Source organism: Ruegeria sp. HKCCD6157 (assembly GCF_013110685.1).
In the GTDB taxonomy this organism is placed as follows: domain Bacteria; phylum Pseudomonadota; class Alphaproteobacteria; order Rhodobacterales; family Rhodobacteraceae; genus Ruegeria.
The window spans coordinates 55,495-111,025 of the sequence record NZ_WVRB01000004.1 but is presented as its reverse complement, the minus strand read 5'-3'; the positions used below and the strand labels follow the sequence as shown (position 1 = coordinate 111,025).

Below are 55,531 nucleotides of genomic sequence, written 5' to 3'. Positions count from 1 at the left end.
CTCGCGTTTCATGTGAGATTTTCGAGGTCGAGTTGCTGGAGTCCGGCACGCCATCCTTGAAATAGATATTGCGCACATGTCCGCCTCCTAGGGCCACTGCGACCGTTATGTTTCCGTCATCATGGCGGCGCAGTTCGGCGTGGCAGCTTTGTACGGGATCACCGGCATTTGCAGCGCAGGGAATTGTGCCCAGCGCGTTCTTGCCGTCCGTCCCGGCGACACTCGCGACCTGGGCCAGTGCAGGCGATGACAGTAGGGCAAAGGCGAGGGCTAGGCGAAACATGAAGAACCTCTTGATCTGGTTGGTGTCCTTAGGCTGACATCGCGCCAGTGCAATGTAAAGCGGCCCTGCGCCGCAGGGGCGACCGCTTTGCGCCCTTGCCCTTGCGGTGCCCCTCGCTTATGAGGCACGGAACTTCTAATCCAAGGCGCGGAGACTTTTGCCCCCATGCCCGTACTCGTAATGAAATTCGGCGGCACATCGGTCGCCAATCTGGACCGCATCCGCCGCGCCGCCAAACGTATCGGCGTTGAAGTTGCCAAGGGCTATGACGTGATCGTCATCGTCTCGGCCATGTCGGGCAAGACCAACGAGCTTGTGGGCTGGGTGAATGAAACGTCGCCTCTGTTCGACGCCAGGGAATACGATGCCGTCGTGTCCTCGGGCGAGAACGTGACCGCTGGCCTGATGGCCCTGACCTTGCAGGAAATGGACATCCCCGCGCGCAGCTGGCAGGGCTGGCAGGTACCGCTGCTGACCAACAGCGCGCACAGTCAGGCGCGGATCGAAGAAATTCCGACCGAGAACCTGAACCAAAAATTCAGCGAAGGTATGCGTGTGGCCGTGGTTGCCGGGTTCCAGGGCATCAGCCCGGAAGGCCGGATCACGACATTGGGCCGGGGTGGGTCAGATACCACGGCGGTTGCCTTTGCGGCAGCCTTCGACGCCGAACGCTGCGACATCTATACGGACGTTGATGGCGTCTATACCACCGATCCGCGCATCTGCGAAAAGGCCCGCAAGCTGGACCGCATCTCGTTCGAAGAAATGCTGGAACTGGCGTCGCTTGGTGCCAAGGTTCTGCAAACCCGTTCGGTCGAACTTGCGATGCGGTACAAAGTCAAACTGCGCGTTCTCTCAAGCTTTGAAGAACAATCCGATGAGGCCGGCACGCTGGTCTGCGACGAGGAGGATATTATGGAATCCAATGTTGTGGCCGGTGTGGCCTATTCCCGCGACGAAGCCAAGATGACCGTTGTTTCCGTGGCCGACCGACCGGGTATCGCCACGACCATCTTCTCGGCGCTCAGCGAAGAGGGGGTGAATGTCGACATGATCGTCCAGAACATCTCGGACGAGGGGCGTACGGACATGACCTTTTCCTGTCCCACCGATCAGGTGGCCCGCGCCGAAAAAGCGCTGCTGGCGATCAAGGAAAAGGGCGAGCTGAACTATGCCGAACTGGTTGCAGACACTGATGTCTGCAAGGTTTCGGTTGTGGGTATCGGGATGCGCTCGCAATCGGGCGTGGCGGCCAAGATGTTCAAGGTGCTCTCGGATGAGGGGATCAACATCAAGGTCATTACAACCTCCGAGATCAAAATTTCCGTTCTTATCGACAGGAAATACATGGAACTTGCTGTTCAGGCACTGCATGATGCCTTTGAACTGGACAAGGCGGCCTGAGCTTATCGGCCAAAGGTATCGCCTGACACACTAAATCGGTTGGGCCATGTCAGACGGCACGGAAACAGAATCCCGCAAGCTGCTGCGGCGGTTGCGCGAAGAAATGGCGAGCGAAGCCGCCGGTCAGGAACGTCTTGACCGGATCACGCACCTGATCGCTGACAGTATCAGGGCCGAGGTGTGTTCCATCTACCTGTTTCGCGATGAAGATACGCTGGAACTTTGCGCGACCGAGGGGCTGTCTCCGGAAGCGGTCCATAAAACCCGGATGCGCATGGGCGAAGGTCTTGTGGGGCGGGTCGCCAAGTTCGGCAAGGTCGTCAACACCGCCGACGCGCCGTCGGCCAAGGGCTTTCGTTACATGCCGGAAACCGGCGAGGAACGATTTTCCTCGTTCCTTGGTGTGCCGGTTCAACGCCTTGGGGAAAAGCTGGGCGTTCTGGTCGTCCAGTCCCGCGAGGCGCGCGAGTTTTCCGCCGATGAGGTCTATGCGCTGGAAGTAGTGGCCATGGTGCTGGCCGAAATGGCCGAGCTTGGCGCTTTTGTCGGCGAAGGCGCGGCCCTGTCACCCCTGCACCAGCAATCGGTTCTGCTGCGCGGCGGCCCGGCGCAGGAAGGGTCTGCCGAAGGGCATGTCTGGCTGCACGAACCCCGCGTGGTGGTTACCAACCCCATTGCCGAAGACCCGCACAAAGAGCGCGAACGTCTGGTCGAGGCGGTGGAGGAATTGCGCGTCGGCGTCGACAAGATGCTCGAAATTTCGCAGGGCGGCGACAAGGAACAGCTGAAGGTTCTGGAGGCTTACCGTATGTTCGCCAATTCCAAAGGCTGGATGCGGCGGATGGAGGAAGACATAGCCCTGGGTCTCAGCGCCGAAGCTGCGGTGGAGAAAGAACAATCCCAGGCCCGCGCGCGCATGGGGCAGGTCACCGATCCTTACTTGCGTGAACGTCTTGCGGATCTGGACGATCTCAGCAATCGCCTGCTGCGCATCCTGACCGGGCAAGGCAAGACGGACAGTGCTGATTTGCCACCCGATCCGATCCTGATCGCGCGTAATATCGGCCCCGGCGACTTGCTGGAATACGGACGGGCGCTGAAGGGGATCGTGCTCGAAGAAGGCTCTGTCGGCAGTCATGCCACGATTGTTGCGCGGGCGCTTGCGATTCCTTTGGTCGTGCATGTAGGCCGGATCACCACCGAGGCCCTGAACGGAGATCACATTCTGGTGGATGGTGATCAGGGCGTTGTGCATCTGCGCCCGGAAGACAGCGTGGTCAGTGCCTTCCGCGACAAGATCGCGATGCAGGCAAAGGCGCAGGAACGTTATGCGTCGATCCGCGAAACACCCTGCGTGACGCGGGACGGATCGCGTATCAACCTTGTGATGAATGCAGGTCTGATGGCCGACCTGCCATCGCTTGGCACCTCGGGCGCCGAGGGCGTTGGCCTGTTCCGCACTGAACTGCAATTCCTGATCCGCAACCAGATGCCGAAACGGTCAGAACTGGTCAGCCAGTATCAGCGCGTTCTGGACGCGGCTGGTGGCAAAAGGGTGGTATTCCGCACACTCGATATCGGGTCGGACAAGGTTCTGCCCTATATGAAGCACGTGGCGGAACCAAACCCGGCGCTGGGCTGGCGCGCCATTCGGGTCGGTCTGGACAAGCGCGGCGTGATGCGGATGCAGTTGCAGGCCCTGCTGCGCGCCGCCAATGGTCGACCGCTGACCATCATGTTCCCTTTTGTCGCGCAGGCCGAGGAATATCGCGAAGCCCGTTGGGAAGTGAACAAAACGATCGAGCGGGAAAAGCGATTGGGTCATGTGCTGCCCGAGATGCTTGAAGTTGGCGCGATGCTGGAAACGCCGTCGCTGGCCTTTGCGCCGCAGAAGTTCTTTGACGAAGTGGACTTCATTTCGATAGGCGGGAACGATCTCAAGCAGTTCTTCTTTGCCGCTGACCGTGAGAACGAACTGGTCCGGCGCCGCTATGACACGCTGAATGTCAGCTTCCTGAGCCTGATGGAACGCATCGTCGAACGCTGCGATATCTCGGACACGCCGCTCAGCTTCTGTGGTGAAGATGCAGGCCGCCCGGTCGAGGCCTTGTGCCTTGCGGCGATGGGGATACGGACGCTGTCGATGAGGCCTGCCTCGATCGGCCCGGTCAAAAGCCTGCTGTTGCGGTCCAATCTGACGGAGGTTCGCAAGATCATCGCTGACGCGCGCCACCGCGGAGAGCAATCGGTGCGTCCTGCGGTCATGGGCTGGCTGCGCCATCAGACCTGATGCGCTAAACGGCACGGTTTCTTCAAACTGTGCTTGATTTTTCATGGGCGGTTTTCTAATAGACATGCAATGTTAGCGATAACATGTCAGGTTTTGCGGGGTATCACGCCGTGCTAAGCTGATATCGGCAAATTCAGAAGGAGCCTGTGATGGTTTCACGCGTAATTCCGGTAGAGCCATTTGATCTGGTGCTTTTCGGTGCGACCGGCGATCTGGCGCAGCGTAAAATCCTGCCGGGCCTGTACCATCGCTTCGAGGTCGGGCAAATGCCCGACGGCGCGCGGATCATCGGTACGGCACGCTCTGATATCGACAATGACGGGTTTCGCGATCAGGTCCGAAAATCGATGGAACAGTTCGCGCCCGGTTTTTCCCGGGAAACAATGGATCGGTTCCTTGCCCATGTCGAATATGTGCCCGTGGATGCTCTGGGCGAGGCCGGGTGGTCCGATTTGAAAGAACGGATGCGCGAAGACGTCGTGCGGGCCTTTTATTTGTCCGTTGGTCCAAGCCTTTTTTCGGGTATCGCGCAGCGGCTGCATGACGCCGGTCTTGCGACACCGGACAGCCGCATTGTCGTCGAAAAACCATTTGGGCACGATCTTGCCTCGGCGAAGGCGCTGAACGAAGGCTTGCGCGCCTGTTTCGAAGAACATCAGATTTATCGGATCGACCATTACCTGGGCAAAGAGACCGTGCAGAATCTGATGGCGCTGCGCTTTGCCAACTCGCTGTTCGAACCCCTCTGGAATTCGACCCATATCGACCACGTGCAGATCACGGTGGCCGAGACCGTAAGCGTCGAAGGGCGCGGGGCCTATTACGATCAGTCCGGCGCAATGCGGGACATGGTCCAGAACCATCTGGTGCAGTTGCTGTGCCTGACCGCAATGGAACCGCCGTCGAAATTCTCGCCGAACGCGGTGCGCGATGAAAAGGTCAAGGTGATCGAAGCGCTGGAGCCCGTGGCCCAGTCTGACATCGCGCGCGGTCAGTACCGGGCCGAAAAGGGCGAGGGCGGTTATGTCGATCATGTCGGCAACCCTGCCAGCCGCACCGAAAGCTTCATCGCCCTCAAGGTTCATATCGGCAACTGGCGTTGGGCAGGTGTGCCGTTCTATCTGCGCACTGGCAAGCGTCTGCGCGCGCGGGAATCCGAAATTGCGGTGTTCTTCCGCGATCCGCCGCACACGATTTTCCCCAATGTCGGCCCTCTGCACGGAAACGTTCTGGTGATCCGGTTGCAGCCTGACGAAGGCATCACCCTGCGCACCACGATCAAGGATCCGGGGCCAGGGGGCTTCCGGCTGTCGGATGTCGCGTTGGACATGAGTTTTGCCGATGCGCTTGGGGCCGAAGCGCAAGCCCCCGATGCTTATGAGCGGCTGATCATGGATGTCATCCGTGGCGATCAGACATTGTTCATGCGCGGGGACGAGGCCGAGGCCGCCTGGGCCTGGGTCGACCCCATCATTCAGGGCTGGGAGCAGCGCGGAGACCGCCCATCCCGATACGATCAGGGCAGTTCAGGCCCCGAAGAAGCATTGATGCTGATGCATCGCGATGGGCGCCGCTGGCGTCAGATCGGAGGGTAATCATGGTTCACTCAGTCATTTCCGATGTCACCAAACGGATCATCGACCGCAGCGCCGACCTGCGCGGCCCACATCTTGAACGGATGGAGCAGGCCAGATCCAAGGGTCCTGCCCGTGCGCATCTGTCCTGTAGCGGTCAGGCCCATGCCTATGCGGGCGCAGGCGAAGATCAGCAATCGATGGCCACCGGCACCGCCGGCAATCTGGGCATCGTCACCGCTTACAATGACATGCTTTCGGCCCATCAGCCGTTTGAACGTTATCCCGCCCTGATCCGCGACGCGATCCGCGCCGCCGGCGGAACGGCACAGGTGGCAGGCGGTGTGCCAGCCATGTGCGACGGTGTCACCCAGGGCGAAGCGGGGATGGAGCTGTCGCTGTTCTCGCGCGACGTCATCGCGCTGGCAACCGGTGTGGCGCTTAGCCACAACACCTATGACGCGGCTGTTTTTCTTGGGGTGTGTGACAAGATTGTGCCCGGCTTGATCATCGGCGCGCAGGCCTTTGGCCATCTGCCGGCCGTATTCCTGCCCGCAGGCCCGATGACCAGCGGCTTGCCGAACGACGAAAAAGCCAAGGTCCGACAGAAATTCGCCGCCGGGGAAGTGGGCCGCGAAGAGCTGATGAAGGCTGAAATGGCGGCCTATCACGGCCCCGGCACCTGTACCTTTTATGGCACCGCCAATACCAACCAGATGCTGATGGAGTTCATGGGGCTGCACCTGCCGGGTTCCAGCTTCGTCAATCCGAATACCCCGCTGCGTGACGCCCTGACCGAGGAAGGCGCGCGCCGTGCCCTGTCGCTCAGCGCGCTGGGCAACAGCTATACACCGGTCTGTCAGGTTCTCGATGAACGCGCTTTCGTCAATGGCATCGTCGGTCTGATGGCGACCGGTGGTTCAACCAATCTGCTGATCCACCTGATCGCCATGGCGCGCGCTGGTGGTATCGTGTTGGACTGGCAGGATTTTTCCGATATTTCCGCTGTGGTTCCGCTGGTTGCGCGGGTTTATCCCAACGGCCTGGCGGATGTGAACCATTACCACGCGGCCGGCGGACTTGGGTACACGATCGGTACATTGCTTGAACAAGGCTTGCTGCACCCGGACACGCTGACCGTCGCAGGGCAGGGGCTGCACAACTATACCAAGGAACCCAAACTGATCGATGGTGAGTTGATCTGGCAGGATGGTTCGGGACACAGCCTGAACGAAAAGATCCTGCGCCCGGCCAATGACCCGTTCCAGCCCACCGGGGGCCTGTCGCGCCTGACCGGTAATCTGGGCACCGGGGTCATGAAAGTATCAGCCGTCGCGCCAGAACATCAGGTCGTCGAAGCACCCGTGCGGGTGTTCCACGATCAGGATGAGGTAAAAGCCGCCTTCAAGGCCGGAGAGTTCACAGATGACGTCATCGTCGTGGTCCGCTTTCAGGGGCCAAAGGCCAATGGGATGCCTGAACTGCATTCTCTGACCCCGATACTGTCGATCCTGCAAGGCAGGGGGCAAAAGGTGGCGCTGGTCACAGATGGTCGCATGTCGGGTGCATCCGGCAAAGTACCCGCCTCCATCCATGTCTGCCCCGAGGCGCTGGACGGCGGGCCCATCGCCTACCTGCAAGACGGTGATATCCTGCGTGTCGACGCGGTCAACGGCGACCTGGAAATCCTGACCAAAGGGGTATTGGACCGGTCCCCCGCCACCGCCGACCTTTCTGCCAATCAACACGGTGTTGGGCGCGATCTCTTCGCTGCGTTCCGGCAGAATGTCGGGTCCGCCGACACTGGCGCCAGCATATTTGGAGCGTAATAGATGTCCAAAACTCAACGCACCCGCGAAATCTGCGCCCTGGCGCCCATTGTTCCGGTGCTGGTTGTCGATGACGCCGCACAGGCCCGCCCGCTGGCCGAGGCGCTGATCGCCGGCGGCTTGCCCGCGCTTGAGGTGACCTTGCGCACCCCGGCGGCACTGGATGCGATCAAGGTCATGTCCGAGGTGCCCGGCGGCGTGGTCGGTGCAGGCACACTGGTCACGCCCGAAGATGTCCGCGCTGCCAAACAAGCGGGTGCGCTTTTCGGCGTTTCCCCCGGTGCCACGGATGCCCTGATCGCGGCCTGCGAGGCCGAAGACCTGCCGCTGCTGCCCGGTGCCGCGACGGCAAGCGAGGCTATGGCTTTGCTGGAAAAGGGTTATGACATGCTGAAATTCTTCCCGGCCGAGGCGTCGGGCGGCGCGCCCTCGCTCAAGGCAATCGGCGCGCCGCTGCCCCAGATCAGCTTCTGTCCGACGGGGGGCGTGTCCCCCTCCAACGCCCGCGACTACCTGTCATTGCCCAACGTGATCTGCGCTGGCGGAAGCTGGGTCGCACCAAAGCAACTGGTCGACAACGGCGATTGGGCCGGGATCGAGACACTTGCGCGCGAGGCGTCGAAGCTGGCGGATTGACGCCGCGCGGCCTCTCGGTAATGTGGGCGTCAATTCATACAGGTTGACCCCATGACACAGACAGTTGCCCTTTCCCAGGGGCGGACATATTTGGCCATTCCGGGCCCTTCGGTCATGCCGGATGCGGTTTTGCAAGCCATGCATCGTCCGTCGCCCAACATCTATGATGGCGAACTTATTGATATGATGCCCGGCCTGACGCGCGATCTGTGCCGGGTTGCCGGCACAAAGCACAACGTTGCCATCTATATCGCCAATGGCCACGGCACCTGGGAGGCGGCACTGTCCAACGTGATCGCCCCCGGCGAAACCGTTCTGGCCCCTGCCTCGGGCAGGTTCACCCATGGCTGGGCAGAAATGGCCGAAGGGATCGGGGCAAAGGTCCAATTGATCGATTTCGGCACCTCGTCAGCCTGGGATTTCGACCGGATCGCAGATGCGTTGCGTGCGGATCGAAACCACCAGGTCAAGGCGGTTCTGGCGGTCCACGTGGATACATCCAGTTCGATCCGAAACGATATTCCGGCGCTGCGCAGGCTTCTGGACGACCTGCACCACCCGGCGCTGCTGATGGCAGACTGCATTGCCTCGCTGGGCTGTGACAGGTTCGAGATGGATGGCTGGGGCGTCGATGTCACAGTTGCCGCTTGCCAAAAAGGCCTGATGACCCCGGCGGGCATCGGCTTTGTTTTCTTCAACGAGAAAGCACAATCCAAACGGGCCACCATGCCGCGCGTTTCGCAATATTGGGATTGGCAGCCGCGCGCTAATCCAGATCTGTTCTATCAGTATTTCAACGGCACCGCGCCCACGCACCACCTCTATGGCCTGCGCGCCGCGCTTGATCTGATCCATGCAGAGGGGATCGAGCAGGTCTGGGCCCGCCATGAGCGCCTGGCCAATGCCATCTGGGCGGCCTGTGAGACCTGGGCCGAAGGCGGCATGTTGTACCTGAACGTCGCCGACCGTGCCTTTCGCAGTCACGCCGTCACGGCCCTGCGATTGACCGAAGGTCGCGGCACGGCCCTGCGTACGTTCACTGAAACCCGGTTGGGCCTGACATTGGGCATCGGCCTTGGGATGGAGGATTATGACAGCTGTTTCCGTCTCGGCCACATGGGGCATATCAACGGGCAGATGGTCATGGCGATTCTGGGCGGTGTGGAAACGGGCATGGCTTCACTTGACATATCGCGTGGCAAGGGGGCCCTTGAAGCCGCCGCCGCCGTGCTGGCGGCCTGACACCCTACGGGCGTGTCCGCAGGATCCGCCTCTTCATCTGGCCAAAAATATCCTCGGGGGGAATCGCGCCCTTGCGCGATGGGGGGCAGACAGCCCCCCTTTGCTGTCCGACCGGGCGCAAAGGGATCAATCAGCGCACCCGCGCGACCGCGAGCGCCTTGGGCAAAGCCGCGGCGAACGCATCCAGATCAGACGCCGGGCCACAGCTTACCCGAATGCACCTGTTCTGCGGTGCCGCGAACGGCATTCGGACAAAAATCCCCTGCGCCACCAGGGCGTCCAGCACGGCCTTGGCAAAATCCCCGTCGCGCCCGCAGTCAATCGCCACGAAATTGGTGGCCGAAGGCAGGGCCGCCAATCCGTTTTCCCGGGCAATCGTACCGATCCGCGCGCGCGCCTCTGCGATCTGCGCCTGAACATGCTTCAGCCACGCGCCATCCTGCAAAGCCGCCAAAGCACCGGCCTGTGCGGCGCGGTTCATGCCGAAATGGTTGCGCACCTTGTTGAAGGCCGCGATCAGATCTGGCGTGCCCATGGCATAGCCAACCCGCGCACCCGCCATGCCATAGACCTTCGAGAAGGTCCGCATCCGGATTACGCGCGGATCATCTATACTGACAGGTGCCGCCGTCCCTTCGGGCGCACATTCCACATAGGCCTCATCCAGAACCAGAAGGCACCCATCAGGCAAGGCATCCATGGCAGCCACGATGTCCGCGCCGGAATGCCAGCTGCCCATCGGATTGTCCGGATTGGCCAGATAGACCAGCTTGGCACCAACCTCAGCTGCCTTGGCAAAAAGCGCCGAGGGGTCCTCGTGATCACCTGAATACGGCACTTTGTGAAGAATGCCGCCGAACCCGGCCACATGATAGTTGAAGGTCGGATAGGCCCCGTCCGAGGTGACAACCGCATCCCCGGGCCCGACGATCAGCCGAACCAGATAGCCCAGCAGCCCGTCAATACCTTCGCCCACGACGATATTTTCCGGCGATACGCCGTGATGGTCGGCCAAAGCATGGCGCAGGTCATGGTTTTCGGGGTCGCCGTACATCCAGATCTCTGACGCGGCATGCGCCATGGCCTGGGTCGCGCTGGGCGAGGGTCCGAAAATGCTCTCATTGGCGCCCAGTCGGGCCACAAAGGACGCGCCGCGCTGGCGCTCTTGCGTTTCCGGGCCGACAAAGGGCACGGTGGAGGGCAGGGATTGGGCAAGCGGGGTGTATCGAGGTCCGGTCATGTCCGCAGATAACCCCAAGCCCGATCGATGAGCAAGCGCGCACAGGCGTTGGGCGTGCTGGAAAAGAAGTAAGAACAAAGGAGCGCAGATGCGCATTCTCTCGATCGTTGTTCTCCTGGGGCTTGCCTATCTTCTGATCTGGCCGGTCCCGGTAAAACCTGTCGCTGTCAAAATGCCGGAAGATGCCGGGTTTGTCGGGAATTTCGTTGAAAACAAGGCACTGGATGCGGCGCAGTTGATCCGCCTGCCGGGTCAAGAGATCGGGCCCGAAGACATCGCCGTCATGCCAGATGGCACGATCTACACAACCGGCCTGTCAGGTACCCTTTACCGCATCGACGGGGCGGAACCGGTCGAGGTTGACCAACTTGGCGGGCGTCCGCTGGGCCTCAAGGCCGGGCCGGATGGCGCGCTTTACATCGCTGACAGCTATCGGGGCGTGATGCGTTGGACCGGTCCGGGCACATTGGACACGCTGGTAGGTGACATCAACGGCGCACCAGTGATCTACGCCAACCAGTTGGATGTGGCGCGGGATGGCACGATCTACTTCTCGAATTCATCTGACCGCTTCGATCCTGAAACCATGGGCGGGACCAAACCGACCTCTGTCCTCACCATCTGGGAACAGTCCGATACGGGTTACGTCGCGCGTAGCACACCCGATGGCCGCAGCGAGAAAATCGCCGAGGGCTTTGTCTATACCAACGGTATCGCGCTATCACCTGACGAGGATTTTCTGCTGATCGCGGAAACAGGTCGCGCGCGCGTGCACAAGCTGTGGCTGACCGGACCAAATGCAGGGCGGCAAGAGATCCTGCTGGAAAACCTGCCCGGCTATCCCGACAACCTCGAGGCTCAGGGCGACGGCACCTATTGGATGGCCTTCGCCAGCCCGCGTGTCCCGTCCGAGGCTCTGATGCCGTACCCGTTCCTGCGCAAGGTGATCTGGCGATTGGGTCCGGCAGTGCGCCCTGCGCCGATCCATCGCGGCATGATGGTGCAGTTCGATGGCGACGGAACGATCCTGCGCACGCTACAGGACCCGCAAGGCCGCTTGGGCATCACGACCGGCGGAAAGATCGCAGGCGATCAGTTCTATGTCATGACCCTCGACTCCCCATGGTTCGGGCGAATGCCTGTCAGCGACATGCCCTGACGTCGCAGTGGTATTCGGCATTCTGTCCGGGCATGTTTGTCACGATTGAATTACCGGAGGTCCTCCATGTCACGCGTATCCGTTGCCTATCAAGACCACGTTGCCCATGTCACTCTGACCCGAGGCGACAAGATGAATGCGCTGGATGATGCAATGATCAAGGCGCTTTTGTCCGCCGGGCAAGAGGTCGCGGCGTCGGATGCCCGTGCCGTGGTTCTGTCCGGCGAAGGCAAAAGCTTTTGCGCGGGACTCGACATGGCAAGCTTTGCCAAGATGGCCCATATAGACCCCACGGAATGGCTGATGACCCGCAGCCATGAAGACGCCAACGAGATGCAGGAGCTGGCGCTGATCTGGCGTCGCGTACCGGTTCCGGTGATCTGCGCAATTCAGGGCGTGGCTTATGGCGGTGGCCTGCAAATCGCGCTGGGCGCGGATATCCGTATCGCACATCCCGAAGCGAAACTGGCCGTGATGGAGATGAAATGGGGCATCATTCCCGATATGGGCGGAATGGTTCTGCTGCCCCGGCTGGTCCGGTCGGACGTGCTGCGGCTGCTGACCTACACGGCCCGCCCGATCGGTGCGCCGCAGGCGGCGGAGTGGGGCCTTGTGACGCAATTGTCCGACGATCCGCTGACCGAAGCGTTGGCCCTTGCCGAAAACATCGCGGGTCAAAGTCCTTCGGCCATACGTGCTGCCAAGCGTCTGATCGAGGTCGCTGAAACTCAGTCCCGCGCAGACATTCTGATGGCGGAATCCGCTGAGCAGGTGGAACTGATTGGCAAACCCGACCAGATGGAAGTTGTCATGGCGCAGATGCAGGGCCGCAAGCCCGTGTTCAAATGATCACCGCATGAAGGCCCGCCGTGCGTCGCGGGCCATGTTGTAGCGCATTTCCAGATCGGCGATACGGGCCATTGCGGCCTTACGCTCGGCGGGGCCCGTCAGGGTCGCATAATCGTGCCGCGCTGTGTCGAGCTGCTTTTTGATGTCGAATTCTTCCGGCAACACGCCTGCCTGCGCCATGATCCGATGGCTGGCGGCGGTGGCCGGATCGCTCAATGCCTCGGATGACCGGTCAGGCAGTGGTTGGCCTTCGCCCTCGAGGCCCTGCAACTGACCCTCGGCCTGGGCTTTCTTGATCTGGCGCTCGACCAGTTTTCCCAACGCTCCAAACATGGCCTCTTCATACTTGCTTTGAAGTGCGGTTTGAACCCGTTTACCGAAAGCGTTGTTTCACAAGATAGGCCATCCCGCCTGCCAGCAAGCCCCAGACCGCCGCACCAAGCCCGAACGCGGTGATCCCTGATGCAGTGATGGCAAAGGTCAGGATGGCCGCGTCGCGCTCTGCCGGAACTCCCAGCGCGGCGGATGTGGCATTGGCCATCACCCCGATCAGCGCAACACCGGTCAGCGTGCCCATCAACAGTGGATCGGCATGAATGGCGAACCCGGTAATCGCCACGGCGAACACCCCGAACAGGCAATAGAACAATCCACCCATCACGGCAGACCAATAGCGTTGCGCGGGGTCGGGGTGGCTGTCCTCGTTCGCGCACATCGCAGCGGTGATCGCCGCAAGGCAGGTGGCGGGGGCACCGAACGGAGAAGACAAGATGCTGGAAAAACCCACGGACGAGAACAGTTTGCCGGTCTGCGGCGCATAGCCAAAGCTGCGGATCACCGCGATTCCGGGAATGTTCTGGGTCGCCATCGTGACGATGAACAGCGGCACGGCAATCCCGATGACCGAAGCCACAGAGAAGCTGGGCGTGGTCCAGACCGGAGCCGCGATCCATTGCTTCGGCGTCAGCGACGCGTCCCCGGCGTTCAGAACCACGACGGCTGCCGCTGCTACGACCGCAGCCGGAACGGCAAACAGGCGGTTGATCCGGCCGGCGATGAACCATGTCATAATTACCGGCAAGGCTTGCCATGGCAGGTCAACCGCTGCCTGAAAGGGCAATATGCAAAGCGGCAGCAACACGCCCCCCAACATGGCCTGCGCCAGGGTCGTCGGTATCGCCGCAGCCATTCGCCCCAATGGTCGCCACAGCCCTGCCAACACGGTCAAAGCCCCCGCACAAAGGAACGCGCCTGTCGCTTCGGCAAACCCCAGCGCTGGTGTGGCGGAAACCGCCAGCAGGGCCGCACCCGGCGTGGACCAGGCCACGCTGATCGGCTGTCGGTACCACAGGCTCAGCACGATGGCGGTCAGGCCCATGGCGATCGCCGCCATCATCAATCCGGACGCCGCCTGCGCCGGGGACGCGCCCATCGCCGCCAACCCCTGCAAGACGATCGGGAAAGAGCTGAAAAAACCGACGATTGCCACAACCAGCCCGGTCGAGACTGTCTGGAACGGTGGGGCTTTGTGCGTCATGACGGCCTCGGAGAAATGTGTTCGCAGATTGCTAACAAGCAGGGGCAGGGTCGGGCAAGGTCCGATGGTGCAAAAGAAAACCCCGCCGTTGTGGCCGCGGCGGGGTTCCGGATTTGAGTATTTGGAAAAAGATGAAGATCAGGCGATTTCGGTCAGTCGGGCCAGCGCCTCGTTCAGTTTCGCCTCTTCCTCTTCGCGGGCGGCGAGGTTGGCTTTGGCCTCTTCCACGACCTCTGCGGGGGCCGAGGCCACGAATTTCGGGTTGTTCAGACGCCCGCGCAGGCCACCAAGTTCCTTGGCCAGCTTGCCCTTGGCCTTTTCCAGCCGTTCCTTTTCCGCGCCGATGTCGATGATGTCGGCCAGTGGCAGGCCAAAGGACGCGCCGGGCGCCGCGATCGAGATGGTGCCCTTGGGCAGCGTATCGGCCTTGGTCAGGCTGTCGATCCGGGCCAGTCGCTTGATCAGCGCCTCGTTCCGGTCCCAGGCGGCCTGGCCGTGGGCGTCGATCTCGGTCACCAGCATCGGCACGTACAAACCGGCCGGAACGCGCATCTGGGCGCGGGCCGAACGGGTGTTCTCGATCACCGAGATCACCCAGTTCATTTCGCGATCCGCGTCGGCATCGACCAGTTCGGCGGCGGCATAGGTCGGCCAGTCGGCATGCACCAGCATCTTGGCACGGGTGCCGGTCAGGCCCCACAGTTCCTCGGTGATGAATGGCATGATCGGGTGCAGCAGGACCAGGCACTGATCCAGAACCCAGCGCATGGTGGCGCGGGTTTCAGCCTGGGCCTCGGCGTCATCGCCTTGCAGCAGAGGTTTGGACAGTTCCACATACCAGTCACAGACCTTGCCCCAGATAAAGGCATAAAGCCCGTTCGCCGCGTCGTTGAAGCGGTAGCTGTCCAGCGCCGCGTCGACCTCTTCGCGCACGCGGGCGGTTTCACCGATGATCCAGCGATTGACGGCGGCCTTGGGGTTCAGGTCTGCCCCGTCCAGTTGCGGCACTGCGTCGGTGAAGACCTCGTTCATTTCGGCAAAGCGGACGGCGTTCCACAGTTTTGTGCCAAAGTTGCGATAACCGGTGATGCGTTCGCGGGACAGTTTCAGCACGCCGCCGATGGCCGCCATCGACGCGTTGGTAAAGCGCAGCGCGTCGGCGCCGAATTCGTCCACGATTTCCAGCGGGTCGATGACGTTGCCGGTGGTCTTGGACATCTTCTTGCCCTTCTCGTCGCGGACGAGCTGGTGCAGATAGACGGTGTGGAACGGGATCTGATCCACCACGGCCAGTTGCATCATCATCATCCGGGCGACCCAGAAGAACAGGATGTCGAAACCGGTGATCAGGACATCGGTGGGGAAGTAGCGCTGCAACTCCTCGGTCTGTTCGGGCCAGCCCAGCGTGCCGATGGGCCAGAGGCCGGAGGAGAACCACGTGTCCAGCACGTCAGGGTCGCGCCACACCGGATAGACCAGCTTGGTCGGATCCTGTTCAACGGCGTACTGCGCCAGGCTTTCGGCGAACCGATGGATCGCCTCCTGCTTGTCGGCGACTTCGACCACGGTCGCGTGGCTCAGAGGGCTGGGAATGTCCGCGTTGTCGTCCAGGAACTTTTCGGTAATGGCCTCAAAGCTCGCGGCACATTCCATGACATTGCCACGGTGCAGCATGCCGCCTTCGTTCAGCAAACGACCCAATTCAACCAGATCAAGGTCGCCATCATTCTCGTCGTCAATGAAGTCTTCTGCCGACAGGTCGAGACCATACCAAACCGGAATCTGATGCCCCCACCACAGTTGGCGGCTGATACACCAGGGCTCGATATTTTCCAGCCAGTGGTAATAGGTCTTCTCGCCCGACTCGGGGATGATCTTGACCGTGCCGTCCTTGACCGCGTCCAGCGCGGGGCCGACGACCTTGGCGGCATCGACGAACCACTGATCGGTGAACATCGGCTCGATCACCACCTTCGACCGGTCACCGAAGGGCTGCATGATCGGTTTGCTCTCGACCAGCGGCACCAGCGTGTCGGCGCCTTCCTGATCCGGCTTCAAAGCGGTCGAACCCAGACGCGGATCATCCGCGCGGGTCATCACGGCCAGACCATCAGCCGTGATCTCTTCCACCACCTTGGCCCGCGCTTCGAACCGGTCGAGACCACGCAGATGATCCGGCACCAGATTGATCGCGTCGATTTCGTTCTCGGTGAACGCGCGCCCAAGCGCGTAGTCCTGCGCTTTGCCTGCCTCTTCGGCATAAGGGGCCCCATCGGCCCGCATCGCGCCTTTGGTGTCCATCAGGCGGTACATCGGAATGCCGCCGCGCTTGGCGACCATGTTGTCGTTGAAGTCATGTGCGCCGGTGATCTTCACCGCGCCCGAGCCGAAATTCGGGTCAGGGTAGTCATCGGTGATGATGGGGATCTGGCGGCGATGCTCTTTCGGACCAACTGGGATTTCGCACAGCTTGCCGACGATCGGCGCATAGCGTTCGTCCGAGGGGTGCACCGCAACCGCGCCGTCGCCCAGCATGGTTTCGGGGCGGGTGGTGGCGATGGAAATATAATCACGCTCCTCGCGGAAGATCACATTCCCATCTTCATCTTTTTCCAAATACTCATATGTCTCACCGCCCGCCAAAGGGTATTTGAAGTGCCACATGTGGCCGGCGACCTCGATATTCTCGACCTCGAGGTCCGAAATCGCGGTTTCGAAATGCGGGTCCCAGTTGACCAGCCGCTTGCCGCGGTAGATCAGGCCTTTGTCGTACATGTCGACAAAAACCTTGATCACCGCGTCGTGGAAGTTGGGGCTGTTTTCGTGGCCCGTGCGCGGATCGCCCGCCGCACCGGCCATGGTAAATGCGTTGCGCGACCAGTCACAGGAAGAGCCGAGGCGCTTCAGCTGCTCGATGATGGTGCCGCCGTATTCACCTTTCCATTCCCAGACTTTCTCCAGAAACTTTTCGCGGCCCAATTCGTTGCGGCTGGGTTGTTGGGTGGCGGCCAGCATCTTTTCGACCTGCATTTGGGTTGCGATGCCGGCGTGGTCCTGGCCGGGCTGCCACAACGTGTCAAAGCCACGCATGCGGTGCCAACGGATGAGGATGTCCTGTAGGGTGTTGTTGAACGCGTGGCCCACATGCAGAGCACCGGTCACGTTCGGCGGCGGGATCATGATGCAAAAGCTCTCGTCGCGCGATTTGTTCGCGCCTGCCTTGAAGGCTCCGGCCTGTTCCCAGGCCTTGTAGATCCGGGCCTCGGCCTCGGCCGCGTTGAATGTCTTTTCCATCGCCATGGGATGCGTCCTGCGTCAACAAATTCGGGTCAGCGCCTGCAATAGCGAATGCGCGCGGCAAGGGGAAGGCCTAGTGCGCCTAAGCCATACCAAAGCGTGCTTTGAAATAGGCGTCAACGCGTTGATAGGCGGGTTCATGGAAATCCAGCGTCAGCAGCGAATGATCCTTGCCGGGATATTCGACGGTTTCCAGCAAATTGCCGAATGCCTGTTCAAGCGCCCGCATCAGTTTCTTTGGTGCAAGCTTGTCTTCGGAATACCGCATCGCCAGACCGGGGCCTTTCGCGGCCATACCCGCAGAGGCCGCGCCGATGTCTTCAGCGCTCATATGCAGATGGCGGCCCCCGAGGATCGGCAGCGCTGGTTGGCTGGCTACCCCGCCCAGAACGGCGTCTTCTGCCATGAGGGTAAGGGCGAAACTGCCGGTCAGGCACATGCCGATGACGCCCACACCGGCGCTGTTTTCGCGTTGCTTGATCTCACGGGTCAGGGCGCGCATCCATCCTGCAATGGGGCTCTGCCTGCCACGGGCGAAAATGTTGAACTCGCGCCGCACGCAGAACAACCGGGCCATGTTCTTGCCCATTTCAACCTTGCCATAGGTTCCAAACAAATGAGGCAGGTAGACGCGAAAGCCGGATGCGTTGAGCTTGGCGGACAACGCCAGCGTTTCGGGCCCGATCCCGGGCAGTTCCTGAAGGATCAGGATCGGTGGGCCTTCGCCTCCGACATAAACGTCATGTGTGCTCGACTGCCCGCTGGTCATCGGGGCAGAGAAGGGAAAAACGGTATCATGCGTCCAGCTCATGGCCAAAGGCTAGCCGAACATCCTTTGCGCGCAAACGAATTCCGGTGAACCCCGCTGGACATCGCCGGGTCGCGGGCTAGGCTCGCCCCTGATATCGCGCAGGAGGGCCACCCATGGAAAAGTTCGGCAGAAGCCAACCGGTGAAACGGACCGAGGATCAACGGTTCCTGACCGGGCAGGGGCGTTACATGGATGATGCGGTGCCCGGGAACGCTTTGTTTGCCGCATTCTTCCGCAGCCCGGTGGCGCATGGTGACATCACCTCTCTGGATGTCGAGGCCGCGCGGGCTGCCGACGGTGTTCGGCTGGTCATGACGCTGGACGATCTGGCCGCATCAGGCATCGACACGGTGCTGAATGCGGCGGTCTTGCAGAACCGGGATGGGTCCAGGGCCGCTGCGCCGGATCGGCACATGCTGGCCAAGGATCGCGTGCGTTTCGTGGGCGAGCCGGTGGCAGTTGTCATTGCGGATACCCTGACGCAGGCGCAGGACGCGGTTGAATTGATCTGGATGGATACGCAAGAGCACCCGGCCAAGTTGGACGTCGAGGCCGGGGGCGAGATTCTGCACGCGGAAGCGCCCGAGAACCGTGCGTTCGATTGGGGGCTGGGCGACGAAACCGCGACCCAAGCAGCCTTTCAGGCGGCCGCGCATACCGTGTCGCTGAACGTCGTCGACAACAGGGTCATCATCAGTTCGCTGGAGCCGCGCGGATGTCAGGCGAACTGGTCCGAGGGGCGCCTGCATTTCTCTTACGGAGGTCAGGGCGTATGGGCGATGAAGGCCCAACTGGCGCAAAAACTGAAACTGGATGCGGACGACATACGCGTCACGACCCCGGATGTGGGTGGTGGTTTCGGTATGAAAGTGATGCCATACCCTGAATATTTCTGCGTCTCCGTGGCGGCGATGAAGCTGGGTCAGCCGGTGCACTGGATGTCCGACCGATCCGAGGCGATGCTGTCTGATCATCATGGCCGCGATCTGACCTCGCTGGCCGAGCTGGCCTTTGACGCCGATCACAAGATCATTGCCTACCGCGTCCACAGCAAGGTGAACCTTGGCGCATACAACAGCCACTTCGGTCAGGCGATCCAGACCAGCCTGTTCAGCAAAGTGCTGATGGGTGTCTATGACGTCCAGACCACTTACTTGCGGGTTGAAGGCTTCTATACGAACACGACGCAGGTGGATGCGTATCGCGGTGCGGGCCGCCCCGAGGCGATTTACGTGCTTGAACGCGCGATGGACCGCGCCGCGCGCGAACTGGGCGTCGACCCGTGGGAACTGCGGCGCAGGAATTTCATCCGCCCCGGCGGTTTCCCCTACACCACGTCCACCGGCGAAACTTATGATGTCGGCGATTTCGACATGGTCCTCACCCGTGCGGCCGACCAGACCACCGGGTTCGAGGCCCGCAAAGCTGCGGATGCCGAACGCGGTCTGATCCGGGGGCAGGGTCTCTGTTACTATATCGAAAGCATTTTGGGGGACCCTTCCGAAAACGCGAAGGTCGCGTTTTGCGAGGATGGAACGGTGAATCTTTACGTCGGCACACAATCGAACGGGCAGGGGCATGAGACGGTCTACGCCCAGTTCCTGTCAGATCAGACGGGTATCCCCAAGGACAAGATCACCGTCATTCAGGGCGACACCGACCGGCTTGCCCATGGCGGCGGCACTGGCGGGTCCCGCTCGGTCACGGTGCAAAGCACGGCCACCCTGGCCACGATTGACAAGATGATCGCCGCATTCACGCCTTATCTTGCCGATAAGATGGGGGTCGAGGAAAATGATGTGAGTTTTGACCACGAGACATTCCGAGCGCCGGGCTCCAACCTGACGCCGACCCTGACCGAAGCTGCCGAAATGGCGCGTGCCGATGGTCGAACGGATCTGCTGCAACACGAGGCCCGCGCCAACCTGGATGCGCGCAGCTACCCGAACGGCGCGCATGTTGCCGAAGTCGTGATCGATTCTTGCACCGGCGAAACCTGGGTGGACCGCTACACGGTGGTTGACGATTTTGGCAATCTTATCAATCCGATGCTGGCCGAAGGGCAGGTGCATGGCGGGGTGGTGCAGGGTATCGGCCAGGCCCTGACCGAACATGTCGTGCACGATGCACATGGGCAACTGCTCACGGCTTCGTTTATGGATTACGCCTTGCCCCGTGCAACTGACATACCCATGATTAAGTTTACCTCGGCGCCGGTTCCGTCAACTTCAAACCCGATGGGGATGAAAGGGTGTGGCGAGGCTGGCACCGTGGGCGCGCTGGCCGCTGTGGCAAACGCGGTTCAGGATGCGCTCTGGGATCATGGGGTGCGGCAGGCGGACATGCCTTTCACACCTCACAAAGTATGGGAATTGCTGACGCATGAATCTGTCGCGGCTGAGTAGAAAGGTTCTGGGATGGCTCGGGCGTCCGTTGCGGTCCGAGCATTCCGCCGAGACGCGGCACCGCGAACCTATCAGCCATGTCATCATTCTTGATGGCACCATGTCCACTCTGGAACCGGGGTTTGAAACCCATGCCGGTCAGACATTTCGCCTGTGCTGCGAGATGGGCAGCAAGGTTTCGGTGTTCTACGAGGCAGGCGTGCAGTGGGAAAGCTGGAAGTCCTCGCTGGACGTGATGATGGGCCGGGGCATCAACCGCCAGATCCGTCGCGCCTATGGGTATTTGGCGTCCCGCTACAAGCCGGGCGACAAGATCTTTTTCATCGGTTATTCACGCGGTGCCTATGGCGTGCGCAGTTTGGCCGGCGTGATCGACATGATCGGCCTGCTCAAGGCGGAACACGCCACCGAGCGAAACATACTGCAAGCGTATCGCCACTATGAATGCAATCCGGACGGTATCGCCGCCAGCGAATTCCGCCGACGTTTCTGCCACGACGGGGTCGAGATCGAGATGATCGGCGTCTGGGATACGGTCAAGGCGCTGGGTTTGCGTCTGCCGCTGCTGTGGCGCTGGGCCGAAGAGAAGCACGCCTTTCACAACCATCAGCTGGGCCCGGCCACCCGTCACGGGTATCACGCCATGGCGCTGGATGAGACGCGCGAAGTGTTCGAACCAGTTCTGTGGACCTGCACGCCCGAGTTCAAGGGCCATGTGGAGCAGGTCTGGTTCCGCGGGACCCATGGCGACATAGGTGGCCAACTGAACGGCTACGAAGAGGCGCGGCCGCTGAGCAACATTTCCCTGATCTGGATGCTGGACAAGGCGGAATTGCACGGTCTGCCTTTGCCCGACGGCTGGCGCGATCGGTTTCCTATTGACCCCCACGCGCCGTCGGTTGGCACATGGCGCGGTTGGGGCAAGATTTTCCTGCTGCGAAAGCACCGCAAGGTCGGGCAGGACCCGTCAGAACGCCTGCATGTTTCAGTTTCGCCGGACGAACTGCCCGGATGGGTCGCGATGCCGAATTTACCATCACATCCGGCGCAGTAAGCGGCTACCATGTGCCAGTGACTCCAAGATCACCGGCACTTCAATGTCAGGTTCGAGCCCATGTGATCAGTACGGAGTGATCTACGAATGTCTGCTTTTGTGACGGGCGTGCGCCATTGTTTATCTAACTTGTCAAATCAATCCCGCACCCTAGCAGGTTGGGGTTATTCTCAAGGATGCCTGATGATGGCGAGTCAGCGTAGTCTTCAATACTTTGATCATTTGTGATGTCGATACAGATGATCACTTCTAGCATTCGCTTTGCAATCGCAGCAAACTTTGGGCCGTACTCCAACACGGTACCGGGGTGGTGTCGGCGGCCATTTAGAACTATGTTTGTTGCATAGGGGTAGACGACGATGACGCTACAGATATCCAACTGCCCGGCCTGAGAGTTCTCCCGCGCAAGAGAACATTTGAAACCGTGAGCGATCTCGCTATCCTTTGGGACAAAAATCAACGAGCGAAACCCGTTAGAGTAGGTGTCGTATCCTTCTACCTGCAAGATTGGGTCAAGAGTTGCATCGTAGAAGCAGGTTTTGCAGTCCAAGGTTGGATCAGGGGCCAACTCCATTTGAGATGCAAGATACCGAGCCCCGGTGAAACTCGAGTCTCGGGTACGTCGAAAAACGAAGTCTTGGTACTTCAACACTGGGTCGTTATCTAAAAATTCTCTTAGCCAAATCGATGAGCGGACCATAAACGAAACGCGGTAATCATGAGTCGCTTTCGGCCACTCGTGAAGATCACCCATCCAAAACATGCGCCTATTCACGTGCATCACACCGTCTTCGAACTTGTTTTCAAGAACTTGCTCTTCTTGCAAAAAGGCCGCGTACCCGGATTCATCCGCGCGCGCTGGTTCTGATGCGATTAGTGACATGACGAACAGGAAAAACCTCATGCTGCCTATTTCCGTAACCAATACAAAACTTTAATAGTAGCGAATGCAGCCAATTTTATGGCGACAAGTGTAACAAACAGGACATTGGAGCACATGCAACGAATGTCCGTAAAGTCCGCAAAGCTGACGCTCCGAACTAAAACACCCTCGCAGCATTCAGCGAGGGTGTTTTCTTTGTAAGAACCCGTTACGCCTTGCGTCGCTCTTGACTATGCAACGCCTCCGGTAAGAGGCGTGGCGAAATGCCTGCGCCCTTTTCACGTTCCATAGACATGATTTAGGTTCTTGTGTTCGCAATTACCGCCGACGATCCCTGCGCGAGCTCATCGGCTGGAAGGCCACGCCCACATGTGCCTCGCAATAGGGTTTGCCCGCCTCAACTGGAAGGCCGCAGAACCAGAAATCCTCGGTCGCGGGGTCGCCCACGGGCCACTTGCAGGTCTTCTCGGTCAATTCCATCAGAGTCAGCTTCTTGGCTTTCTTTTCAACTTCGTTGACCTTGGCCAGCGCCTCGGGGCTGATCTCGTTGGCCGATGGCTGCGGTGGCAGCGGCTGACCGGCGGGGATGATCTGACGGCGGGCCGGAACGACCGGTTTCGCCTCGGCGGTCGGGGCCGGGGCCGGACGCGCCGGTTCGGTCTTGGGTGCAGGTTTGGGCTTGGCCTCGGCCTTGGGGGCGGGCGCCGGTTTTTCTTTCGGTTCCGCCTTGGCCGGGGATGCGCCTGCCGTCCGGTTCGACAGGCCCAGGCGGTGCACCTTGCCGATCACCGCATTGCGGGTCACGCCGCCCAGTTCCTTGGCAATCTGGCTGGCCGACTGGCCTTCGCCCCACATCTTCTTCAGCAGTTCAACACGCTCGTCTGTCCAGGACATCGTTAGCCTTTCAAAAGCGGAAAGCGGCCCCGGATTCGGGCCGCCTTGGGAATTCGTCTCAGCCCCCTATTCTAAACACTGCTGCCCGAGTTACAAGCTGTCTTCGAATCAGGTTGAGGGCAAATCATGCAAAATCCCGCAGATCAGACCGCGCGTCGCTTCGGAGCAGTCAACTGGATGGGCCTGTACACGCTGGCGCAGCGCGAAACCCTGCGTTTTCTGGCCGTCTGGACGCAGACGGTTCTGGCACCTCTGGTTACGGCGGGGCTGTTCCTGTTGATCTTCACCATCGCCATCGGACCCAGCCGGCCCGATGTCATGGGTGTGCCGTTTGTGATGTTTCTGGCGCCGGGGATCATGATGATGACGGTGATCCAGAATGCCTTTGCCAATACCTCGTCCTCGATGGTGATCGCCAAGGTGCAGGGCAATATCGTCGATACATTGATGCCACCGCTGTCCCCGCTCGAGATTCTGCTGGGTTACCTCGCGGGTGGCATTACCCGAGGCGTGATGATCGCACTGGTGATCTCGATTGCGTTTCTGGTCTTGCTCTCCATTGCGCCCCAGCACCCCCTGATCGCGCTGACCTTTGTTGTTCTGGGTGGGGCATTCATGGGCGCATTGGGCCTGTTTGCCGGTATCTTCGCCAACAAGTTCGACCAGATGGCAGCAATCACCAACTTTATCGTCACGCCGCTGGCCTTCCTGTCGGGTACGTTCTACTCGGTCGAGGCGCTGCCGCCCGTGCTGAACCGCCTGACCCACCTGAACCCAGTGTTCTATCTGATCGATGGTTTGCGCTATGGAATGATCGGAGTGTCCGACAGCTCTCCGTGGCTGGGGATGGCGGTATGTACGTTTGCGACTTTCGTGATCGGAGCCATCACCTGGCTGATGCTGCGCACCGGATATCGCCTCAAGGCTTAGGGCAGCCCGGCCATCGCGGTCGGTTGCAAGGGCCGGGATGCAGACGCACCCGTTCCCGCCGTGCGGGGCAGGCTCTCAGGCGCGGCGCCGCACCGCTTCTCGCCAGACCAGGATCAGCCCGCCGGCCAGGATGGTCGCAGACCCGACCAGACTGATCCAGTCGGGGATCACATCAAAGACCGCAAAGTCGTAAAGGGCGGCAAAGATCAGCGTGGCATAGCTGATAGGGGCCACAAAGGATGCATCCGCCCGCGCCATGCCGTTGACGAAACAGGCCTGGGCGCAGGCCATCAGAACGCCGATCCCCACCAATGCCGCCCACTGCTGCGGGGTTGGCATCTGAAAGACGAAGCTGACAGCTAAAGTGGCGATCAGCAAACCCATCGCGTTATTGATCAGCAGGATCTGCATCGGTGGCTCGCGCCCGGACAGCTTTTTGATGAAAATCAGTTCCATCCCGATCAGCGCAGCCGCCGCCAGCGCCAGAAGCGCGGCGGGCTGAAAGCTGGCGGGGGTCGGGCGCAGCAGGATCAACGCGCCCGTCAAAGCGACGGCCGCCGCCAGCCAGCGCCAAGGACCAACCCGCTCTTGCAGCAGCGGAATGGCCAGCACCATACCAAAGACAGGGTTCAGAAAGGATATGGCCGTCGCATCCGCCATCGGAATGAAGGCAACCGATGCGAACATCAATGTCACCCCCGCCCAGCCAAAACTGGTCCGCCCGACGTGAAGCCCCCAATGGGGCCGCACCAACCGGGGCCGCAGAGTTGCAACCGCCAGCACAATCGCCAGCAGGGCAAACAGAAACCTCCCGTGACTGATCTGCATGGCATGCAAGGGCGGCCCCAACGCATCCGTCCCCAGCGCCTTGGCCAGCAGCGTCGTCGCGGCGATAAAGGCGGTGGCGACAAAAATCAGCGCAGCGGCAAGCGGAGGATTGTGGTGCTTGGGTTCGAACATGGCCAAGCGGTGCGCGGTTGCACAGGCTTTGGCAAGGGCAAAATTCGATCCCTGCAAAATACCGGCTTCCCAACCTGCGCAAGCATCGCTATACGGTCGGCCATGATCAAACATGTGCATATCCAACTGCTCCGACGCCGACGCATCTTTGCGTAACCGGCCTGTTTGATCTCATGTGCCCGGCAAATCGGCACAGACCTCACCAAAATTGTTGACGAACAGGGCCTTCGTGTATCACTCACGAGGCTCATACTACCTGAAAAGGATGATCCCATGATCCCGTCCGTTCTGCCGACCTATAACCGTGCGCCCCTGACATTCGTGAAGGGCGAAGGCGCCTGGCTGACCGAGGCGGATGGCCGACGTTTCTTGGACCTCGGCGCAGGGATCGCCGTGAACGCGCTGGGCCATGCCCATCCGGCATTGGTGGCCGCGCTGACGGACCAGGCCCATGCGCTGTGGCATGTCTCGAACCTGTACAACATCCCTCAGCAACAGGCCTTGGCTGACAAGCTGGTGGAACACAGTTTTGCCGATACGGTTTTCTTCACGAACTCCGGCACGGAATCCTGCGAACTGGCCGTGAAAATGGCCCGCAAGTATTTCCATGACAAAGATCAGCCCGAGCGGGTCGAGATCATCACTTTCGACGGTTCCTTCCACGGCCGGTCGTCAGCCGGCATCGCTGCTGCCGGGGCCGAGAAAATGACCAAGGGCTTCGGCCCTCTGCTGCCGGGTTTCGTGCATGTGGCATTCGGAGACCTCGACGGCGTGACCGACGCCATCACCGACAAGACCGCCGCGATCCTGATCGAGCCCATCCAAGGCGAGGGCGGTATTCGCCCCGTCCCCGACGCCGAACTCAAGGCGCTGCGTCAGATCTGCGACGACAACGGGCTGCTGCTGATCCTTGATGAAGTCCAGTGCGGCGTCGGCCGGACAGGCAAGCTCTTTGCCCATGAATGGGCTGGGATCACCCCTGATATCATGATGGTCGCCAAGGGCATCGGCGGGGGTTTCCCGCTGGGGGCCGTGCTGGCGACCGAGGACGCGGCATCCGGCATGACCGCAGGCACCCACGGTTCGACCTATGGCGGCAACCCGCTGGGCTGCGCGGTGGGCTGCGCGGTGATCGATCATGTGGCAACACCCGCCTTTTTGGAAAGCGTCAACCGCAAGGCGGGCCTGCTGCGCCAAAAGCTCGAAGCCCTGATCGCAGATCACCCTGAGGTGTTCGAAGAGGTGCGCGGATCGGGCCTGATGCTCGGCCTCAAGTGCAAGCCTGCCAATATCGACGTGGTCAATGCGGGTTATGACAACCTCGTCATCACCGTTCCCGCCGCCGACAACGTGATCCGCCTGCTGCCGCCTCTCACCCTGACCGAGGACGATATCGCTCAGGCCATGATCCGCCTCGACAAGGCCGCCCGGCAGATCGAGACCCAGCTCCAAACCGCCTGATTTTCATCTTTTCTCAAATACTCCGGGGGTCCGGGGGCAGCGCCCCCGGCGACCGACAGCCAGGAAACGAACCGACATGAACCATTTTCTTGATATCCACAAAACCGATTCCACCGATCTGCGGGCCATGATCGATCAGGCGGGCGTGATGAAACAGGCGCGTTTGGGCCGCCCCAAGGCCGCCCCTGACGACGAACAGCCGCTGAAAGATCGCATGGTGGCGCTGATCTTCGAAAAACCTTCGACGCGGACGCGCGTGTCTTTCGATGTAGGCGTGCGCCAGATGGGCGGGCAGACCATGGTGCTGTCCGGCAAGGACATGCAGCTGGGTCACGGCGAAACCATCGCCGACACCGCCCGCGTGCTGTCGCGCTATGTCGACATGATCATGATCCGCACCTTTGATGAAACCATCCTGACCGAAATGGCTGAATACTCGGACGTGCCGGTGATCAACGGCCTGACCGACCGCACCCATCCCTGCCAGATCATGGCCGACGTTCTGACATTCGAAGAACATCGCGGCCCCATCGCTGGCAAAAAGGTGGTCTGGACCGGTGATGGCAACAATGTCTGCGCTTCCTTCCTGCACGCCGCCGGTCAATTCGGATTCGATCTAACCTTCACCGGACCGGCTCAGCTTGACCCGGAAGAGGAGTTCATGGGGTTTGCCCGTCAAAAAGGTTCGAAAATCGTGATCGAAAGGGATCCGCACAAAGCGGTGGAAGGCGCGGACCTCGTCGTCGCGGATACCTGGGTTTCGATGCATGATTCCCAGTCGGCCAAAGAGCGCCGCCACAACATGCTGCGCCCATATCAGGTCAATGCTGAACTCATGTCGCATGCCAAACCGGATGCGCTGTTCATGCATTGCCTGCCGGCCCACCGCGAGGAAGAAGCGACCTCCGAGGTCATGGATGGACCGAACTCGGTCATTTTTGATGAAGCCGAAAACCGTCTGCATGCACAAAAGGCGGTGATGCGCTGGTGCCTAGGCGTCTAAGGGCGTCGACGGATATCCCAAACTTTCAATTTGGCGAGCGTACTTGCGCTCGCCAAGAGGACCAGCGCGCAAAGCGCTGTTTTGGTCACGATCTCCATCGTGCCTTCGATCAGCATGGCGTGAACAAGGCTGCCGACAATCGTCACCCCGGCCAGTGCGGTGTGGCTCAGCCGCCAAAGACGAAAGCGCTGGCGCAGACGTTTGCGGAAGACCCCTAACAGGGCCGCCCCGAAAGCGGCCCACATGGCAATGACACCCCAGGCCGAGAACGGCGTTGGCGATACGAACAACAACGCATCCACCACATCCGGCGGGCTGGTAAGCCACAACCCCGCGACATGGACCACAATCGCCAGCACCAGGGTCAGACCGATCCAGCGGTGAATGTGGCGGCTTATCACTGCGGACAAGCCCGGAAGGTATCTTCCGGCCAGAAGCGGCTGCAGCAACAGCAGGCCCAAGCTCAGAATTCCGGCAAACCCGGCGAGGATATACGTTGGATCGCGCCACGCAAGATACGGGCTGCCTGCCGCAGCGATTAAAGGAACGGCAAGGGCGGCGATCAGGGTCGCCCAAATGACACCGGTTCGGATCACCGGGATCAGAGCGGTTGCAACACGAAATGCGCAGCCAGTGTCTTGTCTTTGGAACTGGACATCACAGGCCGCAGGAACACGGTTTCGAACGCGCCGCTGTCATAGGCCAGATGCCCGTGCGGTTGACCGAATGCAGGAACGATCTGCGGCATTTCCAGGCGGAATTCACCCTTTTCATCCGTCAAGGTCGCCCCATGGCTTTGCGGGTCACGCTCGTGCCCTTCTGTGGTATGGGCCCAGATCTGAATGCGCTGGCCGGGCAGGGGAGCGCCATCGCCCGCCCGTCGTACGGTGCCGGTCATCCAGAACCCGCCGCCACCGATCCGGTCCACGATTGGCGCACCGGGGCGATAGTTGTTCGATCCGCCCCGCATCGAAGGCGTCGGCGCAATCCCGGCTGCGCGGGCAGGCACCAAAAGCCCTGTGGCGCCGGTCGCCAAAACGGCAACACCTTGGGTGATCAGGGAACGACGGGACAGCAACGCATCTGTCATCGAGAAACCTCCAATACGCGATCCAATCTTGTCAGTCTGCGGCTTCCATCTGAAACATAGCATGTTTCTTTCAAAATCCGAGGCCGTGCGCGGTTGGATCCCCGCGCCCTCACGGTTCTGTGAGTGAATCCGGATCGTCGAAACGAATCTCTTTGACCTCTGGCGGTGCGTGGTGCGATGCTCGGGGCCACCGAACCACATCGGGATGATCCTTCCATGACGACAGCAGATCTGGTTACACAGGAAGACATTGCCGCCTTCCAACGCGATGGCGCTATTGTTCTGCGGTCGAAATTCTCATCCGACTGGTTGTCATTGCTGCGTGCAGGTATCGACGCCGATCTTGACAATCCGACCGATAATTTCACCCGTCATACCAAGGATCCGAACGCCCCGGGCTATTACGAAGACTACTGGGCCTGGAACAAAATCTCGCAATTCAACGAATTCGTTCATAAGTCCCCCTGCGCACCGCTTGCCGCCGGGTTGCTGGGGGCGCCATCCATCAACCTTGTCATGGACAACTGGTTCCTGCGCGAGGCCGGCTCGACCTCGCGCCCGCCCTTCCATCAGGACCTGTCTTACTTCGACTTCGAAGGCACGATGTGTGTCCTTTGGCTGCCGCTGGAACCCGTGACCAAGGAAAACGGCATCGCATTCGTGAAGGGCTCACACCTATGGGACAAGCTGTTCATGCGGGTGCGGTTTGCCGATGGACATCCCAGCTATGAGCCCACCGAAGTCGCCGGGCTGACCTATCACCCGCCACCCGATGTCAATGACGACCCCGGCGCGTATGAGTTGCTGCAATGGGATCTGGAGCTTGGGGATTGTATCTTTTTCGACATGCGAACGCTGCATGGCGGGCTGTCCTCGACCACGCCGTCGGAAACGGTGCGGCGCTTCACCCTTCGCATGACGGCACCTGATGGTGTCATCCGGTATCGCGGCGACTGGGCCAAGGACGAGCGCGCACAGTTCGAGGCGGCAGGCTATGGCGAGGGGGATCGGATTGACGGGCCGTTTTTCCCGCAACTTTGGCCGCGTTGATTGGAACGGCGCCGCACTCAATCTGTGCGATTGTGCACTTTATGGGCTGCTTTGCGTGGCTATTTCTTACCTGAGTGAACGCGGGTGGCCTGACCATCTGCAACGAAGGGAGAGCTGAAATGAGTTGGAACCCGACACACAATCCGGACTGCATCTCGGAGAATCCGGCGCTGGACACATTAATCATCCCGCGTGCCCGTGACCTGGGTGGGTTCGAAGTGCGCCGCGCGTTGCCTTCGGTAAAACGACAGTTGGTGGGCCCTTTCATATTTTTCGATCAAATGGGGCCCGCTGAATTCATCACCGAAGGCGGCATCGACGTGCGGCCCCACCCCCATATCGGACTGGGCACGGTTACTTATCTGTACCAGGGCGAATTCGAGCACCGTGACAGCCTTGGCACACATCAGATGATCTATCCCGGCGAGGTCAACTGGATGGTTGCAGGGCGTGGTGTCACCCATTCCGAGCGCACCAGTGACGAAACACGCGGCAGGAAACACAGCCTGTTCGGCATTCAGACCTGGATCGCCTTGCCCGAAGCGCATGAGGATATAGCCCCGGATTTCGAACATCACAAACAGGCCGCGCTGCCGCATATTCAGGATGCAGGCGTCAGTGCCCGGTTGATCCTGGGTTCGGCTTATGGTGAGACCAGCCCGGTCACGATGCTGTCCGAAACCTTCTATCTCGACGTGCAATTGGAACCCGGCGCGTCTTTCCCTCTGCCTGACGACCACGAAGATCGCGGTGTCTATGTTACGCAAGGTTCGGTCGAAATCGCGGGCGACAGGTTTGACGAGGGCCGCATGATGGTGTTCCGGCCCGGGGACAAGCTGTCTGTCAAAGCCGGTGCGCTGGGCGCGCGGCTGATGCTGCTGGGCGGAGCGACCCTGAATGAAGACCGCTACATCTGGTGGAATTTCGTTTCGTCTTCGAAGGAAAAGATCGAAACCGCAACCCGTGAGTGGAAAAGCGCCGATTGGGCCAATGGTGCATTTCAACTGCCTCCGGGTGACGATCAGGAATTTATCCCTATTTCCAAAGAGCTTGAGCGCACCAAACCCCGGCTGGCCCGCTAGCGCGCGACGTCGGGGGCAAGCGGGCTTGTGTCACGGGACGTTTGCGGTGATCCTTTTCGGGTGTACCGGAGGGGGTATCATGAAACTTGTCCTTGCAGGCGCGGGCAGCATTGGCTGTTACTGTGGTGCTTTGCTGGCCCGTGCGGGCCACGCTGTAACCCTGCTGGGCCGCGCCCGTGTGCTGGACCCGATCCGAGAGCACGGGCTGAAGGTTACTGACTTTGACGGCCTTGATTACACGGTCCCGCCGGAATCTCTGGTGCTCAGCGAAGATCCGGCCTGCCTGCGCCGGGCCGAACTTGTCATTGTAACGGTCAAATCGGGCGCAACATCGGATATGGCCGAGCAGATAGGCGCCTTTGCGCCCCGGGATGCGCCTGTCCTGTCCTGGCAGAACGGGATCGAGGCCGCCGAGACGTTGCGCAATACCCTTCCCGGGCGCGACATACGCGCCGGAATGGTTCCGTTCAACGTGGTGCCGACTGCCCCCGCCACCTATCATCGGGCCACGTCCGGAGAGATCGTCATCCAAAGCGGCGCTGGTGATCTGGCCGCGCAGCTGAGCAGCGCGGACCTTCCCGTCACGTCCAGCGACCAGATCGAAGCCGTGCAATGGGGCAAGCTGGTGATCAACCTGAACAATGCGCTCAATGCCTTGTCGGGCCTCACGCTGGTGGATCAGCTGATGAACCGCGACTGGCGCAATCTCATGGCGGATCAGATGTCCGAGGCGCTGACCGTCCTCAAGGCGGCGGGTCATCCCGTGGCCTCGACCACACCGCTTCCGGCATGGATGACCCCGCATATTCTGCGGCTGCCGACACCGCTGTTCACCAGGATCGCGGCCCGGATGCTGACAATCGACCCGAGCGCGCGAACGTCCATGGCCTATGACCTCATGGCCGAGCGGCAAACGGAAATTGACAGTCTGCAAGGGCATATCATCCGGATGGGTCACGAAACCGGAGTGCCAACACCCATCTGCACGCAGGTGTCTGACCTGATCAAACATGCACCCGATCACCCGTTGTCGCCGGAACAGATCCGGCTCTGACGTCATCCCTCAGGCGAACGCGGTCAGCACCCAGTAAATGACGGCCGACATGGTTGCGGCGGCGGGCACGGTGACTACCCACGCGGCCACGATGGTCATGAAATGCGACCGCCGTACCAGCTTGCGACGGCGGTATTCTTCTGGGGCAAGGTGTTGTGCTGTGCGTTGAAGCTTTCCCTGTTTGCGCCGGCGCTCGGAATCCCACTCGCGGTAGAAGCCGACGCCAAAAACTGCTCCAACGGCGATATGGGTCGAACTGACCGGCAGGCCAAGCCAGCTGGCCAGAATCACGGTGATCGCCGCCGACAGGGCGACGCAAAAGGCGCGTATCGGGTTCAGCTTGGTGATCTGGCGGCCCACCATCCGGATCAGCCTGGGGCCGAACAGGAACAGACCGAAGGAAATCCCGAAGGCTCCGATGATCATCACCCAAAGCGGTATTGGAACTTTCGCGGCGAACTCTCCGAACTCGACCGCGTGGACAATCGCGGCCAGCGGGCCGACCGCATTGGCCACGTCATTTGCGCCGTGGGCAAAGCTCAGGAACGTGGCCGAGATCACAAGCGGCAGGCCAAACAGCGTTTTCAGCGACCGGGTCCGGTTCTCCATCCCTTCGGATCTGCGCTTGACCCACGGGACGGTCACGGACCAGGTCAGCAGCCCCACGCCCAACCCGATCAACAGGGCCATCTTGGGGTCGATATGCACGATCCGTTGCAGGCCTTTGACGGACAGATAGGTGGCAAAGGCCCCCGCCATCACCGCCAAAAGGACAGGTACCCATTTGCGCGCGGCGGCGATCTTGTCGTCCTGATTCTGGATTTTCGACTTGATCAGCGCCAGAAAAGCCGCAGCAACCGCCCCCCCGAGTATCGGCGAAATCACCCAGCTGGCTGCAATTGCACTCATCGTGCCCCAGCTCACCGCGCTCAGGCCCGCTGCTGCAATGCCTGCACCCATCACCCCGCCCACGACTGAGTGCGTTGTGGACACAGGGGCGCCGATCCAGGTCGCCAGGTTGACCCACATGGCCGAAGATATCAGCGCTGCCATCATGGCCCAGATGAACACCTCGCTGTTTTGCACCGAGGCGGGGTCGACAATCCCCTTGGAGATGGTCGAGACCACGTCACCCCCCGCAAGCAACGCACCAGCGCTTTCGGCAATGGCGGCAATCACGATAGCGCCGCCCATGGTCAGCACATTCGCGCCGACCGCTGGGCCCATGTTGTTGGCCACGTCATTGGCACCGACATTGATCGCCATATAGGCCCCGAACGCGGCCGCCGCGACCACGACATGGCTGCCATCCGCCCGACCGAACAAGACCGCCGCCGTCAGCCCGGCAAGCGCCATGAAGGCCAGCGCGACCCCCGGTGCCAGCAGGTGGCGCGCGACATGGATGTTGGCGGTTTCGACCCGCGAAATTCGGTGCAGGTCGCTGTCCAACGTTTGCCAGCGTGGTTTCGGATTCGTGTCAGACATGAACTTGGTCAGATATTGAAGGATCGTGCGCCACTAACGGTATCGGGCTGCTCAGGCAAGCTGGGTGCCATCGAAATGTTGCGAATTCCTTACAGTTTGCGCAACAAGTCCTGAAGCTCGGGCTCTTGCACCAGGGTGGCCGCTTCAGCCGGCGAAAACCAGCTGCGCTCGCGCTGGTCGGCCTCGGGAAAGTCATCGGCCAGCGCGCGCACCGAAATCCTGTAGACATTGGTCAATACCGGTTGCGCCGATCCGTCTTTGAGGATCTTGTCGTAGGTGAATTGGCCGATGGGTTCATCGTGAACTGCATCCGCGCGCACCCCGGCTTCTTCCCAGGCCTCCTGAAGGGCTGTTTCCGCGCCACTCAAACCATCGATGGGCCAGCCTTTCGGGATGATCCAGCGTTTGGTGTCACGGCTGGTGATCAGCAAGACCTGGTCCTGCCCATCCTGAACGCGGGTGCACAACGCCGCAAACTGCACCCGTCGGGGGCGCAGGAACAGCGGACGTCCTACCTCTTCCCAGATATTTTGCAGCCATGCATTCATCAGTTATTTTGTCAGTCTACTCTATGCCTTCAAAGTTGATACGACTTAACAACGGAAATGGTGAGTTTCAATTAAACCTTCCAGTTTGGCCGGGTTTGGCCGATTTTTGAGGGTTTTCTGGGTTGTTTTGTGGATTATGGGCAAGGCTCGGGCTTTGCTGACGGCTCTAGTCACGTCTGCGTTTTGCCCTCAGCGTGGGATCAGCCTGGGTCGGGTCTTCGGGCCAGGGGTGTTTGGGGTATTGCGCCCTCATGTCTTTGCGTACATCCGCGTAAGAGCCCGCCCAGAAACCGGGCAGGTCACGCGTTATTTGGATCGGGCGCTGCGCCGGTGACAGCAGAGTGATCTTCAAAGGCTGGCCGCCGATCGCCGGGTGTCGGGTCACGCCAAACACTTCCTGCAAACGGACCGAGATTTCCGGCACGGCCGCGCTGTAATCAATTGGCACCTTGCGCCCCAGCGGCGTTTCAAATGACCCCGGAGCGCGCCGGTCCAGTTCCTGCGTCTGCGCCCAGTCCAGCCGCGCGCGCAGGGCGGGCAAAAGGTCGAATTTCTTCCAGTCTTCAGCGCTTTTGACCCCTGACAGCATGGGCAGCAACCAGTCCTCCATGTCGGCCATCAGGCCTGCGACCGAAAAATCGGGCAGATCGACGCCATCGGCGCGCACCAGTTCGACACGGGCGGCCAAGCGCGCGGCGGCACCCTCCAGCCGCAGGCCAAGATCGCGTATCCCATCCAGCATCGCGCGGGCCACGGCGTCGTCCGGGACGTCCTTCCATATGCGGTCGTCTAATGTGATCGCGCCGAACCGCTCTTGCCGCCGCGACACGACCCGCCGCTCGCGTTTGGACCAGGCGCAGGTCTCGACCCAGCGGATCTGATCCGCGAACAGATCGCGGATGTCGCGTTCCGAAATCTGGGTGGCCATCCGGACCTTCGCCTCGCGCGGGTTGCCATCCGTGTCGATGGCGACCAGAAACGGCGCGTTGGCCAGTGAATCCGCACTGTCCAGAACAACGCCTTTCCCCCCTGACAGCACATAGCGCGGCGCGTCACCCTTGCGCCGCTGCCCGATGCGGTCAGGATAGGCCAGCGCAGCCATGGCGGCGGAGCTCAGATCGGCCGAGTCGCCCTTGAGCTGTTTCCGCAGCCGTCTGGTCTCGGCATTGATCCGATCCACTGCGCCCATGTTGACCTGCCAGATCCTGTTGCGCTGAAAGGCCCGGGGGTCGCGCAGCGCCTCTTGCCGCAGGGTGATATCCACCGGCGCACCGCGAAGGGGGTCACGCTCGGCCATCAACGCCGCCAACGGGGCGGCGTTCGGACCGGCCCGCACAAGCATGTGCCCCAACCGGGGATGCAAGGGCAGTGCTGCCAGGGCGCGCCCATGATCGGTGATCCGTCCATTGGTATCGAGTGCGCCCAGCATTGTCAGCAAAGCCCGCGCCTCGGCCATCGTCCCCTCGGGAGGTGGTGTCAGAAAGGCAAGATCGGCCGCGTCAGCGCCCCACAGGGACAGCTCCAACGCCAGCCCGGTCAGGTCCGCCGCTTCGATCTCGGCAGGCGGGTAGGCGGCCAAGGCACCGTCTTCCCCCTTCGACCAGAGCCGGTAACACACCCCTTCGGCCACCCGTCCGGCCCGGCCCGCGCGCTGTGTGGCCTCGGCCCGGGTCACCCGTTCGGTCACCAGCCGGGACATGCCCGATCCCGGATCGAACCGAGCCCGCCGGGCCTGTCCCATATCCACCACGACCTTGATGTCGGGGATCGTCAGCGAGGTTTCGGCAATCGACGTCGCCAGCACGACTTTGCGCCCATGTTCCACCGGGGCAATCGCCGCACGCTGGGCCGCAAAGGGCATGGCTCCGAATAACGGGCGCACCACGCAACTGTCGGGCAACCGTCCGTTCAAAAGGCTTTCGGCGCGTCGGATTTCGCCCTCTCCCGGCAGGAAAACCAGAATTCCGCCGCCGGATTTTCGCGTCTCACGCTCGGCTTGCACCACCAGATCGATCAACGCATCCAGCCGTCGCGCTTGCGGCCCCATTGGCCGATCCAGCCAGCGCGTCTCAACCGGAAAGCTGCGCCCGTCCGATGTGACCAGAGGGGCCGCCATCAACGCGCCGATGGGATCCGCATCCAGCGTGGCTGACATGGCCAGCAGGATCAGATCGTCCCGCAATGCGTCGGTCACTTCGAGGCACAAGGCCAGCCCCAGATCGGCGTTCAGAGATCGTTCGTGGAATTCATCGAAAATCACCGCGCCAATTCCCGGCAGATCCGGGTTGGATTGCAGCATCCGGGTCAAGATGCCTTCGGTCACCACCTCGATCCGGGTGTCTTTCGACACTTTCGCCTCGCCACGTACACGATAGCCCACGGTCTGTCCCGCGCGCTCTCCCAACGTCTCGGCCATCCGCTCGGCCGCGGCCCGGGCCGCCAGCCGCCGGGGTTCCAGCATCACGATCCTGCCATCGCACAAACCCGCCTCGAGCATTGCCAGGGGAACCCGCGTGGTCTTGCCCGCCCCCGGTGGGGCCTGCAATACCGCGCGGCCCTGCGCGCGCAATCTGTCCAGCAGTTCGGGAATGGCGTCGTCGATGGGCAGGCGTATCGTCATCCGGCTCTTATCCGCGATCATGCAGGTGTCGTCCAGTTCTCGCGCCGCGCGCGTTCTGGTGACACTGTGGCGGCAGGCCCAACCCTGAATGGCCAAGCAACGCACGAATTGACGCAGCTTTCGCTTTGATCGCATTTCCGGCGACCTGCGGTCTGGACAAACGCCCCCCGAGCGCGGCAACTATTCCTGCCTCTAGGATCGGGACAAGAATGCAGACAGACAGCCTCAGCGACAGGATTTTGAAGGGCGAGCGCCGGGCGCTGGCCCGCGCGATCACTCTGGTGGAAAGCAATCGCGCCGATCATCGCGCACAGGCCAGCGAGCTGTTGGCCCAGCTCGCAGGATCGGGGCGTCAGGCGCTCCGGATCGGTTTGTCGGGTACGCCCGGGGTGGGCAAGTCCACCTTCATCGAAAGCTTTGGCATGATGCTGACAGGGCAGGGGCTGCGTGTCGCGGTTCTGGCAGTCGATCCCAGCTCTGCCCGTTCGGGGGGCTCGATTCTGGGGGACAAAACCCGGATGGAACGCCTGAGCCGCGAGAAGAACGCCTTTATCCGCCCCTCCCCCAGCCAGAGCCATCTCGGCGGCGTTGCCCGACGGACCCGCGAGGCCATCGCCCTGTGCGAGGCCGCAGGCTATGACGTGGTGCTGATTGAAACCGTGGGCGTCGGGCAGTCCGAAACGGTGGTGTCCGAATTGTCGGACCTGTTCCTGTTGCTGTTGGCCCCGGCGGGTGGGGACGAATTGCAGGGTGTCAAACGTGGCATCATGGAGATGGCCGATATCATCCTGATCAACAAGGCGGATGGCGACCTGAAGGCCACGGCGACCCGGACATGCGCAGACTATGCCGGTGCGTTGCGATTGCTGCGCAAGCGCCCGCAGGATCCCGAAGGTTTCCCCAAGGCAATGACCGTCTCAGCGGTCGAAGAACAAGGGCTGGAGCAAGCCTGGGACGAGATGCAATCCCTGACCCGGTGGCGCCGCGACAACGGTATCTGGGAAGCCAACCGGGCCGCCCAGGCGCGATACTGGTTCGATCAGGAAGTCCGCCATGCCCTTCTGGCCCGGCTCGACACGCCGCAGGCCAAGGCCGAGATGGAACGCCTGAACGCCGAAGTCTCGGCCGGGCGTCTGAACCCGGCCAGCGCGGCCGAAGAACTGCTTGGCACGCTGAGCTGACAGGGTGAAAGGGGGCAAGGTTTCAAAGGCGGGCGCAAAATGAAAGAATTCGTTCGGTCCGTCTTGACCCTTCCTGCGATTCCCACTACACGCATCCAACCAGTTTTCGGGCGCGACTTCGGGTTGTGCCCCTTGTGATTTGGCCGAGGGCTTTGTGCCCGGCCTCCAGAAACAAAGGAAGAAACCATGTCGCGCCGTTGCGAACTGACCGGAAAAGGCCCGATGACTGGCAACAATGTCAGCCATGCCAAAAACAGAACTCGTCGTCGTTTCCTGCCGAACCTGAATGACGTTACCTTGCAGTCCGAGACCCTGGGCCGCGGCGTGAAGCTGCGCATCTCGGCAGCCGCCCTGCGTTCGGTTGACCACCGCGGTGGTCTGGACGCATTCTTGGCCAAAGCCAAGGATGAAGAACTGTCGGCGAACGCACTGAAAGTGAAGAAGGAAATCGCCAAGGCGCAAGCCACGGCCTAAGCCTTTTCGCTTATTGATTTTCAGGCCCTGCACCTCTGAGGAGCAGGGCTTTTTCGTTTTGAGCCGCCCGCTGCAGCCCGACACTGTTTTCAATTTCGAAATTATTTTTCGCCATTGGTGAATTGCTTCACATACGGAATGCCGAATCTGACCTATCGTCACTGTCATTCATCAGGCGGGGGCCTCACTATGACGTTAAAAAGTTTCTACCTTTTCCTGTTTCTGGCCGCGGTTTTTCGCAAAGCAATTTCGGCTTGTACGCGGATGCAGCGCAGGGTGAATCGTTCCCACACCAGCTTCAATACAAGCAAGGTGAAACGACCGGGAATTGATTACTGAAACCAGCTTCAAGCGCGACCCTTTGGCGCTTGAAGCTACTCTGCCGACTGACCTATACCCGGGTCAGGATGAGACCAGCCATATCACGATTCCTGCCTTATGTTTTGTCCCTGCTTCTGGTTCTGACCGGGCAGGGCCTTGCCGTGTCCCGCGGCATGGACAGGGCCGTGGGTCAGATGGTGTTGTGCACAGGCACCGGTCCGGTCGTTGTCTATATGGACGAAGACGGACAGCCCACCGCGCCACCGCATTACTGCCCGGATTACGCATTGTCCCTGATGGGCGCGGTCGCCGTTGCACAGCCGCTCATGCCTATGGCGCCAGAGCGGGCGCAGATAGCGGCGCTGCGACATCTGGTCAATCAAATCGCCTTGCCGGTCCCAGGCACCCCGGCGCGCGCGCCGCCTGTACGTGTTTGAAGACACTACTTTTTCAAACCTACAATACAGGAGAGGCACGATGTCCCTCAAAACTACTCTGTTTGCAACCCTGGCCGCCGTGACCCTGGCCATGCCCGCTTTTGCTGAAGGCACTATCAAAGTTGATGACGCCTATGCCCGGTCGTCGGGAAAGACCGCCAAGGCAGGCGCCGCGTTCATGATGATCCAGAATCTGGGCGATGCGGACGACCGTCTGGTCGGCGTGACGTCGGATGCCGCTGCCCGGGTTGAACTGCACACGCACAAAGTCGACGAAAATGGCGTGGCCAAGATGGTGCATGTCGAGGAAGGCTTTGCCATTCCGGCAGGCGAAACCCACATGCTGAAACGCGGCGGCGACCACGTGATGTTCATGGGGCTGACCGAACCTTTCGAGCAGGACGCCATGGTTCCGGTGACGCTGATCTTTGAAAAGGCTGGCGAGGTTGAGATCGAAATCCCGGTCGATCTGGAGCGTCAGGACATGGGCGGACACGGATCTCATTCGAACTAGGGCAACGCCTGTCTTCGGGCCGCGCTGCGGCCGTCATCCATGCGTCAGGCCGGGCATTGCCCGGCCTGTTGTTTCTGCGGCCGCCACTGGTGCTATTTGTTGATGGTTTTCATACCAACACGGTCACCGGCCTGGCGGAATCGGGATGCCAGCCAGAACATGACCGCGGCAATGGCCAGCGCCGAAAAGGCGATGCCCCATCCCAGCGCAACAAGCGCGACCGCTGGCCAGATCATCAAAACTAGCCCGACCACAAGCGCGACAAAACCCGAAACGCGCATGGAGCCGCGTTGAGGGTCTCTCTCGTGCATTTGCCCAGATGCCGCCAGCGAGCCGATCCCGATGATCAGCGCCCATGCGCCCATCAGAAAAAAGGCCAGTTTGACCGTCCCTTCCGGCCAGATCAGCAGGACAAGCCCGATCAGAAGCGCACCGATTGCAGCGCCGCCCATTACCCCGCGACGCCCAACGCCCAAAAGCGTCAGGCCACCATCGAGGATCAGCAGCACACCAACCAACCGCAGCAGCAACGCGATGCTGCCAGACGGCCAGAACAGTGCTGCAATACCGACAAGCCCGGCCAATATTCCGCGCAGCAGAAAGGTCCACCACAGGCTGGAAAGCTGCTCTCCCAGCATGTCGCGCCCGGTCATGCTGCCTTCATCCAGGATTTCACCAGTCCGGGGGTCCTGATCCGTCATGTCTTGTCCTCCAGTCGTTTCGGGGGCAGTCTAACCGAATTAAGCGAGTGTTGTCTGTACTTTAACTATGCGGTGCAAGCAGGCGCCCGACCCATCGCGGAACTGTCTGGGTCGCTTTGCCGACAAGCCTTTCATCAAACCCGGATGCGCCCGGCGACGGTTCCAGATTGATCTCGATCGTCCGAGCGCCCGCCGCTTGTGCCTCGTGCACGAACGCTGCCGCCGGATAAACCTGACCCGAGGTGCCAATGGCGGCAAAAAGCGACGCGCTGCTCAGGTGGTCATAAATCTCGTCCATGAAATAAGGCATTTCACCAAACCAGACCACATCGGGCCGGGCCGTGGGCCGCGCACAGGCGGGGCAGGATTCCCCAACCGCCATTTCGGGCGGGGCGGTCCAGCGATGGCCACAGGCTGAGCACAACGCGCCCGCCAAAGTTCCGTGCATGTGGATGACATCCTTTGCGCCGCCCGCCTCGTGCAGGCTGTCCACATTCTGGGTCACGATCACGACGTCCCCGGGCCAGTCCCGTTGCAGCCGGGCCAGTGCTTTATGAGCGGCATTGGGTCGAACCCTGGCGGCCTGAACCCGCCGCACATTGTAAAATCCTTGAACCAGTGCGGGATCGCGGGCGAATCCTTCCGGCGTGGCGACATCCTCGATGCGGTGCTGGGCCCATAATCCACCCTCATCGCGAAAGGTGCTCAACCCGCTTTCGGCGGATATTCCGGCCCCGGTCAGAATCACGATCTTTTCCATTTTTCCTCCGCGCGGTACAGCATGGTGCATGTCACACCGTATCCTCTTTGTCTGCCTGGGCAATATTTGCCGTTCCCCCGCGGCAGAGGGCGTTTTTCGCGCCCGCGCGCCGCATCACGTAACCGATAGTGCCGGAACCATGGGCTGGCATGCGGGGAAACCGCCCTATGGCCCGATGCAAGCAGCCGCGAAGGTCAGGGGAATCGATCTGGGCGACCTGCGCGCCCGTCAGTTCACTACTGCCGATTTCGACCGCTTCGACCTGATCCTGGGCATGGACGCCAACAACATCGCGGATATCGAGAATCTGCGCCCCGCCGGCAGTGACACCCCGGTGCGCCTGCTGACCGATTTCGCCCCTGAAACCGGCGCGGATCATGTGCCTGACCCATATTACACGCGGGATTTCGATGGCGCTCTGGACTTGATCGAAGCGGCGGTCGAGGGGCTTGCCGCCCATCTGGACAGTTAACCGCCGGTCACCCGCAGCGATCCGCTCAGCCAGGGCAGTTTGGCCAAAGCCGGGTCAACGATCTGGTTCTGCATCAGACGCCGTGTCATGCCCGCCACCTCCTGCGGCACCTGATCGGACCAGCCCGTTCGCGCCAGCAAGGATATGCTGCGCGAGAAATCCCCGAACGGGGCAGGGTGGGCCTCCAGCCCGTCATGGAACCGCGCGGCGCGCATGAAACCCAGCGGCGTCGTGATCGCCCAACCCAGACCCCGTGCAACCATGGCCATCAGCGCCATGTGCGAGCCGATCTCGAACCGTTCCTCGAACTCCTGCGCGCCGCGCGCCATATGCGCCTCGATCTGCCGGCTGATCAACTGCTCGCGGACATAGCGCAGATATGGCAGGCTGTTCTGCACAGCCTCCACCCCGCCCGCCCCCTGAGGCGCAACCAGAATGAACGGATCCCGGACCAGAGGGTACTCGACCACCCCCTCCAGCACTTCTCCGCTATGGGCGGTGACGGCCATGTGCAGGCGTTGTTCGGCCAAGGCCTCGAACAGATCGAGGCTGGACAGGGTGATCAGTTTGAAATTCGATCGGGTCAGACTGTCTGCCAGCAACGTGGCCAGCCGCGGGGTCAGATCATTGTCGAAGTCGTCGATCAGCCCGATGGACAAAGTGGTCAGATGCCCCAGATCCATGACCGACAATTCGCTTTGTGCCATTAGCAGCTCGGCCAGAACCGCCTCGGCGCGCACCAGAAAGCTGCGCCCGGCCTGTGTCAGGCGCATCGGTCGGCGCCCGTGATCGACCAGTTCGGTGCCCAGAGCCTTTTCCAGATTGCGCAACTGTTGGGAAACGGATGGCTGGCTGAGCCCCGTGATCTCGGCGGCCTGTGCCACCGATCCCGTCCGCGCCAAAGCCTCGAACACCTCAAGGCCCCGCAGGGTCAGCCCTTTCATCACCATAAGATACACCTTTCGCTGCGCCTTTCTGGGGCGCAGCGCGGATCAGGTCAAGGTTTCAGAAGGGCTTAGCTGCAGATCGCCTGTGCCATCTGGCCAAAGTTCTGATACCGGTCCCACAGCGCATCATCGCGCGCGGTCTGCGACATCTTTAACTGTTGCGCCTGATGGGGGTCGGTGAACCATTTGGCCACGGTTTTCTGATCGCTACGGGTAAGCGCCTGATCTGCTACGCGCTGGATGCAACTGCACCGATCCCGCGTCGCCGCTGATCGATCCGACGCCAGACACGCCCGCTTGATCTGCGCCGCGTCAGCAACCGGAGCCACCGCCGTCAGCGATGCCGCACAAAATGCGATTAAGAGGAACTGTTTCATGCTCATGCCTCGTTTTTGCCTGCCCGGAGGGATCTTGCGCCCCTCTCGGCCTGCGGCGAAGTATGAATCAAACTGGAGTTTGGATCAACGGACAAGATGCTGTTGATCAGGAATGTTGCTTCTTTTCTCTTCAGCGTCAGCCTCGCGGTTTCAACGGCATATGAATCCTGATCGACCAGGCTGCGAAAGAACAGATCATCCGGGTTCTGGCCGCTGGTGGATGGTACCAGCAGCAGGCTTTCGGAAATTGCTCCGTTGGCGTTAATGGCATTATGTGTCTCAAGCAGCAGATGATGGTAAATTGCACTGTTTTCTCTGCACAATGTAGCAATGCCCGCATCAACAAGGCTGATGGCTGGTAAAAACACTTCGTTCTCTGCGCAAAGGATTTCAGCCAAAGGGTGCGTGACCAGCATTCTGTGTTGCTGTGACACTTTCAAAGGCGCGAAATTCGAAAGCGTTCCCTCGGGAATTTCGACCATTCTGAAACGTCCGGCTGTGATGACAGCCTGTTCGCCCGTCCAGATGACAGGTAGATAGCCATTGTCACGGGTCCAAATCTCATCACCCGGCTTCAGCATTTCGATGGGGCGGTGTCCGGATTTGGTTTCGATCAGTGTGCCGCGGCAGTAGCAAATGGGGCTGACATATGCGTTTGATGCGAAGCTTGGGCCTTCTTGCGTACTGACGACCGTCAGAGGCACTCCGGCTGGTGGAAACTGTCCGGGTCCGCCGATGAATGCGATGCCCTCGACGGTTCCATATGCCGGTGATGAGTTGTTCACGTTGAACGCAACCGCCTGCCACGTGGTTGTCCCGTCTGTCAAAGTAATACCATATTCGGCTTCAACACGCGTGCCGCTGGCGAAAAGCGTACCATCGATTGTCTGATCGCCGTTTAACCGCTGATTGCCATCATTGTCGGAAAAGTTGGTGTCCGATCCGGCATCCGTGATGAAAACTTCGGTCGCACTGCGCGAATTGATTGTAATCGTCTCGCCAATAAGATGTATCCCCGTGCCCTGATTGATCCCGTCCAGACCCTGCGCCACAGAGACGGACAATTGACCTTCACCCAACACAAAGATCGAATAATCGGCCAAGTCTTCCCTGCTTTCTGTTTTTGAAACGGCCAGATGATGCGATCATCTTAACTATTCACTGATTTCGGGTAAATGCCGCTGAACAGAAAGGCGCGGGTGGGACCTTTTTTGCAACGCTTCAACGCTTGACGAGGGGCAAAACTCCCGACATATCCCACTCCATGACAGACCTCGCTCATATCCGCAATTTCTCCATCGTCGCGCATATCGACCATGGCAAATCCACCCTTGCTGACCGGCTCATCCAAGAGACCGGAACGGTCAAGGATCGCGACATGAAGGAACAGCTGCTCGACAGCATGGATATCGAGCGCGAGCGCGGCATCACCATCAAGGCCAACACGGTCCGCATCGACTATACCGCCGACAATGGCGAGCAATACGTGTTGAACCTGATCGACACCCCCGGCCACGTGGACTTCGCCTATGAGGTCAGCCGGTCGATGCGCGCGGTCGAGGGCTCTCTGCTGGTTGTGGACTCGACCCAAGGAGTTGAGGCGCAGACACTGGCGAATGTCTATCAGGCCATCGACGCGGATCATGAGATCGTGCCGGTGCTGAACAAGATCGACCTGCCCGCGTCCGACTGTGACCGCGTGGCCGAACAGATCGAGGACGTGATCGGCATCGACGCGACCGATGCCATTCAGGTTTCCGCCAAGACGGGGCAGGGCATCCACGAAACTCTGGAAGCAATCGTACAGCACCTGCCCGCACCGAAGGGCAATCTGGACGCGCCTCTCAAGGCGATGCTGGTGGATTCGTGGTACGACGCCTATCTGGGCGTGATCGTTCTGGTCCGCATCATGGACGGAACGCTGAAAAAGGGCATGCGGGTGAAGTTCATGTCGAATGGCACCCTGCACCATGTCGACCGTGTCGGCGTCTTCCGGCCCGAGATGGAGATGGTTGACAGTCTCGGCCCCGGTGAGATCGGCTTCCTCACCGCATCCATCAAACAGGTCCGCGACACCCGCGTCGGCGACACCATCACCAATGACCGCAACGGCACCGAAGAGGCCCTGCCGGGCTTCAAACCCGCGCAGCCGGTGGTGTTCTGCGGCCTGTTCCCGGTGGACAGCGCCGAATTCGAAGACCTGCGGGATGCAATCGACAAACTGGCGCTCAACGATGCCAGCTTCAGCTTTGAAATGGAAACCTCGGCCGCGCTGGGCTTTGGCTTCCGCTGCGGCTTCCTGGGCCTCTTGCACCTCGAGGTCATCCGCGACCGCATCGAACGCGAGTACGATATCGAGCTCATCACCACCGCGCCGTCGGTGATCTATCACGTCTACATGAAAGACGGCGAAATGATCGAGCTGCACAACCCCGCCGACATGCCCGACCCCTCCAAGGTCGACCATATCGAGGAACCGCGTATCAAGGCGACCATTCTGGTGCCGGACGAATACCTGGGCGACGTGCTGAAACTGTGTCAGGACCGCCGCGGCATCCAGCTGGACCTTACCTATGCGGGCAGCCGCGCCATGGTCGTTTATGACCTGCCGTTGAACGAGGTTGTCTTTGACTTCTACGACCGCCTGAAATCGGTGACCAAGGGCTATGCTTCGTTCGACTACCAGATGACCGGCTATACCGAGGACAATCTGGTCAAGATGTCGGTGCTGGTGAATGACGAGCCCGTCGATGCGCTCTCGACCATGGTTCACCGCGACCGGGCCGAGATGCGGGGCCGGGCGATGTGCGAAAAGCTCAAGGACCTGATCCCGCGCCACATGTTCAAAATCCCGATCCAGGCCGCCATCGGAGGCAAGGTCATCGCCCGCGAGACCCTCTCGGCGCTGCGCAAGGACGTGACCGCCAAATGCTACGGAGGCGACGCCACGCGGAAACGCAAATTGCTGGACAAGCAGAAGGCGGGTAAGAAGAAGATGCGCCAGTTCGGGAAGGTGGATATTCCTCAGGAGGCGTTTATCTCGGCGTTGAAGATGGACAGCTAAGGCTGTCCATTTTGAGTGTGCATAACTGACAGGCGATTAGGTTCTATTTTTCTAAATCGGTTATTTCGCTTTGATAACGTTTAGCCTTCTAACTTCGGCACTACCTGCGTCTGTCAACTGCCAAAAATTAGCAATGTCACCGCCTACGGTTTTAGAGCGGAAGACTTTTATTAGACCAAGCGCTTCTAGTTGAATGCGAAACGCGTTCAAAGTTTCTCGTGTGAGCGAAAATTTGTGATCTACCGAGTTCCATTTTCTTTGTCCTTTGGAAGCAAAAAGGGCCACCATGTTGGAAAAATGGTCTTGGTTGAGAGATTCAATCATGTTGGGGCCTACGTCTCGAAAGACATCTTCTAACTTGACGCAGAATTCTTTGACGCCATCCCGCACTACGCTGCTGTTCTGATCTCTTTTCCAGGCTTCTACACAGCAAGTAACTTCGGTATCCAGACCGGCGATGTCTTCTAGCTGCCTTTCCACAGCTTTGAAGAGTTTTAATTCTTCGCGCGCGCTTGCCAACTCCTCTTGAAGTTCGACCAACTTCTCCAAAGTTTTTTCGTTGTCTACTGATGGAGATCTGACCCAGCCTTGCCTTGGTGCGGTGGCGAATGCTCGATTCAACGCCAATACTACAGATGCGGGAAGAGTTTGATCATTTTCCCACATTTTGACCATCCTTGCAGCCGTTACGTCGTTTCTAAACCTATAGAATCCTTCGGCTTTTATCGGGTCGCTGATATCAGAAACTTCTTTTGGAAGTGTATCGGGGCTTGAGTGGACAAAAGCGAGCACAGGGACACCTATTTCCAATGCGTATCGGTATTCCTTTTCTGTATAACTCATGCCATCAGGCGCGATCGATCCGTAGCGCGCTCCAATCACGAGTACGTAGTAATCCGTTTGATCTATTAGCTTTTTGATGAACTCAAACTGCTCTTCGTCAGCAGCTGGAAAAGCCTCCATTCCAACGGGTATGCAATCCATCTCATACAATGCGCGTGTAATCGAGTCCCGTACCGTTTGCAGGTCCGAATAGGTGGAAGACAAGAATACTTGGTATTTCTTCTTTGACAAAGCGTTCTCCTCAAAGTTGCTAAAGAACTACCTTTACTTTTCGTTGCTTAGCAACCTCAAGCGTAGTTTCATGTTAGATTTTTCGTTGATCAACTCAGCTGCCCGGCGGCACCGCCGGGACGCGCCGACCCGCCCCCATGGGGCGGCGCGTTTACGCCTCCCCTCGGGCCGGCGCTGCCCTCAGTTTGTTGAAAAACCGTGGCAGGCGCGTTTGCGCCCCGGGGCTCCGCCTGTTCGCGGCTGAATTCGTCTACTGGACGAATTCCGAGACGCCGCTTACCCCTTCGGGCCGGCGCTTCCCTCCGGCTTGGCAATCGCACAATTTCTGAAATTCACCCAAAAGTGCTAGACTCCCCGCATTCCAAACAGATTTTTCAAAAGGGGAAGTGTTATGGACCCGCAATTGCGTTCCGAGATTTCGATGCGCCGTCTTGACCATTATTACGACGTCATGCGCACCTCGATCTTTGCCTATGTCGCCATCGCCGCGGTCATTGGGTTTGGGGCCGAAGGGGTTGCTCTGCCGCTGATCGTGCTGGTGCTTGTGATCACCACCTATGGCGTTCTGGCGGGCAAGACCGCGCTGGAAGATGTTGAAAACCTGCGTGGCGACATGACCGAGGAGTTTGCGCAGACCAGCTTTGCCCAAGGATTGAAGGCGCGTAACCTGAAAGGGCTGATCCTGACCTCGAATGTGTTGCTGGGTCTGATTGGGCTGTCCGAACTCATCGCAATCGTGTTCTGACCGGAGACTGTGATCAACCTCACAGCCTCAACTTCGCCCACCTGCTAATGTTGACGCAACGGCAACCTCGGCAGGAGGCCCACATGTCCACATCGCTCATCCCTCTCATCGCCCTCGGGTCGGCGGGTCTCTATTCCGTTGCCATGATCTCGATGAAGTTCTGGTGGAAGATCCCCGGTGTTGGCCTGACCCTTCTGATTGTTGCCACGCTGCTGGCCGCCGCGACGCTGGAACTTGCCGCGCTGCGTAACGAACGATTGGGCATCATCTATACCGGCATTCTGGGGGCCGAGGTCGTGCTGATCGCCATCGCCTCGTATTTCCTGTTTGGCGAGAACTTTTCCTATCGCGAGGGGATTGGCATTGCGCTGGTCATTGTCGGGACAGCTCTGGCCTGGGCCTGAGACTCCATTCTAAGCCGCCGCTGAACCAATCATGAAGTTTCTCTTAAGTAAGTTGTAACCTGCCCGGGCTCTCCCAATCTGTTTACCAGACAGAAGGAGAGAGCCCATGACCAGATACATGACTGCCGGAGCAGCCGCTTTGGCCACGACCCTCGCCCTTGGAACGGCCGCGCTGGCCGATACCACGCCCGACCTGCGCGGCACCTGGCTGGGGTCTTACACGACAGTCCAGCCCAGCCATTACTACAAAGGCGATCAGCCCCGGTTCAATCAGGCTGAATGGATGCTGGATGTGCAGCTTCAGGACGGCAACGTTTTCTGGGGGCACAGCAAATGGCGCCGCGATGGCGATACCGACTGGAATGAATACGAGGCCACCGGCACCATCAGCCTCGATGGGACGGGCAGCATCGGCATCGTCGAAACCTCACCTCTGCTGATCGGCGCGAATGCGTTGATCGATGCGCGGTACGAAGATGGCAAGATCTTTGCCGATTTCCGTAGCCTGCGGAACGGAACGACCTACAGCACCGTTCTGGAACGTCAGGTGAACTGAAGCGTGTCCGGCCCGGGCGATTGTAGGGGGTAAGTATCGCTGCTGCAATTTTGACTGCGGCGGAGGTTAGTAGGTTGCCACGCGCGGGTCGGACCGCTTCTCAAAAACGGAACAAACGTCTCCACAGCGAGGAGACGGGCCGGGCGGCCAGTTCACCGCCTGCGACAGGATCCAGACCACCCCGCGCAAGAATGCGGCGTTCCTCGGCACGGGTCATCTGGATTTCGCGAACCTTCAGCGCGGCTTCGCGCGCGGTGACATAGCTGCCGTCCGGTCCCGGTTCCATTCCGGGGATGTTGCGTCCCCGCGACCACATCCCGCGAATGCCCGACAGCGGGTGTTTCCACCCGATTTCGTCATCATCCTGCAAATGCCAGATCCGCTTCGCTTCGGCGACCGAGACCAGAGCGGCCAGCGGTTTACCGTGCCGGGTCAGTATGATCACTTCGCGCGGGTCCTGTGCGCGGGTGACCAGAGCGCCCAAATGGGCGCGCGCATGGGAAATGGTGCAACGCATCGGCGAATCTCCGTATGTACGAATCGAAAGATTGGTGGCCCGAGAGGTGTACAAATCCTGCAATTCTCAACTAATGGCGCGTGCGGTGGCCTTTGCGCCCGCAGCATTGGGCCAAAAACCGGGCTCAGGTTCAGGCCTGAAAATGTCCCGGGACAAACATGCGTGGAGTCGAAACTTCTCGGATTATCCACAAAGATTTCCCGGCAGATACCAACAATTTATCCCCGTCTAATTTTCATGCTGCAGTGCTATTTTCTTGTCAGATACTAGGCATGCTGCAACAGTCTGAACACCACACAGGTTCTTCGGAACCGAAGGTGGGACGCAAAGGCCCGGGGGTCTTGGCAGAGAGACTGGATCTTAGGATTTGCGTTGAACTGCAATGGCTTACCGGTGGGTGACCAGCTGAGTGAGGGTTTCGTGCCCAAGTCGGATGGCTATCTTCTCAGAAGGCCGATGCACGCTGTGATGTCTCTTCGGGGACAATGCAGCCGCTGCAGTCTCTCAGGGGGCTGTAGCAACTGGATCGGGTGCTCTTCGGAGCGCATCGACCCGGTAAGGCGTCAGGAGTGTCCGAAAGGATGCATGCAAAGACCGCGTCTGCGCACCTGGCGCCTTTTCCTTTGCCGGACTTCGGTTTCATACAGGCTACCACTCACCCCTGCCGAAAGGGACCGGGGCTCTTCTGCGTGTGCGAAAGAGCCCCGATTTAGCGTCAGATGATGCAATGCCGCGTCTATGCACCTGTAAGGGAAAGCTACCGCGGCATGCCATGTCTTTCAACTATATATTGAGAGAAGGCCCGCGCGCGGCGCAAAATAAAGTGTATTACAGGCTTTCCTGCACGTCGGTTGCTGCGCCTTGGATGGCATCTCCGGCTTTTTCTATATCCTTGCCGGCGCCTTTGGCGGTTTCGCAGGCAGTCAGTGCAAACAGGCTCAGGCCCATCAGAATTACGCGGATCATGTTCGTCTCCTTGGTGCTCGATTGTCTTTTGTCTTTCGGTAGCACCTTTTAGCAGCCGGAGCCAGTTCCTAGGTCCGGTCGTCGCTGCAGAAGAGCTCGTAAACGACTTCGAGCATGCGGCGGGGACGATCATCCGCCAGACGATAATAGATGGCTTTGCCTTCCCTGCGAGGTATCACCAACCCTTCAAGTCGCAGACGGGAAAGTTGCTGTGATACAGCGGCTTGTCTGGCGGACAGCAATTCTTCCAGTTCGGTGACGGATTTTTCACCGGACACCAGATGGCAGAGGATCATCAATCTGCCTTCGTGGCTTATTGCCTTGAGAAAATTGGAAGCGCGTGTCGCGTTGGTGACCATGCGGTCAAAATCTTCTTTTGACATGTCATTGGACAGCTGAGGAAGTGCCATCGATTGAGTTCCTTGCAAACCCGTTGGCCGGGTGTTGTTTCCGTTACGTAAAGAGACGTGAGTGTGAGACCCCTCACTACATGTTTCGTACATTCATTTCTATATGTATGAATCAAAATAGCGTGATGTATGAAAGGGGAATTCGGATTGAACGTTCCCGCAACGCGAGGGGGCAGATGATTCACTTTAAGGCGATCTGCGGATCGTTGCCGGAAACAACAGATGGTTCGCCTTGACGATTGATGATGATCGACATTCGGTCAGCGTTCTCACTTGCCCCCCTTGCAGCCCCCCTTAGCCGACACTAAGACTCAGGTAACACTTGTTGGGATATTGTCCCGATCCATAGCTAAACAGGCAGGTTACGAATGTTCGATCCCGTAGAAACCTACATGAATACACTTGTTCCCATGGTCGTTGAGCAGACCAGCCGGGGCGAGCGCGCCTATGATATTTTCTCCCGCCTGTTGAAAGAGCGGATCATATTCATCAACGGACCGATTCATGATGGGATGAGCCATCTTGTTGTGGCGCAATTGCTGCACCTCGAGGCGGAAAACCCCAACAAGGAAATCTCGATCTACATCAACTCGCCCGGCGGGGTGGTGACCAGCGGTTTGTCGATTTACGACACAATGCAATACATCAAGCCGAAGTGTTCCACATTGGTGATCGGTCAGGCGGCTTCGATGGGCTCGGTCCTTTTGGCCGGGGGCGAGAAGGGAATGCGCTTTTCACTGCCCAACAGCCGCATCATGGTGCACCAGCCCAGTGGCGGATACCAGGGCCAGGCCAGCGACATCATGATTCACGCGGCCGAGACGCAAAAGCTGAAGGATCGCCTGTATGACATCTACGTACGTCATACGGGGCAGACGAAAAAGGCGGTCGAAAAAGCGCTGGATCGTGACAATTTCATGAGCCCGGAAGAGGCCAAGGAATGGGGTCACATCGACGAGATTGTCGAAAACCGAGCGAAAATGGACACGGAAGAGGCCTGAGGCCAATACCCCGCGTCACCGGCGCGGGGGTCATTTTGAGATTGTAGCCGCCAGAGTGCTGGCCTAAGCTGCACACACAGGTGTAAGCGCCCTCGAAAAGGGGCGCAGGGACGAAGCCCGAAAGGTAGATCATGGCGACGAATTCAGGCGGCGATGGAAAAAACACGCTCTACTGCAGCTTCTGTGGCAAAAGCCAGCATGAAGTCCGTAAGCTGATCGCAGGCCCCACAGTTTTCATCTGTGATGAATGTGTTGAGCTGTGCATGGACATCATCCGCGAAGAGACCAAGGCCAGCGGGCTGAAGTCATCTGACGGTGTTCCGACGCCCAAGGATATCTGCGAAGTACTGGACGATTATGTAATCGGTCAGGCCACGGCAAAGCGGGTTCTGTCGGTGGCCGTTCACAACCATTACAAGCGTTTGAACCACGCTCAGAAAGCGGGCAGCGATATCGAGCTGGCAAAGTCGAATATCCTGCTGATCGGTCCGACCGGTTGCGGTAAGACGCTGCTGGCGCAAACGCTGGCGCGTATTCTGGATGTGCCGTTTACCATGGCCGACGCGACGACCCTGACCGAAGCCGGCTATGTGGGTGAGGATGTCGAAAACATCATCCTCAAGCTGTTGCAGGCGAGTGAGTACAACGTCGAACGCGCGCAGCGCGGCATCGTCTATATCGATGAGGTCGACAAGATTACCCGCAAATCCGAAAACCCTTCGATCACGCGTGACGTGTCGGGTGAGGGCGTGCAGCAGGCCTTGCTGAAACTGATGGAGGGGACAGTGGCCAGCGTCCCCCCACAGGGTGGCCGCAAGCATCCCCAGCAGGAATTCCTGCAAGTGGACACGACGAACATTCTGTTCATCTGTGGCGGTGCGTTCGCGGGTCTGGACAAGATCATCGCGCAACGTGGCAAAGGCTCGGCCATGGGCTTTGGTGCCGATGTGCGCGACAATGACGACCGCGGTGTGGGTGAGATATTCAAGGATCTGGAACCCGAGGATCTGCTGAAATTCGGACTGATCCCGGAATTCGTCGGTCGTCTGCCGGTTCTGGCGACGCTTGAGGATTTGGATGAAGACGCGCTGGTGACCATCCTGACCAAACCCAAGAACGCATTGGTCAAGCAATACCAGCGTTTGTTCGAACTGGAAGATGTTGAACTGGCCTTTACGGATGATGCCTTGAAAGCAATCGCAAAAAAGGCCATCGAGCGCAAAACCGGTGCGCGCGGCCTGCGGTCTATTCTCGAGGATATTCTGCTGGACACCATGTTCGAACTGCCGGGCATGAAAAATGTCAGCGAGGTTGTGGTGAACGAAGAGGCGGTGATGTCCGACGCGCAGCCGCTGTTCATCTATGCCGATGCGGCCAAGGAATCGGCCTCGGCGGGCTGAGGCCGGGCTATTTGCCGCGACGGTGGGACTTCACTTGAACCGGTTCAGGGGGCTCTGCCCCCGCTGCCCTTCGGGCATCTCCCCCGGGATATTATTAGCCAGATGAAGCTGTGGATCCGTCGCTCGCACATGAGTGTCGGTGCAGTTATGCGGCGGAAGCTTAAGCAAGTTTTCGAACAACAAAGGTGACGGATTATGGCAGTGAAGCGCGTTTCTTCGGGCGGTGAGTTCGAAGCCAAAGTCGGGTACTGCCGTGCGGTGGTCGCGGGCGGATGGGTTCATGTCGCCGGGACCGTCGGGCAGGGCGAGGACGTGGTGGCGCAATGCCGGTCTGCGCTGGACATCATCGGCAAGGCGCTGGCTGAGGCGGGCGCAGGCTTTGACGATGTGGTTCGGGTCACATACATGCTGCCCGATCGCAGTGAGTTTGCGCCGTGCTGGCCGATCCTGGCCGAAACTTTTGGCACCAATCCTCCGGCAGCGACAATGATTGAATGCGGTTTGATTGATCCGAAATACAGGATCGAGATCGAAGTGACCGCCTTTCTGCCGGAGTGACGCAGGTGGTATCAGGGGCACTGGACCTTGGCGGGCCTTTGGTCCATACCTTTCTTCGACGAAATGCCGGAGGCACCCGATGGGAATCCTGAACAGTCTTTTGCGAGCCGTGACCTGGTGGAATGGGTCAACTTTGAACACTCAGATCTACACTGCACGCAAGGGCGTGAAAGTGGGCGAAGACAATGAAGGCAACGTGTTCTATCGCAATGCCGATGACAGCAAGCGTTGGGTTATCTTCAATGGCGAGGCCGAAGCCAGCCGGGTTGATCCTGAATGGCATGGTTGGTTGCATCGCACTTGGGACGAGCCTCCGACAGATAAACCGCTGCCGCATAAATCCTGGGAAAAACCACATCAGGAAAACCTGACCGGCACCGCGCTGGCCTATGCCCCTGCCGGATCTCTGCGTCGCGCGGAACCGGTTGAACGTAAGGACTATGAGGCCTGGAGCCCGGAATAAACGAGGCGATAATGTCGACCCATAACTGGACCGAAGTTCTTGTCGGCGGCGTCGTATTGGCCGGTGCTGTGGCATTTGGTGTCTATGCCAGCCAATCGACGGGCTTGTCGCAAGGGGCTGCTGGATACGAACTGGGCGCGTCTTTCAGATCTCTGGAGGGTGTGGGTGTCGGCACGGATGTGCGCCTTGCTGGCGTTAAGATCGGAACCGTGACGGGCGTCACCCTGAACCCTGAAACCTATCGCGCTGACACGACTTTCACGATAGCGGACGGAATTCTGGTGCCGGACGACAGTGCCATTGTCATTTCCTCAGAAGGTTTGCTGGGGGGCAATTTCGTCGAGGTGATGCCCGGTGGGTCGCCATTCTACTTTGAACCCGGCGATGAGATCGAGGATACGCAGGGCGCGGTCAGCCTGATTTCTCTTCTGGTCAAGTTCGTAGCCGGAGACGGCAGCGAATGATACGCGCCGCGTTTCTTGCCGTGTTGCTGGCCGCCAATGGTGCGGCCGCGCAGCAGAAAGTTCAATCTGGACCCGGGGCAATGTTGCGGGGCTTGGACAAGGTCAACGGCCAGACCGTCGATGTTGAATTGAAAACCGGCGAGACGGTAGCGGTATTTGGGCTGGATGTTGCCTTGGGAGATTGCCGTTTTCCCGTTGACAATCCAACGGGTGACGCGTTCGCCTATCTGACCATCTGGGAGAGCGGAAAGGCCGATCAGCTGTTTGACGGTTGGATGATCGCAACCTCCCCCGCGTTGAACGCGCTGGATCACGCGCGTTATGACGTTTGGGTCATACGGTGTATCACACCTGCCGCCGACTGATTCAGCGGTGCCGAGAAATCGGCGCTGTGGTTCAAGGCCTCTTCCAGCTCTTTCTTGTAGGCGCCGCGCGGAATTTCGATTGCGCCCAAAGAGGCCAGATGCGCGGTCAGAAACTGCGTGTCAAACAGGCGGAATCCGGCTTGCCTCAGGCGGTCTACAAGATAGGCGAGGGCGATCTTCGAGGCGTCTTTGCGTCTTGAAAACATGCTTTCGCCGAAAAATGCTGCGCCCAGGGTCACGCCATAGACGCCGCCCACCAGGTTGTTGTTTTCCCATACTTCCAGTGAATGCGCATGCCCGGTTTGGTGCAACTGACGGTACAGGTCATGAAGTTCGGCGTTGATCCAGGTATCTGCCCTGTCGGCACACCCGTCGACGACGCCGGAAAAGTCCTGGTCGATCGAGATATCGAACCCGCAGTTTCGGATACGGCGCGCCAGGCTTCGGGAAATGTGGAAACCGTCCAATGGAAAGACGCCGCGAAACTTGGGATCGACCCAAAACAGCTCGGGGTCATCGCGATGCTCGGCCATCGGAAAGATACCGATGGAATAGCCATGCAACAAAAGTTCGGGGGACAGGCTCATGTCAGGTATGAGGCAACCGGAGGGCATGGGCCCTCCGGTCCTTGGTGACTATTGTTCCATGTTCTCCGCAAGCCAGCGCTCCAGCCAGTGGATGTTGTAGTCG

56 protein-coding genes (2 of these 56 running past the window's edge) are annotated in these 55,531 nt (G+C 59.9%); 31 read left to right on the top strand and 25 right to left on the bottom strand.

Annotation, left to right across the window (positions count from 1 at the left end):
• A protein-coding gene (locus GS612_RS14145) for a hypothetical protein (protein ID WP_171229619.1) crosses the window boundary here: on the bottom strand, window positions 1–283 show its 5' portion. Its footprint begins 74 nt before the window's first position; only the first 283 of its 357 coding nucleotides appear in the window; its start codon is at window positions 281–283; its stop codon lies beyond the left edge, outside the window.
• A gap of 165 nt (window positions 284–448) precedes the next feature.
• Here GS612_RS14145 and GS612_RS14140 point away from each other — a divergent pair, with 165 nt between their 5' ends.
• The 6 genes from GS612_RS14140 (at window position 449) to GS612_RS14115 (ending at window position 9,258) form a co-directional block, all read left to right on the top strand.
• Complete coding sequence (locus GS612_RS14140) at window positions 449–1,687, top strand: aspartate kinase (RefSeq protein ID WP_171641188.1); 1,239 nt, start codon at window positions 449–451, stop codon at window positions 1,685–1,687.
• A gap of 46 nt (window positions 1,688–1,733) precedes the next feature.
• Window positions 1,734–3,977, top strand: coding sequence for a phosphoenolpyruvate--protein phosphotransferase (ptsP, locus tag GS612_RS14135; protein ID WP_171641186.1), 2,244 nt, complete (start codon window positions 1,734–1,736; stop codon window positions 3,975–3,977).
• Between the two features lie 149 nt (window positions 3,978–4,126).
• Window positions 4,127–5,572 (top strand): glucose-6-phosphate dehydrogenase, encoded by a 1,446-nt coding sequence (gene zwf, locus GS612_RS14130; RefSeq protein WP_171641185.1) that lies wholly within the window; start codon window positions 4,127–4,129, stop codon window positions 5,570–5,572.
• A gap of 2 nt (window positions 5,573–5,574) precedes the next feature.
• Window positions 5,575–7,380, top strand: coding sequence for a phosphogluconate dehydratase (edd, locus tag GS612_RS14125; RefSeq protein WP_216603606.1), 1,806 nt, complete (start codon window positions 5,575–5,577; stop codon window positions 7,378–7,380).
• A 3-nt stretch (window positions 7,381–7,383) separates the two neighbouring features.
• Window positions 7,384–8,016, top strand: a complete 633-nt coding sequence (locus tag GS612_RS14120) for a bifunctional 4-hydroxy-2-oxoglutarate aldolase/2-dehydro-3-deoxy-phosphogluconate aldolase (RefSeq protein ID WP_171641183.1) — start codon at window positions 7,384–7,386, stop codon at window positions 8,014–8,016.
• 51 nt (window positions 8,017–8,067) lie between these two features.
• Window positions 8,068–9,258, top strand: coding sequence for an alanine--glyoxylate aminotransferase family protein (locus GS612_RS14115; protein ID WP_171641181.1), 1,191 nt, complete (start codon window positions 8,068–8,070; stop codon window positions 9,256–9,258).
• A 130-nt stretch (window positions 9,259–9,388) separates the two neighbouring features.
• Here GS612_RS14115 and GS612_RS14110 read toward each other — a convergent pair whose 3' ends face one another.
• Window positions 9,389–10,498, bottom strand: coding sequence for a pyridoxal phosphate-dependent aminotransferase (locus GS612_RS14110; protein WP_171641179.1), 1,110 nt, complete (start codon window positions 10,496–10,498; stop codon window positions 9,389–9,391).
• Between the two features lie 88 nt (window positions 10,499–10,586).
• On the opposite strand from GS612_RS14110, the gene GS612_RS14105 reads away from it, so the two are divergent.
• Together GS612_RS14105 and GS612_RS14100 are read left to right on the top strand one after the other, a co-directional pair.
• On the top strand, window positions 10,587–11,657 hold the full coding sequence (locus GS612_RS14105; protein WP_171641178.1) for an SMP-30/gluconolactonase/LRE family protein: 1,071 nt from the start codon (window positions 10,587–10,589) through the stop codon (window positions 11,655–11,657).
• A 66-nt stretch (window positions 11,658–11,723) separates the two neighbouring features.
• Entirely contained in the window at window positions 11,724–12,506 is a 783-nt protein-coding gene (locus GS612_RS14100; protein ID WP_171641176.1) for a crotonase/enoyl-CoA hydratase family protein, read from the top strand.
• Here GS612_RS14100 and GS612_RS14095 read toward each other — a convergent pair whose 3' ends face one another.
• The 4 genes from GS612_RS14095 to GS612_RS14080 all read right to left on the bottom strand — a co-directional run bounded on the left by GS612_RS14095 (window position 12,507) and on the right by GS612_RS14080 (window position 18,151).
• The gene (locus GS612_RS14095; protein WP_171117581.1) at window positions 12,507–12,839 is read right to left on the bottom strand and encodes a DUF1992 domain-containing protein; all 333 of its coding nucleotides are present in this window, start codon (window positions 12,837–12,839) and stop codon (window positions 12,507–12,509) included. It lies immediately after the preceding gene.
• 40 nt (window positions 12,840–12,879) lie between these two features.
• On the bottom strand, window positions 12,880–14,070 hold the full coding sequence (locus GS612_RS14090; protein WP_256367773.1) for a benzoate/H(+) symporter BenE family transporter: 1,191 nt from the start codon (window positions 14,068–14,070) through the stop codon (window positions 12,880–12,882).
• Window positions 14,071–14,181: 111 nt separating this feature from the next.
• Window positions 14,182–17,343 (bottom strand): valine--tRNA ligase, encoded by a 3,162-nt coding sequence (locus GS612_RS14085; protein ID WP_171641172.1) that lies wholly within the window; start codon window positions 17,341–17,343, stop codon window positions 14,182–14,184.
• A gap of 79 nt (window positions 17,344–17,422) precedes the next feature.
• Window positions 17,423–18,151, bottom strand: coding sequence for a dienelactone hydrolase family protein (locus tag GS612_RS14080; protein WP_171641170.1), 729 nt, complete (start codon window positions 18,149–18,151; stop codon window positions 17,423–17,425).
• 113 nt (window positions 18,152–18,264) lie between these two features.
• Between GS612_RS14080 and GS612_RS14075 the strand changes: the two genes are divergently transcribed.
• Both GS612_RS14075 and GS612_RS14070 read left to right on the top strand, forming a co-directional pair.
• A complete protein-coding gene (locus GS612_RS14075; RefSeq protein ID WP_171641168.1) occupies window positions 18,265–20,556 on the top strand; it encodes a xanthine dehydrogenase family protein molybdopterin-binding subunit in 2,292 nt (763 codons plus the stop codon).
• Window positions 20,534–21,610: a DUF2235 domain-containing protein gene (locus GS612_RS14070; protein ID WP_171641166.1), complete on the top strand. Its 1,077-nt coding sequence runs from the start codon at window positions 20,534–20,536 to the stop codon at window positions 21,608–21,610. Before GS612_RS14075 ends, GS612_RS14070 begins: the two co-directional genes overlap by 23 nt.
• Window positions 21,611–21,734: 124 nt before the next feature.
• Here the strand turns inward: GS612_RS14070 and GS612_RS14065 are convergent, their stop codons facing one another.
• On the bottom strand, window positions 21,735–22,514 hold the full coding sequence (locus tag GS612_RS14065; RefSeq protein WP_171641164.1) for a hypothetical protein: 780 nt from the start codon (window positions 22,512–22,514) through the stop codon (window positions 21,735–21,737).
• 297 nt (window positions 22,515–22,811) lie between these two features.
• Window positions 22,812–23,387: a GcrA family cell cycle regulator gene (locus GS612_RS14060; protein ID WP_152457300.1), complete on the bottom strand. Its 576-nt coding sequence runs from the start codon at window positions 23,385–23,387 to the stop codon at window positions 22,812–22,814.
• Window positions 23,388–23,513: 126 nt separating this feature from the next.
• Here GS612_RS14060 and GS612_RS14055 point away from each other — a divergent pair, with 126 nt between their 5' ends.
• A complete protein-coding gene (locus tag GS612_RS14055) occupies window positions 23,514–24,317 on the top strand; it encodes an ABC transporter permease (RefSeq protein WP_171641162.1) in 804 nt (267 codons plus the stop codon).
• A gap of 75 nt (window positions 24,318–24,392) precedes the next feature.
• Here GS612_RS14055 and GS612_RS14050 read toward each other — a convergent pair whose 3' ends face one another.
• Window positions 24,393–25,277, bottom strand: a complete 885-nt coding sequence (locus tag GS612_RS14050) for a DMT family transporter (protein ID WP_171641160.1) — start codon at window positions 25,275–25,277, stop codon at window positions 24,393–24,395.
• A 273-nt stretch (window positions 25,278–25,550) separates the two neighbouring features.
• Between GS612_RS14050 and GS612_RS14045 the strand changes: the two genes are divergently transcribed.
• Window positions 25,551–26,738: an aspartate aminotransferase family protein gene (locus GS612_RS14045; protein ID WP_171641158.1), complete on the top strand. Its 1,188-nt coding sequence runs from the start codon at window positions 25,551–25,553 to the stop codon at window positions 26,736–26,738.
• Window positions 26,739–26,814: 76 nt separating this feature from the next.
• Window positions 26,815–27,741, top strand: coding sequence for an ornithine carbamoyltransferase (argF, locus tag GS612_RS14040; RefSeq protein ID WP_152457303.1), 927 nt, complete (start codon window positions 26,815–26,817; stop codon window positions 27,739–27,741).
• On the opposite strand, the gene GS612_RS14035 is transcribed toward argF, so the two are convergent.
• Both GS612_RS14035 and GS612_RS14030 read right to left on the bottom strand, forming a co-directional pair.
• Window positions 27,738–28,334: a ferric reductase-like transmembrane domain-containing protein gene (locus GS612_RS14035; RefSeq protein ID WP_371419741.1), complete on the bottom strand. Its 597-nt coding sequence runs from the start codon at window positions 28,332–28,334 to the stop codon at window positions 27,738–27,740. The two genes, argF and GS612_RS14035, sit on opposite strands and share 4 nt — an antisense overlap.
• Before the next feature lie 8 nt (window positions 28,335–28,342).
• A complete protein-coding gene (locus GS612_RS14030; protein ID WP_171117607.1) occupies window positions 28,343–28,831 on the bottom strand; it encodes a twin-arginine translocation pathway signal in 489 nt (162 codons plus the stop codon).
• A gap of 216 nt (window positions 28,832–29,047) precedes the next feature.
• On the opposite strand from GS612_RS14030, the gene GS612_RS14025 reads away from it, so the two are divergent.
• From GS612_RS14025 to GS612_RS14015, 3 genes are all read left to right on the top strand, one after another.
• Entirely contained in the window at window positions 29,048–29,881 is an 834-nt protein-coding gene (locus tag GS612_RS14025; protein WP_171641156.1) for a phytanoyl-CoA dioxygenase family protein, read from the top strand.
• Window positions 29,882–30,000: 119 nt separating this feature from the next.
• Window positions 30,001–30,963: a pirin family protein gene (locus GS612_RS14020; protein ID WP_171641154.1), complete on the top strand. Its 963-nt coding sequence runs from the start codon at window positions 30,001–30,003 to the stop codon at window positions 30,961–30,963.
• A 79-nt stretch (window positions 30,964–31,042) separates the two neighbouring features.
• Complete coding sequence (locus GS612_RS14015) at window positions 31,043–32,017, top strand: 2-dehydropantoate 2-reductase (RefSeq protein WP_171641152.1); 975 nt, start codon at window positions 31,043–31,045, stop codon at window positions 32,015–32,017.
• 9 nt (window positions 32,018–32,026) lie between these two features.
• On the opposite strand, the gene GS612_RS14010 is transcribed toward GS612_RS14015, so the two are convergent.
• From GS612_RS14010 to hrpB, 3 genes are all read right to left on the bottom strand, one after another.
• Window positions 32,027–33,502 carry an inorganic phosphate transporter gene (locus GS612_RS14010; protein WP_171641150.1) on the bottom strand — a complete coding sequence of 492 codons (1,476 nt, stop codon included), beginning with the start codon at window positions 33,500–33,502 and terminating at the stop codon, window positions 32,027–32,029.
• Between the two features lie 89 nt (window positions 33,503–33,591).
• Window positions 33,592–34,050 (bottom strand): NUDIX hydrolase, encoded by a 459-nt coding sequence (locus tag GS612_RS14005; protein WP_171641148.1) that lies wholly within the window; start codon window positions 34,048–34,050, stop codon window positions 33,592–33,594.
• Between the two features lie 166 nt (window positions 34,051–34,216).
• Window positions 34,217–36,670: an ATP-dependent helicase HrpB gene (hrpB, locus tag GS612_RS14000; protein WP_171641146.1), complete on the bottom strand. Its 2,454-nt coding sequence runs from the start codon at window positions 36,668–36,670 to the stop codon at window positions 34,217–34,219.
• 209 nt (window positions 36,671–36,879) lie between these two features.
• Between hrpB and meaB the strand changes: the two genes are divergently transcribed.
• The 4 genes from meaB to GS612_RS13980 all read left to right on the top strand — a co-directional run bounded on the left by meaB (window position 36,880) and on the right by GS612_RS13980 (window position 39,597).
• Window positions 36,880–37,851, top strand: a complete 972-nt coding sequence (gene meaB, locus GS612_RS13995; protein WP_171641144.1) for a methylmalonyl Co-A mutase-associated GTPase MeaB — start codon at window positions 36,880–36,882, stop codon at window positions 37,849–37,851.
• A 186-nt stretch (window positions 37,852–38,037) separates the two neighbouring features.
• Window positions 38,038–38,325 carry a 50S ribosomal protein L28 gene (gene rpmB, locus GS612_RS13990; protein ID WP_050603240.1) on the top strand — a complete coding sequence of 96 codons (288 nt, stop codon included), beginning with the start codon at window positions 38,038–38,040 and terminating at the stop codon, window positions 38,323–38,325.
• Window positions 38,326–38,732: 407 nt separating this feature from the next.
• Window positions 38,733–39,083 carry a hypothetical protein gene (locus GS612_RS13985; RefSeq protein WP_171641142.1) on the top strand — a complete coding sequence of 117 codons (351 nt, stop codon included), beginning with the start codon at window positions 38,733–38,735 and terminating at the stop codon, window positions 39,081–39,083.
• Between the two features lie 40 nt (window positions 39,084–39,123).
• Window positions 39,124–39,597 (top strand): copper chaperone PCu(A)C, encoded by a 474-nt coding sequence (locus GS612_RS13980; RefSeq protein WP_171641140.1) that lies wholly within the window; start codon window positions 39,124–39,126, stop codon window positions 39,595–39,597.
• A gap of 92 nt (window positions 39,598–39,689) precedes the next feature.
• Here GS612_RS13980 and GS612_RS13975 read toward each other — a convergent pair whose 3' ends face one another.
• Window positions 39,690–40,298, bottom strand: coding sequence for an HdeD family acid-resistance protein (locus GS612_RS13975; RefSeq protein WP_171641138.1), 609 nt, complete (start codon window positions 40,296–40,298; stop codon window positions 39,690–39,692).
• 61 nt (window positions 40,299–40,359) lie between these two features.
• The gene (locus tag GS612_RS13970; RefSeq protein ID WP_171641136.1) at window positions 40,360–41,058 is read right to left on the bottom strand and encodes an NAD-dependent deacylase; all 699 of its coding nucleotides are present in this window, start codon (window positions 41,056–41,058) and stop codon (window positions 40,360–40,362) included.
• A gap of 28 nt (window positions 41,059–41,086) precedes the next feature.
• Here GS612_RS13970 and GS612_RS13965 point away from each other — a divergent pair, with 28 nt between their 5' ends.
• Window positions 41,087–41,530 (top strand): low molecular weight protein-tyrosine-phosphatase, encoded by a 444-nt coding sequence (locus tag GS612_RS13965; protein ID WP_171641135.1) that lies wholly within the window; start codon window positions 41,087–41,089, stop codon window positions 41,528–41,530.
• Here GS612_RS13965 and GS612_RS13960 read toward each other — a convergent pair.
• The 3 genes from GS612_RS13960 to GS612_RS13950 all read right to left on the bottom strand — a co-directional run bounded on the left by GS612_RS13960 (window position 41,527) and on the right by GS612_RS13950 (window position 43,957).
• Window positions 41,527–42,480, bottom strand: coding sequence for a LysR family transcriptional regulator (locus GS612_RS13960; protein ID WP_171641133.1), 954 nt, complete (start codon window positions 42,478–42,480; stop codon window positions 41,527–41,529). The genes GS612_RS13965 and GS612_RS13960 overlap by 4 nt on opposite strands.
• Before the next feature lie 65 nt (window positions 42,481–42,545).
• The gene (locus tag GS612_RS13955; protein ID WP_152457335.1) at window positions 42,546–42,854 is read right to left on the bottom strand and encodes a hypothetical protein; all 309 of its coding nucleotides are present in this window, start codon (window positions 42,852–42,854) and stop codon (window positions 42,546–42,548) included.
• Between the two features lie 2 nt (window positions 42,855–42,856).
• Window positions 42,857–43,957, bottom strand: a complete 1,101-nt coding sequence (locus GS612_RS13950; RefSeq protein WP_171641131.1) for a Hint domain-containing protein — start codon at window positions 43,955–43,957, stop codon at window positions 42,857–42,859.
• A gap of 161 nt (window positions 43,958–44,118) precedes the next feature.
• Between GS612_RS13950 and lepA the strand changes: the two genes are divergently transcribed.
• Window positions 44,119–45,918 (top strand): translation elongation factor 4, encoded by a 1,800-nt coding sequence (lepA, locus tag GS612_RS13945; RefSeq protein ID WP_171616209.1) that lies wholly within the window; start codon window positions 44,119–44,121, stop codon window positions 45,916–45,918.
• A gap of 60 nt (window positions 45,919–45,978) precedes the next feature.
• Here lepA and GS612_RS13940 read toward each other — a convergent pair whose 3' ends face one another.
• Window positions 45,979–46,992: a DUF4062 domain-containing protein gene (locus GS612_RS13940; protein WP_171641129.1), complete on the bottom strand. Its 1,014-nt coding sequence runs from the start codon at window positions 46,990–46,992 to the stop codon at window positions 45,979–45,981.
• A gap of 391 nt (window positions 46,993–47,383) precedes the next feature.
• Between GS612_RS13940 and GS612_RS13935 the strand changes: the two genes are divergently transcribed.
• From GS612_RS13935 to GS612_RS13925, 3 genes are all read left to right on the top strand, one after another.
• Window positions 47,384–47,737: a hypothetical protein gene (locus GS612_RS13935; protein ID WP_171641127.1), complete on the top strand. Its 354-nt coding sequence runs from the start codon at window positions 47,384–47,386 to the stop codon at window positions 47,735–47,737.
• 83 nt (window positions 47,738–47,820) lie between these two features.
• Window positions 47,821–48,141, top strand: coding sequence for a hypothetical protein (locus GS612_RS13930; protein WP_170345061.1), 321 nt, complete (start codon window positions 47,821–47,823; stop codon window positions 48,139–48,141).
• A gap of 106 nt (window positions 48,142–48,247) precedes the next feature.
• Window positions 48,248–48,697: a hypothetical protein gene (locus GS612_RS13925; RefSeq protein WP_152457340.1), complete on the top strand. Its 450-nt coding sequence runs from the start codon at window positions 48,248–48,250 to the stop codon at window positions 48,695–48,697.
• Between the two features lie 100 nt (window positions 48,698–48,797).
• On the opposite strand, the gene GS612_RS13920 is transcribed toward GS612_RS13925, so the two are convergent.
• From GS612_RS13920 to GS612_RS13910, 3 genes are all read right to left on the bottom strand, one after another.
• Window positions 48,798–49,214, bottom strand: coding sequence for a type II toxin-antitoxin system Phd/YefM family antitoxin (locus GS612_RS13920; RefSeq protein ID WP_152457341.1), 417 nt, complete (start codon window positions 49,212–49,214; stop codon window positions 48,798–48,800).
• Between the two features lie 828 nt (window positions 49,215–50,042).
• A complete protein-coding gene (locus GS612_RS13915) occupies window positions 50,043–50,180 on the bottom strand; it encodes an entericidin A/B family lipoprotein (RefSeq protein ID WP_152457342.1) in 138 nt (45 codons plus the stop codon).
• Window positions 50,181–50,248: 68 nt separating this feature from the next.
• The gene (locus tag GS612_RS13910) at window positions 50,249–50,590 is read right to left on the bottom strand and encodes a helix-turn-helix transcriptional regulator (RefSeq protein WP_152457343.1); all 342 of its coding nucleotides are present in this window, start codon (window positions 50,588–50,590) and stop codon (window positions 50,249–50,251) included.
• Between the two features lie 368 nt (window positions 50,591–50,958).
• On the opposite strand from GS612_RS13910, the gene GS612_RS13905 reads away from it, so the two are divergent.
• From GS612_RS13905 to GS612_RS13880, 6 genes are all read left to right on the top strand, one after another.
• On the top strand, window positions 50,959–51,591 hold the full coding sequence (locus GS612_RS13905) for an ATP-dependent Clp protease proteolytic subunit (RefSeq protein WP_117869644.1): 633 nt from the start codon (window positions 50,959–50,961) through the stop codon (window positions 51,589–51,591).
• Between the two features lie 131 nt (window positions 51,592–51,722).
• Window positions 51,723–52,991 carry an ATP-dependent Clp protease ATP-binding subunit ClpX gene (clpX, locus tag GS612_RS13900; protein ID WP_152457344.1) on the top strand — a complete coding sequence of 423 codons (1,269 nt, stop codon included), beginning with the start codon at window positions 51,723–51,725 and terminating at the stop codon, window positions 52,989–52,991.
• Between the two features lie 195 nt (window positions 52,992–53,186).
• The gene (locus GS612_RS13895; protein WP_152457345.1) at window positions 53,187–53,549 is read left to right on the top strand and encodes a RidA family protein; all 363 of its coding nucleotides are present in this window, start codon (window positions 53,187–53,189) and stop codon (window positions 53,547–53,549) included.
• A 79-nt stretch (window positions 53,550–53,628) separates the two neighbouring features.
• The gene (locus GS612_RS13890) at window positions 53,629–54,012 is read left to right on the top strand and encodes an NADH:ubiquinone oxidoreductase subunit NDUFA12 (RefSeq protein ID WP_152457346.1); all 384 of its coding nucleotides are present in this window, start codon (window positions 53,629–53,631) and stop codon (window positions 54,010–54,012) included.
• A gap of 11 nt (window positions 54,013–54,023) precedes the next feature.
• Window positions 54,024–54,476, top strand: coding sequence for an outer membrane lipid asymmetry maintenance protein MlaD (gene mlaD / locus GS612_RS13885; RefSeq protein ID WP_152457347.1), 453 nt, complete (start codon window positions 54,024–54,026; stop codon window positions 54,474–54,476).
• Window positions 54,473–54,841 carry a DUF2155 domain-containing protein gene (locus GS612_RS13880; RefSeq protein ID WP_171641126.1) on the top strand — a complete coding sequence of 123 codons (369 nt, stop codon included), beginning with the start codon at window positions 54,473–54,475 and terminating at the stop codon, window positions 54,839–54,841. The genes mlaD and GS612_RS13880 overlap by 4 nt, the downstream gene beginning before the upstream one ends.
• On the opposite strand, the gene aat is transcribed toward GS612_RS13880, so the two are convergent.
• Both aat and accC read right to left on the bottom strand, forming a co-directional pair.
• Entirely contained in the window at window positions 54,796–55,428 is a 633-nt protein-coding gene (gene aat, locus GS612_RS13875) for a leucyl/phenylalanyl-tRNA--protein transferase (protein ID WP_216603610.1), read from the bottom strand. The two genes, GS612_RS13880 and aat, sit on opposite strands and share 46 nt — an antisense overlap.
• 48 nt (window positions 55,429–55,476) lie before the next feature.
• Window positions 55,477–55,531: the 3' portion of an acetyl-CoA carboxylase biotin carboxylase subunit gene (gene accC, locus GS612_RS13870; protein ID WP_152457350.1), read on the bottom strand. The gene runs 1,295 nt beyond the window's last position; the window shows 55 of its 1,350 coding nt (coding positions 1,296–1,350); its start codon lies off the right edge, out of view; it ends in the stop codon at window positions 55,477–55,479.

Bases quoted from the DNA above. Each gene is read 5' to 3' on its own strand.
- GS612_RS14075 (WP_171641168.1), top strand. From the start codon at position 18,265: ATGGAAAAGTTCGGCAGAAGCCAACCGGTGAAACGGACCGAGGATCAA.
- GS612_RS13955 (WP_152457335.1), bottom strand. From the start codon at position 42,854: ATGAAACAGTTCCTCTTAATCGCATTTTGTGCGGCATCGCTGACGGCG.
- GS612_RS13975 (WP_171641138.1), bottom strand. From the start codon at position 40,298: ATGACGGATCAGGACCCCCGGACTGGTGAAATCCTGGATGAAGGCAGC.
- GS612_RS14045 (WP_171641158.1), top strand. From the start codon at position 25,551: ATGATCCCGTCCGTTCTGCCGACCTATAACCGTGCGCCCCTGACATTC.
- GS612_RS14140 (WP_171641188.1), top strand. From the start codon at position 449: ATGCCCGTACTCGTAATGAAATTCGGCGGCACATCGGTCGCCAATCTG.
- clpX (WP_152457344.1), top strand. From the start codon at position 51,723: ATGGCGACGAATTCAGGCGGCGATGGAAAAAACACGCTCTACTGCAGC.
- GS612_RS13970 (WP_171641136.1), bottom strand. From the start codon at position 41,058: ATGGAAAAGATCGTGATTCTGACCGGGGCCGGAATATCCGCCGAAAGC.
- GS612_RS13895 (WP_152457345.1), top strand. From the start codon at position 53,187: ATGGCAGTGAAGCGCGTTTCTTCGGGCGGTGAGTTCGAAGCCAAAGTC.
- rpmB (WP_050603240.1), top strand. From the start codon at position 38,038: ATGTCGCGCCGTTGCGAACTGACCGGAAAAGGCCCGATGACTGGCAAC.
- GS612_RS14065 (WP_171641164.1), bottom strand. From the start codon at position 22,514: ATGAGGTTTTTCCTGTTCGTCATGTCACTAATCGCATCAGAACCAGCG.
- GS612_RS14100 (WP_171641176.1), top strand. From the start codon at position 11,724: ATGTCACGCGTATCCGTTGCCTATCAAGACCACGTTGCCCATGTCACT.
- GS612_RS13930 (WP_170345061.1), top strand. From the start codon at position 47,821: ATGTCCACATCGCTCATCCCTCTCATCGCCCTCGGGTCGGCGGGTCTC.
- GS612_RS14085 (WP_171641172.1), bottom strand. From the start codon at position 17,343: ATGGCGATGGAAAAGACATTCAACGCGGCCGAGGCCGAGGCCCGGATC.
- GS612_RS14030 (WP_171117607.1), bottom strand. From the start codon at position 28,831: ATGACAGATGCGTTGCTGTCCCGTCGTTCCCTGATCACCCAAGGTGTT.
- GS612_RS13980 (WP_171641140.1), top strand. From the start codon at position 39,124: ATGTCCCTCAAAACTACTCTGTTTGCAACCCTGGCCGCCGTGACCCTG.
- edd (WP_216603606.1), top strand. From the start codon at position 5,575: ATGGTTCACTCAGTCATTTCCGATGTCACCAAACGGATCATCGACCGC.
- argF (WP_152457303.1), top strand. From the start codon at position 26,815: ATGAACCATTTTCTTGATATCCACAAAACCGATTCCACCGATCTGCGG.
- GS612_RS14120 (WP_171641183.1), top strand. From the start codon at position 7,384: ATGTCCAAAACTCAACGCACCCGCGAAATCTGCGCCCTGGCGCCCATT.
- GS612_RS13880 (WP_171641126.1), top strand. From the start codon at position 54,473: ATGATACGCGCCGCGTTTCTTGCCGTGTTGCTGGCCGCCAATGGTGCG.
- GS612_RS13915 (WP_152457342.1), bottom strand. From the start codon at position 50,180: ATGATCCGCGTAATTCTGATGGGCCTGAGCCTGTTTGCACTGACTGCC.
- mlaD (WP_152457347.1), top strand. From the start codon at position 54,024: ATGTCGACCCATAACTGGACCGAAGTTCTTGTCGGCGGCGTCGTATTG.
- GS612_RS13920 (WP_152457341.1), bottom strand. From the start codon at position 49,214: ATGCGTTGCACCATTTCCCATGCGCGCGCCCATTTGGGCGCTCTGGTC.
- zwf (WP_171641185.1), top strand. From the start codon at position 4,127: ATGGTTTCACGCGTAATTCCGGTAGAGCCATTTGATCTGGTGCTTTTC.
- GS612_RS14010 (WP_171641150.1), bottom strand. From the start codon at position 33,502: ATGTCTGACACGAATCCGAAACCACGCTGGCAAACGTTGGACAGCGAC.
- GS612_RS14070 (WP_171641166.1), top strand. From the start codon at position 20,534: ATGAATCTGTCGCGGCTGAGTAGAAAGGTTCTGGGATGGCTCGGGCGT.
- GS612_RS14055 (WP_171641162.1), top strand. From the start codon at position 23,514: ATGCAAAATCCCGCAGATCAGACCGCGCGTCGCTTCGGAGCAGTCAAC.
- GS612_RS14110 (WP_171641179.1), bottom strand. From the start codon at position 10,498: ATGACCGGACCTCGATACACCCCGCTTGCCCAATCCCTGCCCTCCACC.
- GS612_RS14080 (WP_171641170.1), bottom strand. From the start codon at position 18,151: ATGAGCTGGACGCATGATACCGTTTTTCCCTTCTCTGCCCCGATGACC.
- hrpB (WP_171641146.1), bottom strand. From the start codon at position 36,670: ATGACGATACGCCTGCCCATCGACGACGCCATTCCCGAACTGCTGGAC.
- GS612_RS14005 (WP_171641148.1), bottom strand. From the start codon at position 34,050: ATGAATGCATGGCTGCAAAATATCTGGGAAGAGGTAGGACGTCCGCTG.
- GS612_RS13985 (WP_171641142.1), top strand. From the start codon at position 38,733: ATGAGACCAGCCATATCACGATTCCTGCCTTATGTTTTGTCCCTGCTT.
- GS612_RS13935 (WP_171641127.1), top strand. From the start codon at position 47,384: ATGGACCCGCAATTGCGTTCCGAGATTTCGATGCGCCGTCTTGACCAT.
- GS612_RS14025 (WP_171641156.1), top strand. From the start codon at position 29,048: ATGACGACAGCAGATCTGGTTACACAGGAAGACATTGCCGCCTTCCAA.
- GS612_RS14020 (WP_171641154.1), top strand. From the start codon at position 30,001: ATGAGTTGGAACCCGACACACAATCCGGACTGCATCTCGGAGAATCCG.
- GS612_RS14050 (WP_171641160.1), bottom strand. From the start codon at position 25,277: ATGTTCGAACCCAAGCACCACAATCCTCCGCTTGCCGCTGCGCTGATT.
- GS612_RS13965 (WP_171641135.1), top strand. From the start codon at position 41,087: ATGTCACACCGTATCCTCTTTGTCTGCCTGGGCAATATTTGCCGTTCC.
- GS612_RS14115 (WP_171641181.1), top strand. From the start codon at position 8,068: ATGACACAGACAGTTGCCCTTTCCCAGGGGCGGACATATTTGGCCATT.
- GS612_RS14060 (WP_152457300.1), bottom strand. From the start codon at position 23,387: ATGTCCTGGACAGACGAGCGTGTTGAACTGCTGAAGAAGATGTGGGGC.
- aat (WP_216603610.1), bottom strand. From the start codon at position 55,428: ATGAGCCTGTCCCCCGAACTTTTGTTGCATGGCTATTCCATCGGTATC.
- lepA (WP_171616209.1), top strand. From the start codon at position 44,119: ATGACAGACCTCGCTCATATCCGCAATTTCTCCATCGTCGCGCATATC.
- GS612_RS13890 (WP_152457346.1), top strand. From the start codon at position 53,629: ATGGGAATCCTGAACAGTCTTTTGCGAGCCGTGACCTGGTGGAATGGG.
- ptsP (WP_171641186.1), top strand. From the start codon at position 1,734: ATGTCAGACGGCACGGAAACAGAATCCCGCAAGCTGCTGCGGCGGTTG.
- GS612_RS13925 (WP_152457340.1), top strand. From the start codon at position 48,248: ATGACCAGATACATGACTGCCGGAGCAGCCGCTTTGGCCACGACCCTC.
- GS612_RS13910 (WP_152457343.1), bottom strand. From the start codon at position 50,590: ATGGCACTTCCTCAGCTGTCCAATGACATGTCAAAAGAAGATTTTGAC.
- meaB (WP_171641144.1), top strand. From the start codon at position 36,880: ATGCAGACAGACAGCCTCAGCGACAGGATTTTGAAGGGCGAGCGCCGG.
- GS612_RS14095 (WP_171117581.1), bottom strand. From the start codon at position 12,839: ATGTTTGGAGCGTTGGGAAAACTGGTCGAGCGCCAGATCAAGAAAGCC.
- GS612_RS13960 (WP_171641133.1), bottom strand. From the start codon at position 42,480: ATGGTGATGAAAGGGCTGACCCTGCGGGGCCTTGAGGTGTTCGAGGCT.
- GS612_RS13905 (WP_117869644.1), top strand. From the start codon at position 50,959: ATGTTCGATCCCGTAGAAACCTACATGAATACACTTGTTCCCATGGTC.
- GS612_RS14015 (WP_171641152.1), top strand. From the start codon at position 31,043: ATGAAACTTGTCCTTGCAGGCGCGGGCAGCATTGGCTGTTACTGTGGT.
- GS612_RS14105 (WP_171641178.1), top strand. From the start codon at position 10,587: ATGCGCATTCTCTCGATCGTTGTTCTCCTGGGGCTTGCCTATCTTCTG.